Below are 56,291 nucleotides of genomic sequence, written 5' to 3'. Positions count from 1 at the left end.
ACCAATTCGGCGGGCGGGGTCTCGATGTGCAGGATGCCCGAACCCGCCGTCATCCATTGGGTGGCGCCATCGGTGATCAGGCCGCCACCGCCGTGGGAATCCTGGTGCGCGAATTTTCCGTCGAGCATGTAGGTGACGGTTTCGAAGCCGCGGTGCGGGTGCCAATCGGTTCCCCTGGGTTCTCCGGGCTGGTATTCCACCGCGCCCATCTGGTCCATGTGCACGAAGGGATCCAGGGCAGCGGCGCTCACGCCGGCGAACGCGCGGACGACGGGGAAGCCTTCACCCTCGTAGCCTCGCGGGCCGGTGGTGATCGATCGGACCGGGCGCTCGGTGTCGGATGGATCGGGCGGGCCGATCCGCGGCAGGGCGAGCGTGTCCGCGGTAATAGCAGGCATTTGTCTCCTCAAATTAGGGTTGCCTATATAACCGGACCGTGGTCCAGTTATTCCCGCTGGTCTTACGATGGCTGGGTGCTTGGGTGGCGGAACCGGTGAGCGAGCCGGCGGAGGCCGACCCGCACCCCGCGGTCGCCCCGGCAGCGGCGGCGGGCGGACGATTCGGGGCGTCGATCCGGCAGTCGGGCTACGTGCGCAAGTGGCTGCTGCTGGGCACTGCCATCGGTATCGTGGCCGGCCTCGGAGCCGTTGTCTTCTATCTCGCGCTGAAATACACCGGCGAGTTTCTGCTGGGCTACCTGGCCGGTTACCACATACCGACGCCCGTCGGAGACGGCGGCGACCATGGGTCCGGCGGCTTCGTACGTCCTTGGGCGATCCCACTGGTGACGACGGCAGGGGCGCTGCTATCGGCATTGATCGTGACCAAGCTCGCGCCGGAAGCCACCGGCCACGGTACCGACGAAGCCATCGAAGCGATACACGGCGATCCCCGCGCGATCCGTTTTCGCGCGGTGTTGGTGAAGATGGTCGCCAGCGCGCTGACCATAGGTTCGGGCGGTTCGGGCGGTCGTGAGGGCCCGACGGCACAAATCTCAGCCGGCTTCTGTTCGTTGCTGACCCGGCGCCTGGACCTCTCCGACGAGGACGGCCGGACCGCCGTCGCGCTGGGTATCGGCGCGGGCATTGGCGCGATCTTCGGCGCGCCGCTCGGTGGGGCGGTGCTAGCCGCATCGATCCCCTATCGCGACGACTTCGACTACCGCTGCCTGCTGCCCGGTTTCATCACCTCGGGAACCGCATATGCGGTGCTGGGAGCTTTTCTGGGCTTTGACCCGCTGTTCGGCTACATCGACGCGGAGTACCGCTTCGAAAGGGCGTGGCCGCTGCTGTGGTTCGTGGTGATCGGCCTGCTGGCCGCGGCGGTCGGCTACCTCTATGCCCGGATCTTCCATGCCGCGGTGGCGCTAACCCACCGGCTGCCCGGCGGACCGGTCGTCAAGCCCGCGCTCGGCGGGCTGTTGGTCGGCCTGTTGGGACTGCTGATCCCGGAGATCCTGAGCAGCGGCTACGGCTGGGCGCAGTTGGCGGCCGATCGCGGATCGCTGTTGCACATCCCGCTGTGGGTCGTCGTCGTCCTCCCGATCGCGAAGATCGTCGCGACTTCCTTGTCGATCGGGACCGGCGGATCCGGCGGGCTGTTCGGACCCGGGATCGTGATCGGCGCCTTCGTGGGGGCCGCCGTCTGGCGGCTGGGCGAAATGTCTGGCCTGCCCGGGGTGCCGGGCGGACCGGGAATTTTCGTCGTGGTGGGGATGATGGCGTGCTTCGGCAGTGTCGCCCGCGCGCCGTTGGCGATCATGATCATGGTCGCGGAGATGACGGGTTCGTTCTCGGTGGTGCCCGGGGCGATCCTCGCCGTCGGGATAGCCGCGTTGGTCATGTCGCGCACCAACGTCACGATCTACGAGGCGCAGCGACTCAATCGTGAAACCGCCGAAGCCGAACGTCAGCCTCGGGACACCGAAAGCCAGGCCGAATAGCCGATTCGTTTGCTACGAATTGCGCCGTGCGCTGCGTGCTGCTTCCTTTTCGGTGGCCGAGCCCTCATGGCTCAACTTGCCGCCTGCGCTCTCCAGGTGCGCCCGCACGAACCACTGGAACTTCTCCAAGTTGCCGGCCTGCTCGATCAGCAGGTCCTGGGTGACCTGATCGATGTCGTCCGTTTCGTCGATCGCGTGGCGAATGTCTTCGATGACGCCGGTGTAGACCAAGTCCAGTGCGGCCAAATGCGCCTGGACGGTGTCACGGTCGACGGAATAGTCGTCCCAGGATCGGTCCCTGATGATGGCACCCGGCGTCCCCTGCGGCGAAGCACCAAGGGCCGCAATGCGTTCGGCGACGTCGTCGGCGAAGCCACGCACCGCCTCGACCTGAGGGTCGATCATCTCGTGCACACCGATAAAGTTGGGCCCCACCACATTCCAGTGGATGTGCTTCAACGTCAGATGAAGATCGTTGTACGTGCTCAACTGCTTCTGCAGCAATTCGGTGAGCCGCGCGGCCTGTTTGTCGGTCAATCCCGGAATGGTGAACTGAGTCATCGCTTCCTTCCCTCGCAGGTACTTGCCCTAACGGATACCCGATGACCGGGCTCGAAAACACCGGCAGGTCAGAGAGAATGAATTTGCTGCACGGGCAGCCGCGCGCCGCGCCGCGGCTCGTATGCCAGCCCGCTCGCCTCGAGCAGGCGAACCACGCGGTGGCGGTGTGGCCGCATCGGCTCCAACACCTCGAGCATGACCGCGTCGTCGATCGGGTAGCCCAGCAGCGTCCAGCCGACCATCTTCGGGATGTGATAGTCGCCCACCGAAACGGCGTCGGCATCGCCGAACGCCCGCTGCGCCGTCTCGGCGGCGGTCCACTCACCGACCCCCGGCAGCGACGTCAGCGCTTCGCGCGCCTGCGCCGACGGCCGCGCGAGCAACCGTTCCAGCGAATCCGCACGGCGCGCGCAGCGCACCACCGTCTGGGCGCGCCCCGGATCGACATTGGCCCGGTGGAATTCCCACGACGGGATGTTGCGCCACACGTCGGCCGAGGGCGGTACCCGCATGCCGGCGGGCACCGGCCCCGGCGCCGGCGTCCCGTACTTGGACACCAGCACCCGCCACGACCGAAACGCATCGGCGCCCGGTACTCGCTGCTCGATGACCGCGGGGATCAGGGCCTCCAGCACCCGTCCGGTGCGGCCCAGGCGCAGGTGTGGGACCCGCCGGTGCGCGGCGGCGACCGTCGGGTCCCGCGGAGCGAAGCCCGAGACGTCGTCCTCGGCGCCCAGCAGCGCGGGCAACGTCTCGACGAACTCCTCGGCGCCGGCGCCCCACGCCTCGCCGCGGGCGGCATTGGGCGCCGCCCGGCTGATCCGCGCCGCGACGGGTCCGCTGGGCAGCAGGGAGGTTCGCCAGATCGCGCCGTCAGCGGTCATCTGAAAACACGGATCCCGAGGCCCGCGGCGCAGTGGCGCGAGCGTGTGCCCGAAGCTGACGGTCCCAGCGAACGTCACCGTGCGCGCACTCTTCACGAAAGCTCCAGCTCACTCCAATTGCGGCCGACGACCGCGCGATTGACCGTTCACCATCTTCCAAGACAATATTGCGATGTGATGACGCCGTTCGATGGCCCGCAAGCCGAACTGGCCTGGATGTTCCTGCAGAGCGTCTGCGAGGGCGGCGATGTGAATGAGGGTTTCGCGCTGCTCAGCGACGAGTTCACCTACTGGAGCATCATCACGCGAGTTTCGTTCGACAAGGAGACGTTCCGGCGGGCCAACGAGCGACGCAGACAGATCGTCGAGATCAATCTCGACCTGTACCGCTGCGTCAACGAAGGCGACACGGTTGTCGTTGAGGCGCATGCCTCGGGAACCTCGAGGGACGGCGTCGAGTACGACTCACCGTTTGTTTGCATCTTCGAGACCCGCGACGGGCAGATCGTATCGATGCGCGAATACAGCGACACCAAGTCGGCCGCCGTGTTCACCGACTGAACGCTACGCCACGCTGATGTCGGCTTTGTTGGGGTAGAAGGCGACGTGCCCGGCAATCGCCGCGACCGCCGGATAGGGCTGCTCGTACGTCCAGATCAGATCCTCGACGGTGTCGCCGGCCGAGGTGGTCAGGCTGTAGTAGCTGGCGTCGCCTTTGAACGGGCAGTAGGTGCTGGTGTCGGTGCGGGTAAGCCGGTCGGAGACCACGTCGGCTAACGGAATGTATTGCACCGCAGGCAAAGTCGCCTCGCGTAATTCCAGTGCGGCGGTGGTGTCCGCGACCAGCTCGCCATTGACACGAACCTGCACCCTTCGGTTGGTCGGCTCGATGGTGATCGGGTGCCCGGCGTTGGGTTCCAGGACTTGCCGGTGGGCCATGGTTGATACCTCCTATGGACGCGGATAAGGGATGCAACGCCCGTCGGCGCTCAAGCCTTCCCGCGCGCCGAGCCTATTCGGCCGGGGCGGTGGTGCTGTCCTTCGTGTCTTTGCGCGTGGTCTGCGCGCCCTTTAAAGCGGCCCAGAACCGGGCCGCCTCGCGGATCGATTCCTCGACCGGGCGTGGCTGCCAGCCCAGTTCGCGCTTCGCCTTGCTGCTGTCGACGTCGGCCTCGGCGCGCATCATGCGCACCGACCTGAGGCTGAGTTCGGAGTCCTTGCCGGTCAGCCGGGCCCTCAGGGTGCCCATTGCGGCCAGGGCATAGAGCACCGGCACCGAGATCGCGCGTCGCGGCGGTGGCACCCCGGCTTCGTCGGCCGCGATCCGCACGACATCGTTCAGCGCGAACATCCGCTCGGACACCAGGTATCGCTCGCCGATGCGGCCGCGCTCGGCGGCCAGGATCATTGCCCGGGCGGCGTCGTCGACGCCGACGACCTCCAGCTGGATGCCGTTCATCAGGAAGGGCAGCTTGCCGAACACCGCGCCGGCGATGAAGGCGCCGTGCGGGGTGCCTCCCCAGTCCCCGCTGCCGTAAGTGGTTGAGACGCACATGGCGACGGCGGGCAGGCCGGCCTCGGCCACGTACCGCATCACCAGATCTTCGGCCTGAACCCGGGATTGCACATAGGGAGTCAGCCCGCGGGGGTCGATCACGTCGTCTTCGGTCGCCACATGCCCGTGGCGACGGCCCACCGTCGCGTAGGTGCTGGTGAAGACGAACCGGCGCAGCGCTGGTTCTTTGACGGCCACATCGAGCACGTTGCGCAGGCCCTCGACGTTGGTGCGAAACAACGGCGCGGGGTCTCGCAACCACGCGCGGGTGTCGACCACGCAGTAGTACACGTGGTCGACGCCGTCCATCGCCTCGCGCAGCGTGGCGGTGTCGAACACGTCGCCCTGAAACCGCGTCAGCGCAAGGTCGTCGATGGCACGGGTATTGGCGTTCGGGCGCACCATCGCTCGAACCTCGGCGCCGCCGGCGACGAGCTGACGGGTCACGTGTGAACCCAGAAAGCCGTTGGCGCCGATGACCAACTTGGGTGCGTTCATTCCGCTCCTCCGTACTGGCGCATCCACCGTTCGGCGTCTTCGTCGAGCGTGCCCAGGGCCTGCGCCTTGCGGCACCACTTCATCCCCGCCCGCAGGAAGCGCAGCGGGTTGTAGATGTCTTCTTCACGGCACCACAGGCCGTCGCCGGCGTAGGTGATGATCGTGATGTTCGTCGCGCTGATGACGCTGCCGTCGCCCGGATCGCGCATCGGATTGTCCAGTTCGAGGATGACCCGTCCGGTGGGCTCGTCGATCACCGACCACAACGTCGGGAAGGCCACCATGTGGCTTCCGGGGAAGGTCGTCATCGTTTGCTTGATCCACTCACGCACCGCGTCGCGGCCGTGCATGGTGCCCGCCGCGTGCTCGATGTATTCGACGTCGGGTGTGTACTGCTGCACCCAGGCGTCCCAGTCGCGGGTTTCGGCGGCCCGGGCCACCGTCTCCTCGAACTTCTCGAAGGCGTCGGACAGTTCGCTGCGGGAGAACGCCGGCGTGCTCACGCGGGCCTCTTCGCGCCGTTGCGGGTCATCGGCGGAGTGTAGCCTGGGCTGGGATCGGGCCGGGGTTGTGGCCGATCAGGAAGGCGAGCAATGACCGACTCCCAACATGCCCCCCAAAAAGCGATTCTGGCCGGCGGCTGCTTCTGGGGAATGCAAGACCTGATCCGCAAACAGCCCGGCGTGATCTCGACGCGGGTCGGCTACAGCGGCGGCGACACACCCAACGCGACCTACCGCAACCACGGCACGCACGCCGAGGCCGTGGAGATCGTCTACGACCCCGCGGTCACCGACTACCGCACACTGCTGGAGTTCTTCTTCCAAATCCACGACCCGACAACGAAAGACCGGCAGGGCAATGACAGAGGCCCCAGCTACCGGTCGGCCATCTTCTACACCGACGACGAGCAGAAGCGCGTCGCCCTGGACACCATCGCCGACGTCGAGGCGTCCGGCCTATGGCCCGGCAAGGTCGTGACGGAGGTCAGCCCGGCCGGCGACTTCTGGGAAGCCGAGCCCGAACACCAGGACTACCTGCAGCGCTACCCCGGCGGATACACCTGCCACTACATTCGCCCGGGCTGGAAGTTGCCGCGCCGCGCCACCGCGGACCAAGCCAACCGCTGAACGCTCAGCGCCTGCGCACCACGATCCGTCCGCCGTCCTTCGGCGTGTAGGCGACGCCGCGGCAGTGCCACCGCTCTCCCGGCGCCGAGGTGGTCTCGATAGTGAAGTGGCGCAACACCGTACGAAGCACCACGTCCATCTCCATGTTGGCGAACGCGGCACCCACACACCGCCTGGCCCCACCGCCGAAGGGAATCCATGCGAACGAGGACGGCTTGGTCCCGATGTAGCGCTGCGGATCGAAGCGCTCCGGATCGGGGAAGACGCTGGGGTTCTCGTGTATCTGCGCGATGCTGACGATCATCGAATAGCCGCGGGGAATGGTCCATTCGCCGAGTTGGTAAGTAGGTGGGTAGACGCGGCGAGCGGCGAAGTCGATCACGGTCCTGGCCCGCTGGACTTCCAGAATCGTCGCCTGGCGTAGTTCGCTGCCGCCGTTGTCGGCCTCCTCGACCAGGGCCGCCAGCAGATCGGGGTGCCGGGTGATCCGCTCGAACGCCCAGCCGAGCGTGGCCGCGGTGGTCTCGTGCCCGGCCGCCAGCAGGGTGAGCAGCTCGTCGCCAATGTCCTTGCGCGACATGACCGAACCATCGTCGTAGGTGCTACGCAGCATCAGCGCGAGGACGTCGGTGCGCTCTTCGAAGTTCGGATCCGCCTGTTCGGCCGCGATCAGCTTGTCGATGACGATGTCGTACTGGCGCCGCCATCGGGCGAGCCGGCCCCACGGGCTGAACCGGCCATAGGTCCGCACGGGCTTCGGCAGTGCGGCTAAGCGCGATCCCAGGGTGACCCACGGCGGGATGATCCGGCGCAACTCGTCCAGTTCGGCCCCGTCGGCCCCGAACACCGCGCGCAGGATGGCGTTGAGCGTGATGCGCATCGTCGACGGCATCGTCGCGAAGGGCTCGCCCTCCGGCCAACGGGCGCTCTCGCGCAGCGTCTCCTCTTCGATGATCGCCTCGTAGTTCTTCATGCTCCTGCCGTGAAACGGCGGCGCCAGCAGCCGCCGCCGACGGCGGTGATCGTCGCGGTCGAGCGCGAATACCGAGCCGCTGCCGAACATCCGGCTCAGGTTGGGCTGGATATTGCCGAGCTCGTCGGGGCTGGTGGTGAAGATCTGCTTGGCCAGGTCCGGCTCACCGACCACCACGACGCGGCCGAACATCGGGAGGTTGATCGCGAAGACGTTGCCGTAGCGGCGCGCCAGGAGTTTGATCATTCCCCGCCGCGACGTCGCGAAGAACAGACCGCAGAGCGGCTTCGGGATCCGGGCGGCCGGAGGCAACCTGACTGCTTGGGAAACCGGTGGGGCGGTGACTAATTCGCTCAATGCGTGCTCCCAACATCTGCCCCGAAGCCGGGGTGGTACCGCGGTGTACCGCAGATCTTTCCCTGTACGGTACTCTGGAGTACCAAACCTGACAAGGTGCCGCATTCACCGAAAGGGGTCGGCCGTGACATCAGCGGCTGTCGATGCCGTACGCGGCGATGCGCCCGCCGAGCCGGACCCGTTTCGGTTACGGCTGCTCGACGGCCTGGCCACCTCGATCGGCGAGCGCGGCTACCGCACCACCACGGTTGCCGACATCGTTCGCCACGCGCGCACGTCCAAGCGCACGTTCTACGACCACTTCGCCGGCAAGGAACAGTGCTTCCTGGAGCTAGTGCTTGCCACTATCGAAAAGCTCGCCGAAAACATCGCCGCGGCGGTCGATCCCGAAGCGGACTGGCATCGGCAGATTCGTCAGGCCGTCGAGGCCTACGTCGGATTCATCGAGTCCCGTCCGGCGATCACGTTGAGCTGGATTCGCGAACTCCCGTCCTTGGGTGCCGTCGCGCGCCCGGTCCAGCGCCGTGTGCTGCAGCTGCTGTCGGACCTGCTGATCGACCTCAGCGCCAGCCCAGGCTTCCGGCGGGCCGGCCTGCCGCCGTTGACCGCGCCGCTGGCCGTGATCCTGCTGGGTGGTCTGCGCGAACTGACCGCGCTAGCCGTCGAGGACGAAAGGGCGGTCAGGGAGATCGTCGAACCGGCCGTCGATGCGTCCGTAGCCCTGCTCGGCCCGCGGCACTAGGCTCGAGCGATGCGCCTATCCACCCGAAATCAGCTCAAAGGGACTATCACCGAGGTCGAACTCGGCAGCGTGATGGCGATCGTGAAGGTGAAGCTCGACGGCGGTGATCAGGTCGTCACGTCCTCGGTCACCAAGGATGCCGCGACCGACCTCGGCCTCGCGGCGGGGCAGAAGGCGACCGTGTTCATCAAGTCCACCGAAGTCACAATCGGCGTCGAGTAAGCCCGAAACGCGCTGCCGCAGTTTACGTTTCGAGGCGAAGAAACGCGCGTATCCGGTCGAGTACCAACTCGGGTCGCTGCTCGACGATCCAGTGCCCGGCATCGTCGACCAGCTCGACCTCGAAATCGCTTATGCGCTCGGCATACCCGTCGGTCAGATCGGCGGTGATCACCGGGTCTTTGGTGCCCGTCAGCCAACGAACGGGAACGTTGACACGGGCGTCGTCGTACTCGCCACGCATCCAGCGCAGCATCTCCTTGGTCTGGAACGAGCGATACCAGCGCGAGCCCGCCTCGGCGTGCCCGGGCTGTCGCATGCACTCGATGTACATGCGGATGTTGTCCTCGGGCAACGCGAAACCACCGCCAACCCAGGAACCCAGCATCCGGACAAAACGGGAGTCGGGGTTGCTGATGATCCGCGGACCGATGATCGGCAGCGAAATCGGGATTTGATACCAGAGCCGCCAGATGTTGCGGACGGTCGACGGATCGCGCTTCACCCAGGGCGCCAAGGTGTTCACTCCGAAAAAGCCCGTCACCTTTTCCGGATGGCGCAGCATCATGATGAACGCCACCGGTCCGCCCCAGTCATGGGCGACGAGCTTCACGGTGGCGACGCCCAGTCGATCCAGGACGCCCGCCAGGTCGTCGGCCATCTCGCTCTTGAGGTAACTGGTGCGCGGCGCCGAACTCCAGCCCGCGCCACGCAGATCGGGGCACAGCACCCGGTAGCCGTCGGCGGCCAGCGGGCCGATCATCTGGTGCCACTCCCACCAGTTCTCCGGGAAGCCGTGGACCAGCATGACCGCCGGCCCATCCGCCGGACCGGCATCGGCGACGTGGATGGTGACTCCGTCGCCCAGGTCCACGTACCTGTGTTCCACAGTGACAGAGCCGTCCAGTGCGGGCATGGTGACCATGCTCCGAAGGTAGCGGACGCCTTATGTCAGAAAGCGCTCGACGTAGGGGGCGAAGCGCGCCCGCAGATCTTCCTGCGTCAGCCCGAACATCTCGCACGACGTCTCGACGTTGCCCAGCCGGCCGCGCTGGTGGCCCGACAGGTAGTCCCCGATTGCCGCGCGCACCTCCTCGGTGAACGGTTCACCGGCCAGCGCGTAGACCCGCTCGGCGACGCCGAGTTCGTCGGCCATGAAGTGATCGAAACGGACGTCGATCGAGCGGTCCGGACCGATGGTGTCGCGATCCCGGACAAGCGCGCCGAGCATGTCCTCCAGACGGTCGATCCAGAAGCTCGCGATCCGCTGCACCGGCACCGGGGACCGGTGCATGCGGGCGGAGTAGGTGATCATCGCGATCATCGACAACGCGACCGGCACCGGGTCGCGATGGGTGAACACGACGATGCTGTCGGGGAAGACGCGATTCAGCACCGGCACCTGCTCGAGGTGCTGGGGCGACTTCAGCAGCCAACGCCGGCCGCCGCGCAGGAACTGCATCGCCTTGAGTTGGCGCGCGAGGTACTCGTAGTGCGGCGTCTGGTCGTGGGCCTGGTAGTAGTCGCGCCAGCGCGGCACGTCGCCGAGCGTCTCGAAGAGCATCGTCGAGAAGTCGTTGGCCAGGAGCTGGATCTCCTCGTGGACGTGGTCGGTGGTCATCTCGTGCATGAGCGCGAAATGCGGCATCACGGTGTTGAGCACGCTGATCGCGACGTCCATCCGCGCCCGCCGAGGATCCGGGTCCAGACCCGCCTCCTGCGGCAGCGGGAACGGTTCGACGCTTTCCCAATACGGCATCGTTCGGAAGGTCGGCGGCGCCGCCAGCAGATTGTGCAAGTGGGTGGTGCCGGTGCGTGGCAGACCGGCGATCACGACCGGCGCCTGCAGCTCGATGTCGTCGATCTCGGGATGCCGTCCCACGAGGTCGGTCAGCAGCAGCCGGTTCTTGAGCAATTGCAGTAGCTGCCCGTAGAAGTTGACGACCCCGGCGCCGTGCAGGCCGTCGATGTCCCGCAGCGCGCCGAGGTAGACGTCGAGCCGTTCTCGGTAGTCGTCTCGGCCGAAATCGTCCAGGCCGGTGTCGGAGCTGGCCTGCGCATGCAACGCGTCGGCGTCCAGCGGGCAGTGCGGGGCCATCGCGGCCATCATGTCGAGGATCTGCTGCGCCTCGGCGCTGAACCTGGGCTGGGCCAGGTCGTCGAGGCGGACGTGCATCGCGGCTTCGGTCACGGCGACTTATGTTACTCTGAGTTTCGTAATGGTAGTAGACCTCGGTCGCCCCCGTGACCCACGTATCGACGGCGCGGTGCTGCGCGCGACGATCGAACTCCTCGCCGAGACCGGCTATCCCGGCCTGTTGGTGTCCGCCATCGCCGAGCGGGCCGGTACCAGCAAGCCCGCGATCTACCGGCGCTGGCCGAGCAAGGCCCATCTGGTGCACGAGGCCGTGTTCCCGATCGGCGCCGCCACCGAGATTCCCGATACCGGTTCGCTGCCCGAGGACCTGCGCGAAATGGTGCGCCGTTCGATGGCCGTCCTCACCACACCGGCGGCCAGGGCGGCCCTGCCCGGGCTGGTCGGCGAGATGGCAGCGGATCCGACCCTGCATTCTGCGCTCCTGGAGCGGTTCGCCGGCATCATCGGCGGTGGTCTCGCCGAGCGGCTCGAGGCCGCCGCGGCCGCCGGCGAGGTCCGCCCCGACGTGACGGCCGCCGAACTGGCGGAGGCCATCGCCGGCATCACGCTACTGGGCTTGCTCACCCGCGGCGCCGAACTCGATGACGCCTGGGTCGAACGCACAACCACGTTGCTGCTGAAAGGAATCCGTGCATGACCGAACACGAGTCGACCGCCGCGTGGCGCGAGCTGGTGACCATGATCGGCGAGCTCGACCGCTCCTTCCTCGAGGGCGACCGAGCGGTCACCGACGACCGGCACGTCGCCGACGGCTACCGCATGCTCGCCACCACCTTGGGCGTGGCGTTCGACACGTACCTGTTCCCCGAGCCCGGTCACCCGCAGTTCGTCGCGGTCAACACCCCGTTCCGCCGCGATCGTCGCTGGGGCGGCGACAACACCGACGCCTACTACTTCCTGTGCCCGGTCGATCCGAAGCGGCGCTACCGCATCAGCGGCAACAAGGGTGACAGCGTGTACTTTTCGGTGACGGCGTACAACGAACCGTCGCCCGGGGCATGGTCGGACCGGGTGGTGGCGATCGTCCGGGACACCGACCTCGACGTCGACGCGCAGGGCAACTTCAGCTTCGAATTCCCCGCGACACCGGACGCGGCCGCGCTGATGACCCGTGACTACCAAGCCGACCCGCTGACCGGGCGCCCGGTTGCCTGGCAGATCGAGGCTCTCGACGAGGCGGAACCGATACGACACGGCGATGCCGAAACCGCTGCCCGGCTGCGGGCGACGGCGGCCTGGTTGCGCACGATGTTTGCCATCATTCCACTGGCCGTCGGCACGCGGGCCGACGATGAGCACCGACTCGGGCACGAGACCGCGCACGCCGCAAACGAATTTGCCGCTCCGTATCAAGTGCCCGACGCCAACTTCGGCTGGTCGGCGCGCGACGCCTGCTACTCCTACGGCAGCTTCGTGCTCGACGACGACGAAGCCCTGGTCATCACGCACCAACCTCCGTCGTGCAGGTTCTGGAACCTGGTGGTGTGGAATCAGTTCATGGCCACGTTCGGCGCGTCGGATGCCCGCTGCTCCATCAACGGCCACAGCGCCGCGCTCAACAGCGACGGCTCGGTGACTATCGTCTTGTCCCGCGGGACCACGGCCCACCCGAATTCACTGACAGCGCTGGGCTATCCGCGCGGCAACCTTGCCTTCCGATGGTTCCTTGCCGACGGTGTGCCGGCAAGGCCCGAGGTGAAACTCGTGAAGGCATCGGACGCACCGACGGAAGTCAGCTAGCGCCGCTCTACGCGGCGCCACCTAACCCGGCGACCGCCTCCACCTAACCCGCCGAGCGTGAAACTGTGGCGAGATTTCTGCGAAAAAGCCTCCACCAGTTCACGTTCGGCGAGGATCAAGCGGCCCCACGAACGATATCGACAGGGTCGCCGGCGGTGTCTCTCCGAGACCCCGGGAAGCTCAGCTTGACGATCTTGCGGACGACGGTGCCGAACTGCCGCAGCAGCGGGCCCTTGTTGTAGGGAATGCCATAGCGCGCGCAGATCTCCTGCACCTCGGGTGCGATCTCGGCGTACCGGCGCGCCGGCATGTCCGGGAACAAGTGGTGCTCGATCTGGTGCGACAGGTTGCCGGACAGCAGGTGGAAGAGCCTGCCCCCGGTCAGATTCGCCGAGCCGAGCACCTGGCGGAAGTACCACATGCCGCGGGATTCGTCCTTGGTCTCCTCGACGGTGAATTCCTGTGTACCGTCCGGGAAGTGGCCGCAGAAGATGATCATGTAGGACCACACGTTGCGCATCAGGTTGGCCGTCAGGTTGCCGGCAAAGACGAACGGTGCGAACGGACCGGCCAGCAGCGGGAAGGCGACGTAGTCCTTGAGCGACTGCCGGCGCGTCTTCTTCCAGATGGCCCGAAGGACCTCTCGCTTGTCGTCCAGGCTGATCTCGCCGGAGCGGATGCGCTCGGTTTCCAGCTCGTGCAGCGCGACGCCGTACTGGAACAACACCATCAGCAGGAAGGCGTAGACCGGGTTGCCCAGGAAGTACGGGGTCCAGCGCTGGTCCTCGCTCATCCGCAGGATGCCGTAGCCGATGTCGCGGTCCATCCCCACGATGTTGGTGTGGGTGTGGTGCATGTAGTTGTGCGAGTGCCGCCACTGGTCGGCCGGGCAGGCGGTGTCCCATTCGAAGGAACGCCCGGAGATCGTCGGGTCACGCATCCAGTCGTACTGGCCGTGCATGATGTTGTGCCCGATCTCCATGTTGTCCAGGATTTTCGCGACGCCCAGCATCGCGGTGCCCACCAGCCAGGCCGGGGGCAGGAACAACAGGGCACGTCCGCCGACCTCCAGCGCGCGCTGGGCCTTGATGACGCGGCGGATGTAGTCGGCGTCCTTCTCGCCCAGGTCTGCCATCACGCGTTCCTTGATGGCGTCGAGTTCGCGGCCGAAGGCGTCGGCCTGTTCCGGGGTCAGGGTGATCTTGTTGGGTGTCATGGGAACTCCTTTCGAGGTCCACCGCGGCTGTGAATTTCGCGACGCGACACGCCGCGTGGGCGTCGCCAGATTCACACTCGCGCACATTTATTGGCCTAAAGGGATAGGTCGACGTCGCCGACGGGGACGGACACGCAGATCTGGACGTCCTCGTCGGGGCAGGTCGAGACCGCGCCGGTCACCAGGTTGCGCACCGTACCGGCCGTCTTGCGCCGGGTGCAGGTGTGGCAGATTCCCATGCGGCAGCCGTTGTCGGGGGTCAGGCCGGCTGATTCGGCCTGTTCCAGCAGCGAGCGGCCGTCGTCGACGACATCAATGCCGCTGTCCGCGAACGTGATTCGGCCACCGGATGGGTTCGCCGACGGCTCGAAGGCCGGCGGCACGAAGCTTTCGGTGTGCACGTTGTCGCAGTGCTCGCGGACCGCCTCGACCAATGCCGTTGGCCCGCAGACGAATACCACATCCGGCGACGGCATCGCGGCGTCCAGGTGCTCGCGCCCGAAGCGGCCGGTCAAATCGCCGTCGTCGGATCGGGTGTAACCGTGCAGCACCCGCACCCCGGGCAGGCTGTTATGGGCGGCAAGTTCCTCGCGATAGCACGCCTCAGCGGCGCTGCGCGCGTAGTGGATGAACGCGACCTCGGCTCCAGGGGTTTGCGGATGGCGCTCGGCGATCAGCGTCCGCAGCATCGCCATGACGGGCGTGATGCCGCTTCCGCCGGAGACGAACAGGATGCGCCGCGGTCGCTGCGCCGGCAACACGAAGTCCCCGCCGACGCCTGCCAGGCCGACCACCATGCCGCGACGGGCGCGCTCGTACAGGTAGGTCGAGACCACCCCGCCGTCGTGGTGACCGATCGTCAGCTCCAGGTACGAGCTGCCTTCGGCGTTGGCAGGCGAGTAGCAGCGGGTGTGCCGGCGGCCGTCGATGTCGACGGTGACGTTGACGTACTGACCCGCCTCGATGGTATGGGCTGATGCGAAGGCCTCGTTCGGAGCGAGGGTGAGGGTGACGCTGCGCGGAGTGGTCCTGCGGACGTCGACGACTTTGGCGCGGCCGTCTCCCGACGTCCAGGTCGGCGCCACCAGCTCGGTGTAGCGGTCGACGCCGTGGGGACCCGTGAGCAGGTCGACCAGGTCGGAACCCAGGACTCGCTTCTGGAAAGCTTTGACAAAGCGCCGACCGGAGGTCTGAGCGGTTTGAGTGAACATATGTACACCATGCGCCCGTCTGACCAAGCTAGTCAAGGGTTTCTACCCGTATGTGGTAGGGTTCACAATAGTGAACAGTCGTACTCCTGGCTCACGGTCGCGTAAGTCCGGCCGCGACGGCCCACGCGAAAGCCCCTCGCGCGGCGAGCGCAAGGAGGCCACCAGGCGTGCCATCATCGCCGCGGCCCTCAAGCTGCTGCAGGACCGCAGCTTTTCCAGCCTGAGCTTGCGTGAGGTGACGCGAGAGGTCGGGATCGTGCCCGCCGCGTTCTATCGCCATTTCGAGTCGATGGAGGCGCTCGGGCTGGTGTTGATCGATGAGTCGTTTCGCACGCTGCGGGACACCCTGCGCGGGGCGCGGGCGGGCAAGCTCGACCCCACCCGCGTGATCGAGTCGTCGGTCGAGATCGTCGTCGCCAGCATCACCGAACGCCGCGAGCACTGGCGGTTCATCTATCGGGAGCGCTCGGGCGGAGTCACCGTGCTGCGCTATGCGATCCGCACCGAGCTGCGCCTGATCACCTCGGAGCTGGCCACCGACCTGGCGCGATTTCCCGGCCTGCACGAATGGAGCACCGAGGATCTCAACGTGCTGGCGACGCTGTTCGTCAACGCGATGATCGTGATCGCCGAGGCCATCGAGGACGCCCAGAGCACCGAGGCACTGGAAGACGTGCGCCGGCTTGCGGTCAAACAACTGCGGTTGATCACCATCGGCATCGCCGGCTGGCGCAGCAGCCCGTGAACCGCTACCGCGGCGCCCGCCACATTGCCCACATCGTCGGACCGCCGTCCGGGAGCGCGATCTCACGGGTCACCGTGAAGCCGAAACGTTCGTAATACGGCACGTTTTCGCTTTTGGTCGACTCGAGATAGGCCGGTGCGTGTTCGGCGTCAACGCGGTCCAGGCGGGACCGCATCAGGACCTGACCGAAGCCCTGGCCGCGTACCGACGGATCGCTACCGATCACGGCCAGATACCAGTGCGGCTCTTCGGGGTGGACGCGTTTCATCAGTTCCTGCACCGCGCGCCCGCGCATCGACCGAAGACCGAACACGCGGATGAACGTCGGTTTCATCGCCCACTGCCCCCACCGCGTTTCCTGCCAGTGATTCGGCGGATCCCACAGCGCCGCCGCGCCCACGCCCGGCCCGTCGCAGGCCACCTCCACGCCGCCGAGGGCCAGATGGTGGTGCCGAGTCATCGCCGTGAACATGCGACGCAGTTGCGCGATCCGGGCCTTCTCGTCGGGGAGGAGCCAGATCATCACCGGATCGTCGTAGAACGCGCGGGCCAACGTGCGCGACAGCGCGCCGAGATCGTCTTTACGCGCCGGGCGCGCCTGTGGACTCACACAAGTCAGGCTAGCGAGTGTCGTCGCCGGAGCGACGGGTATTCCGGCCCGATGACTGGCATCTCACGGCGGATGTTCGGCCGGATGGCCGCGGGTGCGGGCGTGCTCGGAACGACCGGATTGTCGGGCGCGTGCGGCAAACCCGGGGCCGACCACGCCGGGCCCACCACGCCGCCGCCGGCGGGCAAGGGTGTGGGGTTCGTGCTCTCGCACGAGCAATTCCGCACCGATCGGCTGGTGGCGCAAGCCCGAGCGGCCGAAGAGGCGGGTTTCCAATACGTGTGGGCGAGCGACCACATCCAGCCCTGGCAGGACAACGAGGGCCATTCGATGTTCCCGTGGCTGACGCTGGCGTTGGTCGGTACCAACACGAGTCGCGTTTCCTTCGGCACCGGCGTGACCTGCCCCACCTACCGCTATCACCCAGCGACGGTGGCGCAGGCGTTCGCCTCGCTGGCGATCCTCAATCCAGGACGGGTGTTCTTGGGCGTCGGCACCGGCGAGCGGCTCAACGAACAGGCCACGACCAACACGTTCGGTAACTACACCGAGCGCCACGACCGGTTGGTCGAGGCCATCGGATTGATCCGCCAGCTGTGGAGCGGCTCACGAATTTCCTTCCCCGGCCGCTATTTTCAGACGAACTCGCTGAAACTCTACGACGTGCCCGAAACGCCTCCACCGATCTTCGTGGCGGCCGGTGGGCCCAAAAGCGCGACACTGGCCGGCCAGTACGGCGACGGATGGATCACCCAGGCCCACGACGTGACCAATTCGAAGCTGCTCGCCGCTTTCGCCGCCGGCGCGAAAGCCGCGGGCCGCGATCCCGCCGGCCTGGGTAAGCGCGCCGAAATGTTCGCCGTCGTCGGCGACGGCGCGGAAGCCGCCCGCGCCGCCGCCCTGTGGCGGTTCACCGCCGGGGCCGTCGACCAGCCCAATCCCGTCGAGATCCAGCGCGCCGCCGAATCGAACCCGATCGACAAGGTGCTCGCCAACTGGACGGTCGGCACCGACCCGGGAACACACGTCACTGCGGTGCAAGCGGTGCTCGACGCCGGTGCCGTCCCGTTTTTGCACTTCCCGCAGGACGACCCCATCGCAGCGATTCACTTCTACCGCACCAACGTGCTCCCCAAGCTGCACTAGTGGTTAGCGGCGCCGCGTCGAGGTGTCTGCGCGGGCGCATCTACGATGACTCCATCAACGAGGCCGGCGCGACGCTGCGCCGGGGAACGGTTGGCCACGGTGTGGGACTTCGAAACGGACCCCGAATACCAGGCGAAGCTGGACTGGGTCGAGAAATTCATGGTCGACGAGCTGGAACCGCTCGATCTGGTCGCCCTTGATCCTTACGACAAACAGAACGCCGAGATGATGGCCATCCTGCGGCCGCTACAGCAGCAGGTAAAGGAGCAAGGTCTGTGGGCCGCGCATCTGGGGCCCGAGCTCGGCGGTCAGGGCTTCGGCCAGGTCAAGCTCGCGCTGCTCAACGAAATCCTCGGGCGCTCCCGTTGGGCCCCGTCTGTGTTCGGCTGCCAGGCACCCGACTCAGGCAACGCCGAGATCCTCGCGCTGTTCGGCACCGACGAGCAGAAGGCGCGCTACTTGCAGCCACTGCTCGATGGCGAGATCTCCTCCTGCTACTCGATGACCGAGCCGCAGGGCGGCTCCGATCCCGGGATGTTCGTGACGAGCGCAACCCGCGACGGTGACGACTGGGTGATCAACGGCGAGAAGTGGTTCTCCTCCAACGCCAAGCATGCGTCGTTCTTCATCGTCATGGCCGTCACCAAGCCCGACGCGCGCACCTACGACAAGATGTCGCTGTTCATCGTTCCGGGCGAGACGCCGGGCATCGAGATCATCCGCAACGTCGGGGTGGGAGGCGAGTCGAAGCACGGCTCGCATGGCTACGTCCGTTACAACGAGGTCCGGGTACCGGCCGATCATGTGCTGGGCGGCGAGGGATCGGCCTTCATGATCGCGCAGACCCGCCTCGGCGGCGGCCGCATCCACCATGCGATGCGTACAATCGCGTTGGCGCGCAAGGCTTTTGATATGATGTGCGAGCGTGCGGTGTCACGCAAGACCAGGAATGGCCATCTGTCCGACTTCCAGATGACGCAGGAAAAGATCGCCGACAGCTGGATTCAGATCGAGCAGTTCCGGCTGCTGGTGCTGCGCACCGCGTGGTTGATCGACAAGCATCACGACTATCAGAAGGTGCGCCGCGACATCGCCGCGGTGAAGGTCGCCATGCCCCAGGTGCTCCACGATGTCGCGCAGCGCGCGCTCCACCTGCACGGCGCGCTCGGCGTCTCCGACGAGATGCCGTTCGTCAAGATGTTGGTGGCCGCCGAATCACTGGGCATCGCCGACGGCGCCACCGAATTGCACAAGATGACGGTCGCCCGCCGGACGTTGCGCGAATATCAGCCCGTGACAACGCCTTTCCCGTCGCAGCACATCCCCACCCGGCGCGCGGAGGCCCAGGCCCGGCTGGCCGAGCGCCTGGAACACTCGATCGCCGAGTTCTGACGGCGCGCGCGGCGAGATTGCCGTGAGGGTCGTGATTCGGCCGCCGACCACAGCCATGGCGGCAATCTCGGCGACGGCGCAGCTGCGTCAGGAGATGTAGCGGACGATACTTTCGGCCACGCACGCCGGCTTCGGCGATCCGTCGATCTCGACGGTGGTCGACACGATCGCCTGCACAGCACCGTTGCCGAGGTCGTCGACGCTGACCAGTGAGCTCTCCGCCCGCACTCGGGAGCCGACCGGTACCGGCGCGGGGAAGCGAACCTTGTTGAGGCCGTAGTTGATCGCGAGCTTGATGCCGTTGACCGTGTACATCTGGTGCTGCAGGCGCGGCAACAACGACAGGGTCATGAAGCCGTGGGCGATGGTGCCGCCGAACGGACCGGCGGCCGCTTTCTCCGGGTCGACGTGGATCCATTGGTGATCGCCGGTCGCGTCCGCAAACAGATTGACGTCTTTCTGGGTGATGGTCACCCAGTCGCTCGGCCCGATGGTCTCGCCCGCCGCGGCGGCGAGGTCGGCGACTGACTCGAAGGTGCGCATTCGGTGTTCTCCTCTGCTCGCGGGTAAGCATAGAACTCGTGAGGCTGCTGCTGATCGCCGATACCCACGTCCCGCGCCGGGCTCGCGACCTGCCCGCGCGGGTGTGGGACGAGGTCGCCGACGCGGATGTGGTCGTGCACGCGGGCGACTGGGTCGTGCCCGAGCTGCTCGACGAGCTCGAAGCCAGGGCCGCCCGGCTGGTGGCGTGCTGGGGCAACAACGACGGGCCCGCGCTGCGCGCGCGGTTGCCCGAACGGGCCGACGCGAAGCTGGAGGGCCTGCACCTCACCGTGGTTCATGAGACGGGCGCCGCGGCGGGACGTGAGGCCCGCATGTCGCGGCTCTATCCCGACAGCGACGTGCTGGTGTTCGGGCACAGTCACATCCCGTGGGATACGACCACACAAACGGGGTTGCGGCTGCTCAATCCCGGTTCTCCCACCGATCGGCGACGGCAACCGTTCTGCACTTACATGACCGCGAGCGTCGACAATGGGGTGCTCACCGGCGTCGATCTCCATCGCCTCGAAAAGTAGCTCCCGAAAAGTAGCTGATGTCTAACCCCCGCACAGCTCGCACACATATTTAGCTCGGAAACAGAGCTATTATGGACCTTATGCAGACGCGCACCGACTTGGTCACCGAGGTGTTCGGCGTGGTCGGAAGACTGCGCCGGCAGCTCCGCCGATCGGCCGGTCGCGGCCTGGATTCCGGGCGGCTCACCGAGTCGCAGTCCGAGCTGTTGTGGCTCGTCGGGCGGCGACCGGGGATCTCGGTGCGCCGCGCCGCCGCGGAACTAGGGCTGGTGCCCAACACCGCCTCAACCCTGGTCTCCAAGCTGGTGGCCAACGGGTGGCTGATCCGGACCGTGGACGAGACCGACCGGCGCGCCTGCCAGCTACGGCTCGCCGAGCCCACCCAGCAGGTCGTCGACGCATCACGCGCCGCGCGGCGAGCGCTGATGTCCGAGGTGCTCGGCGAACTGGACGAGGACCAAATCGAATCTCTGACAAAGGGATTGGAGGTCCTGGACACCATGACCCGACTACTGCAGGAGCGACGCTCATGAGCCTGCCGATGGCGATCGACTGCCGGCACCTGACCTACCGCTATGGCCAGTTCACCGCGGTCGACGACCTGACATTGCAAGTACGCCCCGGCGAGACGATGGGCCTGCTGGGCCCCAACGGCGCAGGAAAGACCACCCTGGTCCGAATGCTCACCACGCTAACCCCCATCCAGCAGGGCGAGCTGCGCGTCTTTGGGCTGGACTCCCGCCGCCAGACCACAGATATCCGGAGCAATATCGGCTATGTGCCACAACAGCTTTCGATCGAGCCGGCCTTAACGGGTCGCCAGAACGTGGAGTGGTTCGCCCGGCTGTACGGGGTGTCCCGCGCCGATCGCGCCGAGCGCGTCGAACAGGCGCTGGCCGCCATGGAGCTGCTCGACGTGGCCGACCGGCTGGCGGGGACCTACTCGGGCGGCATGGTGCGCCGGTTGGAGGTGGCCCAGGCCCTGGTCAACCGCCCGTCACTGCTGGTGCTCGACGAGCCGACGGTCGGGCTGGACCCCATCGCCCGTGACGGCGTGTGGACCCAAGTGCAGAACATGCAGGCGCGGTTCGGCACGACCGTATTGCTCACCACCCATTACATGGAAGAGGCCGACGCGTTGTGCGATCGCGTCGCGCTGATGCATCGCGGCGTGTTGCGCGCGGTGGGTACGCCCGCCGACTTGAAGGCCCGGGTATCCAAGGTGTCGCCCGGCGCGACGCTCGAGGACGTGTTCCGGCACTACGCCGCCTCCGATCTCACGCAGGCCCCGTCCGATTTCCGCGAAATCCGGTCCAGCAGAAGGGTTGCCAGCCGTGCCAGTTGACCATGCCTACACGGCCCCGGCGGTCGTAATTCGCGCGCCGCGCGGATGGCAACGAGTCCGCGCGACAGCGGGCCGCATCGGGGCATTCGCCATCGTGGAAATGCAGAAGCTGCAGCACGACCGGACGGAACTTCTCACCCGCATGATCCAACCGGCGCTGTGGCTGCTGATCTTCGGGACCACGTTCAGCAAGTTGCACGTCATCAACACCGGGTCGGTGTCCTATCTGGCCTTCCTCGCGCCCGGCATCATCGCCCAGTCGGCGCTGTTCATCTCGATCTTCTACGGCATCCAGATCATCTGGGACCGCGACGCCGGGGTGCTCGCCAAACTCATGGTGACACCGTCGCCCGCGACGGCGCTCATCACCGGAAAGGCCTTCGCGGCCGGGGTGCGATCGGTCGCACAGGTCGTCGGCGTGCTGGCGCTGGCGTATGTGATGGGCATCGGGCTCACCATGAATCCGCTGCGGGTGCTGGCGGCGATGGCGACCGTCATGCTCGGTGCCGCGTTCTTCGCCTGCCTGTCGATGACGCTGGCCGGGCTGGTTCGCAGTCGCGATCGGCTGATGGGCATCGGGCAAGCCATCACGATGCCCTTGTTCTTCGCCTCCAATGCGCTGTACCCGGTCGACGTGATGCCGGGGTGGTTGCACGCGCTGAGCGTGGTCAACCCGTTGAGCTACGAGGTCGACGCCCTGCGGGCCTTCTTGATCGGCACCACACTGAACCCGTTGGACATCGTCGTGTTGGTGGTGGCCGCGGTCATCGGAATCGCGACGGCCTCGACACTGTCGCGCCGCCTCGTTGCGTAGCGGAATGCGATAGCGCAGTCGCCCTCTCATGTGAAGGCGGCGGGGCGCTTCCGATAGCCAATTGTGATCGGAGCGTGACGATTTCGGGCCGACGCCCAATCGTTGCCTAACCGCGACTTCAAACTCCGGCCGTGACAGCCGATTTGCGCGCTGTCACTGTGTTTCACTCCCCGAGAACGGATTCGACCGCTGCTCGCGGCAGATGAAGGATGGGTAGGAGCTATGAAGTTCGTTGAGAAATTGCGTGGCGCAGCGGCAACCATGCCGCGCCGGCTGGCTGTCGCGGCCATCGGGGCCGCCCTGTTGAGCGGTCTGGTCGGTGTCGTCGGCGGCTCGGCGATCGCGGGGGCATTCTCCAAGCCAGGTCTTCCAGTGGAATATCTGCAGGTGCCGTCGCCGTCGATGGGCCGCAACATCAAGGTCCAGTTCCAGGGCGGCGGGCCGCACGCGGTCTACCTGCTCGACGGGCTGCGGGCCCAGGACGACTACAACGGCTGGGACATCAACACGCCGGCCTTCGAGGAGTTCTATCAGTCCGGGCTGTCGGTGATCATGCCCGTCGGCGGCCAGTCCAGCTTCTACAGCAACTGGTACCAGCCGTCGCAGGGCAACGGCCAGAACTACACCTACAAGTGGGAGACGTTCCTGACCCAGGAGATGCCCACCTGGCTGCAGGCGAACAAGCAGGTTTCGCCGTTCGGCAACGCCGTGGTGGGTCTGTCGATGTCGGGCGGCTCTTCGCTGATCCTGGCCGCGTACTACCCGCAGCAGTTCCCGTACGCCGCTTCGCTGTCGGGCTTCGTCAACCCCTCCGAAGGCTGGTGGCCGACGCTGATCGGGTTGGCGATGACCGACTCGGGCGGTTACAACGCCAACAGCATGTGGGGTCCGTCCTCCGACCCGGCGTGGAAGCGCAACGACCCGATGGTCCAGATTCCGCGGCTGGTCGCCAACAACACCCGGATCTGGATGTACTGCGGCAACGGCACACCCAGCGACCTCGGTGGCGACAACATGCCGGCGAAGTTCCTGGAGGGCCTGACGCTGCGCACCAACGAAACCTTCCAGAACAACTACGTGGCCGCGGGTGGACGCAACGGCGTGTTCAACTTCCCGGCCAACGGGACTCATTCGTGGCCCTACTGGAACGCCCAGTTGGTTGCGATGAAGCCCGACATCATTCAGGTGCTCAACAGCGGCAACAACTCCGCCTAAGAGCCGCCTGACGCCCCTAGTCAGCATCGGCAGCAGCGCCCCGGTCAGCGCTGCTGCCGATGCTTTTTCACTGCCCCGACTCGTCCAGCAGGGCCCGGCGATCCTGGTGAAAGTAGGTATATCCGGTGGTCAGCGCGCACACCGCCGAGGCGACCACCAGCATCAAGGTGCCGTTGACGATCAGGCTGATAGCCCCGCCCGCGGTCGCGCCCGCGACGAAGCTCGCGAAAAGCAGGAAGTAGCCGAGCCAGTCCGATGCGCTCCCCCCGGCGATGTGGCGTTCGATGCCCTGGCCCATCTTGACCAACGTGCCGGTCACGTAACTCAACGGAACCGACACCTCGCCATTCTTGACGAACGACGTGTTCAAGGCGCCAATACCGAAGACCACCAGCATGATTGGCGCGAAATCAAGGGGATTGTCTTTCCATCCCTCGTCGATGACGTCGACCATCGTGGCGGCCAGCAGACTGAAGGTCGTCAGTACCGTCGGGCCGTGCGGATGTGCCACCCAGAAATGCCGCCTGCACACAGACGCGACCACCACGCCCGCCACGAAGCACAGCATCAGCAGCGCGGCGGTGATGGACAGCACCACGTCGTCGCGGAAATAGCCCAACACGGCGCGTTGGGCGTTCCCGGTCATGAACGTCACGAAATAGCCTGCGGAATGGGTAAACGCCGTCGCCCCCAGCACACCGGCCAGCCCGGCCAGCACCCACGACAATCGCGCCTCACTGTCGAAAATCTCACTCGCCACACGGACATGCTTGCAGACCGCCGGCGCCGGAGCGGGCGCTACACGGCCGTGAGCCGCGCGATGGACCGCAGCGGGATCGGCAGCCACCCGGGCCGATGCCGCGCCTCGTAGCCGGCCTCGTAGACCGCCTTGTCGAGTTCGTACGCGGCCAGCAGCAAGGCCGAATCCCTCGGGTCGATGCCCGACGCGGCGGCGTAGCCGTCGCAGAACGCGGTGCGGTTGCGCTCGACCCATTCGCGGGCGCGGGCGGCCAGTTGTTTGTCGTCCGCCTGGTCCACCAGCGGGCCGTAGGCCGCGTACTCGAACGAGCGCAAGACCCCGGCCACGTCGCGCAAGGGTGAATCGGGTGCCCGCCGCTCGTCCAACGGCTGACCGGGCTCACCCTCGAAGTCGATCAGCAGCCAGCTCTCCGGGGTACGCAGCACCTGTCCCAGATGCAGGTCGCCGTGGATCCGCTGCACGGTGATCGCCTCGTCGGCGAGCTTGCCGAATCGCTCTTCGATCGTCGGGGCGTACTCCCGCAGTTCGGGGACGAGTGCCACGGTCGACGACAGCCGCGCCAAGACGTTGTCCAGCGGGAAATTCACCTGCGCCGTCCCGAGACACTCGGCCAGGGTGGCGTGCACGGATGCGACGGCTTCGCCGAGCCGGTTGGACTCGCCCGCGAAATCGCCGCCGACTTCGTAGGCATACAAATCGGCCTCCGCGAACAGGTCACGCACGCTGGCGGTGGCCATCGCCCAACCTTCGGCCGCGTTGGACGCGAACTCGGTGACCATGCCCAGTGGGCATGTCTGGTCGCCGAACACGTCCGGCGCGTCGATCTCGTAGGTACCCAGCAGCCGGGCGACGTGCGGGTTGCCGGCCCGGCCGAGTACCCGGTTCAGTTCGATGTCGGGGTTGATGCCGCTGCTGACCCGACGGAAAACCTTGAAGATCGCGTCCCGATCGAAGATCACGCTGGTGTTGCTCTGCTCGGCATCCGAGACGTGGGGCATGGCCTCCAGCGGGAGTTCGACGTCGGGTTCCTTCACGAACCTCAGCTCGGCCCCCGACGAGGCGCGCGCGGCCGACGAGTCGATCAATGACAGCAGAAATTGCGGTGCGTCCGCGTCGTAGAGGGCGTCGATTCCGGTCCGGTCATCGGCCGCGCCGATCGTGGCGACCGTGCTGTACTCGGACAGCGGCGCAAAGTCCCACCCCACGATCACCTGGTAACGCTCCGCGGAACCGTCGGCGTAGTCGGCGTCGACCAGCACCAGATCGAGATCCTCCCGCAGCGGGACGACCAAGCCCGCCTCCGCGGCGAGAAGTTCTCGGTTGCGGCCGGCGTACCAGCGCTGCTGTGGCAGCCATTCGGACCAAGGCAGCTTGGCCGGCAGGTCGACTGGGGAAGTCATGCGTTCTCCTCGGAAGGCGACAGCTGGAACCAGTAGAAGCCATGTCCCGGCAGTGTCAGCAGGTACGGCAAGTGGCCGATGCGCGGAAACTCCACCTGCCCGGTCAGCTCGATGGGCGTGTAGCCACTCCAGTGCTGCAGGCTCAGTTCGATGGGCTGCGGAAACCGTGACAGGTTGTTGACGCACAGCACGGTGTCGCCGTCGTCCCCCGCTTGGCGCACGAACGCCAGGACCGACGGGTTCGACCCGCCCAATTCCTCGAAGGTGCCGATCGCAAAGGCGTCGTGGCGGCGGCGGACCGCCAGCATCGTGCGGGTGAAGTTGAGCAGCGACGTCGACGTGTCGCGTTGGGCCTCCACGTTCACGGCCTGGTAGCCATACACCGAGTCCTGGCTCGGCGGCAGGTAAAGGCGACCGGGATTGGCAGTGGAGAAGCCGGCGTTGCGGTCCGGTGTCCACTGCATCGGGGTGCGCACCCCGTCGCGATCCCCCAGCCAGATCACGTCGCCCATGCCGATCTCGTCGCCGTAGTAGAGGACGGGCGAGCCGGGCAGCGACAAAAGCAGCGCGGTGAACAGCTCGATCTGGTTTCGGTCGTTGTCCAGCAGGGGCGCGAGGCGGCGACGAATTCCGACATTCGCCTTCATCCGCGGATCCTTGGCGTACTCGGAGTACATGTAGTCGCGTTCTTCGTCGGTCACCATTTCCAGCGTCAGCTCGTCGTGGTTACGCAGGAAGATCCCCCACTGGGCCATGTCCGGGATCTCGGGCGTCTGGGCCAGGATCTCCGAGATCGGAAACCGGGATTCCCGGCGCACGGCCATGAAGATGCGCGGCATCAGCGGGAAGTGAAATGCCATGTGGCATTCGTCGCCGCCGGTGCTGGGGTCGCCGAAATACTCCACGACATCTGCCGGCCATTGGTTGGCCTCGGCCAGCAGCACCCGGCCGGGAAACTCGTCGTCGACGACCTTGCGGACGCGCTTGAGGAACGCGTGCGTCTCGGGCAGGTTCTCGCAATTGGTGCCCTCGCGTTCGAACAGGTAGGGCACGGCGTCCAGCCGAAATCCGTCGATACCGAGGTCGAGCCAGAAGCGGATGACGTCGATCATCGCTTCCTGCACGGCGGGGTTGTCGTAGTTCAGGTCCGGCTGGTGGGAGAAGAAACGGTGCCAGTAGAACTGGCGGCGGACCGGGTCGAAGGTCCAGTTCGACTCTTCGGTGTCGACGAAGATGATGCGGGCATCGGTGTACTTGTCGCTGGTGTCGCTCCAGACGTAGTAGTCGCCGTACGGCCCGTCGGGATCGCGGCGTGACTCCTGAAACCACGGGTGCGACTCCGAGGTGTGGTTCATCACCAGGTCGGTGATGACGCGGATGCCCCGCCGGTGAGCGGCGTCGAGCAGCGCGACGAAATCGTCGACGGTGCCGAATTCGGGCAGCACTTTGTAGAAGTCCCGGATGTCATAGCCGCCGTCGCGCAGTGGGGAGTCGTAGAACGGCGGCAGCCAGATGCAGTCGATCCCGAGCCACTGCAGATAGTCCAGGCGGTCGATCAGTCCACGCAAATCGCCGCAGCCGTCGGCGCTGGCGTCGAAGAACGCCCGGACCAACACCTCGTAGAAGACGGCATGTTTGAACCAGGTCGGATCGGCGGGCAGTACGGCGGCGGCGCCGAAATCGTCGGCGCTCGGATGCTCGACGACGCCCCCTTCGACGTGACTGCCCCCGGCGGGATGGTGTTCGACAGCGTCTCTTGCGTCGTTCATCAATTCCACGATGCCACGTGTACCCGAGGCGGGAGTTTCGGAATCACGCGGGGAAAGTTGCCTGGCGGCAAGCGAATTAGCGAGCCGCCGGGCGATATCCGCGCGCGAGTCAGGCCGGGGGTCCCTCCGCCAGTGTCACGTTCGCGATGCGGTCACCACCGTTTCCGCGCAAGTGGACGACGATGGTGTCCCCTGGGTGATGGGGCACGAGCACTTCCGTCATCGCGGTGGCCCCGTTGATCGCGGTGTTGTCGACGCCGGTGATGACGTCGCCGGGTGCGATCCCGGCCGCCGCCGCGGGCCCGGTGTTGACCACGCGTTCGACGCGCGCACCGTTGCCACCGTTGTCCATCACGCCCAAGCCGAGGAAGGCGGTCGGGCCGACGTGCACCGTGTTCGAGCCGGCGCCCGATCGGATCTGTCCGGCGACCGCCATCGCGGTGCCGATCGGAATCGCGAAGCCCTGCCCTTTGGACATCTTGTAGCTGTCGGTGGCCGCGGTGTTCATGCCGATCACCTGACCGCTGCTGTTGACCATCGGGCCGCCTGAGTCGCCGGGCCGGATCGGCGCGTCGGCCTGGATCAGCCCTCCCAGCGTCTCGTCGGCGCCGGTCAACGTGTCGGTCGCCGAGACGGTCTGGTTGAGCGCGATGACCTTGCCGCTCACGGCGCTGGGCGTCCCGCCCTGGCCGCCGGCATTGCCGAGCGCCACGACCGGCTCTCCGACCGCGACCCCGCCACCGATCGCGGCGCTGGGCAGCCCACCCCCGCCGCGCAGTTGCAGGACCGCGACGTCGGCGCTTCGGCTGTAGCCGACCACGTCGACGCCGTACGTCTGGCCGTTGCCCACGGCGAACGCGCTGATATCGGTGGCACCCGAGATCACGTGGTTGTTGGTCAGCACCACACCGCCCGGATCGATGACGATGCCGGTTCCGGCGCCGACGGCGTTGTTGTAGCCGAACTTGGTGCTGATGTCGACGACCTGCGGCCCGACCTGACCGACCATCGCCGACGGATCGAGCGGTATCAGGGGCCGGTCGGCGAAGCGGTCGACCGCGATGGACGGCCCGGAGGGGGCGGCGGTCGCCGGCACCGACGTGAGGCCCAGGCTCAGTCCGGCCACAGCCAGCACGCTGACCAGCCATGTCCACCAGACCGGGCGGCGGTGCCCTTTGCTCATCCCCGTACCTCCTGCGTCGCGGTAAGAACCAGAATCGGCCCAGGCTCCGGGTCTGGGCGGCACTCATTGCTTCGTATAACCGTAGTGCAGGTAGCTATGCAGAGCATTGGCAAGTCCGGGATCTCTGCCGATCGCTGATCGCGATCAGGCTGGTCGTGCCGGGGAAATGGGATGCGCGAGATGGCGGCTGACGTCGCCGACCATGTCGATCATGGTCAGGTCGCGGAAGGAGAACCGCCAGCGGCCGTCGACGCGTTCGAAGTGGTCGTGGTAGCGGCCGGCGACGATTATCTGCAGCGGAGACTCGTCGGTCTGCTGCAGCACCGTGTAGTAGCTGCGGCAACTCGCGGTGCCGGCCTCCTCGTCGACCTCGATGATCGGATTGGTGGTCACGTGTTTGGTTCGGGGCGTGCCATCGGCGTGCAGGACGATCAGTGACCTCCAGATCTTCAGCAGCTGCGCCGCATCGACGGTCTCTTCGGCGGCGACCCGGATGCGGGCGTGCCCGAACAGCTCGGCCGCCCCGGCCAGGTCGCCACTGTCTATGCATTCGGCGTAGCGATACAACAGGTTGGTGATCTGCGTCTCCGCTCGCATGCGGCTAACCTAGCCCAGCTCCTAAGCTGACTTCTAAGCTGACGTCGTGGGCGAATTCGACCCGACGGTCAGGTTCACACAATCCCCGGTGGCCCGGCTGGCCACGGTCGCGCCCGACGGCAGACCTCACCTGGTGCCGGTGGTGTTCGCCCTCGACGACGACCCCGCAGACGATCGTGGCGTCGTCTACACCGCGGTCGATGCGAAACCGAAAACAACGCAACGGCTGCGCCGGTTGGCCAACATCGAAAGCAATCCACAGGTCAGCCTGCTCGTCGACCACTACGCCGACGATTGGACGCGGCTGTGGTGGGTCCGCGCCGACGGTCTGGCGACGATCCATTCCGACGGGCCGGCGATGCACACGGGTTATCGGCTGCTGCGCGCGAAATACCCTCAGTACCAATCCGTTTCGCTGAACGGTCCGGTCATTGCGGTCACCGTGCGGCGCTGGGCAAGCTGGCACGCCTGAGCGGGCGGCGCCGACACGGCCTGCCGGTCCTGCGCGGTCCGCGCCGCCAACCCGATTTGTGACCGGTCGGTGGCCTTGTGTTGGGCGGCAGTTGGGGGAAAAGTTGCTTACGCGAGAGCGACCCCCATGGGCCGAGCCAAGCGAGCCAGCGAAACCGGAGGAAAGTCATGGCGGAAAAGGCGAACGCTTCCCAGGGGGCGGGAGCCGCTCCCACCGCGAAAAGTCCGCGCGATGTGCGCAACGTGGTGCTGGTGGGGCCGTCGGGCGGCGGCAAGACCACCCTGGTCGAGGCCCTGCTGGTGGCCTCCGGGGTGCTGACCCGGGCGGGCTCGGTGGTGGACGGCACGACGGTCTGCGACTACGACGACGCGGAGATCCGCCAACAGCGGTCGGTGGGCGTGGCGGTGGCGTCGCTGTCGCACGACGGCATCAAGGTCAACCTTGTGGACACACCCGGATACGCCGATTTCGTGGGTGAGCTGCGGGCCGGGCTGCGGGCCGCGGATTGCGCGCTGTTCGTGATCGCGGCGAACGAGGGCGTCGACGAGCCGACCAAGTCCCTCTGGCAGGAATGCGACCAGGTCGGCATGCCCCGCGCCGTGGTGATCACCAAGCTCGACCACGCCCGGGCGAACTACCAGGAGGCGCTGGCCGCGGCGCAAAACGCGTTCGGGGACAAGGTATTACCGCTCTACCTGCCGACCGGGCTGCCCAGCTGCAGCGGTCTGATCGGGTTGTTGTCGCAGACGTACTACAAGTACGACAACGGGAAGCGGACCACGCAATCGCCGGACGAGTCGGACGCCGGCCGGATCGAAGAGGCGCGCGGCACCCTGATCGAGGGAATCATCGAGGAGTCCGAGGACGAGTCGCTGATGGAGCGCTACCTCGGCGGCGAGGCGATCGACGAGTCGGTCCTGATCGAGGACCTGGAGCGGGCCGTCGCCCGGGGTTCGTTCTTCCCGGTCATCCCGGTCTGCAGCGGCACCGGCGTCGGCACCCTGGAATTGCTGGAGATCGCCACCCGCGGATTCCCGTCTCCGATGGAACACCCACTACCGGAGGTGTTTACGCCGCAGGGCGCCCCGCATGCCCAGCTGGCCTGTGACGCCGATGCGCCGCTGCTGGCCGAGGTGGTGAAGACGACGTCGGACCCCTACGTCGGCCGGGTCAGCCTGGTCCGGGTGTTCTCCGGGACCATCAGGCCCGACGCGACGGTTCACGTGTCGGGCCATTTTGCGTCGTTCTTCGGCGGCGCCAACGGAAACGGGCATTCGCACCCCGACCATGACGAGGACGAACGCATCGGGGTTCTGTCGTTCCCGCTGGGCAAGCAGCAGCGCAGCGCGCCCGCCGTCGTGGCGGGCGACATCTGCGCGATCGGCAAGCTGAGCCGCGCCGAAACCGGCGACACGCTCTCGGACAAGTCCGAACCCCTGGTGCTGAGGCCCTGGACCATGCCCGAGCCGCTGCTGCCGGTTGCGATTCAGGCGCACGCCAAAACCGATGAGGACAAACTGTCGGTGGGGCTGGGCCGGTTGGCCGCCGAAGACCCGGCGCTGCGCATCGAGCAGAACCAGGAAACACACCAGATCGTGCTCTGGTGCATGGGTGAAGCGCACGCCGGCGTTGTCCTCGACGCGCTGTCCAACCGTTACGGCGTGACGGTGGATACGGTGGAGCTCCGGGTACCGCTGCGGGAAACCTTCAGCGGCAAGGCAAAAGGCCATGGCCGTCACATCAAGCAATCCGGCGGACATGGCCAGTACGCGGTGTGCGACATCGAGGTGGAGCCGCTGCCCGAGGGCTCCGGGTTCGAGTTCGTCGACAAGGTGGTCGGCGGCGCGGTGCCGCGCAACTTCATCCCGAGCGTGGAGAAGGGCGTCCGCGCGCAGATGGAAAAGGGCGTGCACGCGGGTTATCCGGTGGTCGACATCCGCGTGACGCTGTTCGACGGCAAGGCCCACAGCGTGGATTCCTCGGACTTCGCGTTCCAGGCGGCGGGTGCGCTGGCGCTGCGGGAGGCGGCCGCCGCGACGAAGGTGACCCTGCTCGAGCCGATCGACGAGATCTCGGTGCTGGTGCCCGACGACTTCGTCGGTGCGGTGCTGGGCGACCTGTCGAGTCGTCGCGGCCGCGTGCTGGGTACCGAGACCGCCGGTCACGAACGCACCGTGGTGCGGGCCGAGGTGCCTCAGGTCGAGCTGACGCGGTATGCGATCGACCTGCGCTCACTGGCCCATGGGGCCGCGTCGTTCACTCGGTCGTTTGCCCGCTACGAGCCCATGCCGGAATCCGCGGCCGCCAGGGTGAAGACGTCGGCCTGACCTTCATGTCGACGGTCGACGGCCTTCCCGCGCACATCCTGTTCAACCATTTCGTCGTCGTGCTGGCTCCGCTGGCGGCGATCCTGGCGATCCTCTGCGCGCTGTGGCCCGCCGCGCGGCGCCGGCTGATCTGGCTGGTTCTTGTGCTGGCCGTGGTGACCCTCGTCCTGACGCCCATCACGACCAATTCGGGTGCGTGGTTGCGCGACAAGCTCGGTCCGTCTCCCGCGATCAAGAATCATCAGGAACTCGGCGAAACGCTGGTTTACCTCGTGGGCGCGCTGGTGGCCACCGTCATCGTGCTGGCCGCGGTGCACATCCGCCAGGCGCACGGCCGCAGCGTGAACCTCGGTGTGCACACCGTCGTGGGACTCCTGGTAATCGCCGCCGCGGTGGCAACGCTGGTGCAGAGCTACCGGGTCGGCGAATCGGGTGCGCGCGCCGCGTGGGGAACCGTCGCGGCGGCTCACACCTTCGGGCCGAACTGTTCGGCGACCGCGCGGCGGTCGAGCGAGCCCTTCGCGGTGTGCGGCAGTTCGCTCGCCTCCTGAAACTCCGCGGGAATCTCGAAGGGCGCCAACCGGTCCCGGCAGAAGTCGGCTAACCCCTGCGGCGTCGGCGAAGCCGACTCCCGGGGCACGATCACCGCGGCCACCTTCTCGCCGTACAACTTGTCGGGAACGCCGAACACGGCCACCTCCATGACGTCGGGATGGCTCGCCAGTACGCCCTCGACGCGCTCCGGGGAGATCTTCTCACCGCCCCGGTTGATGAGTTCCTTGATCCGGCCACGAATGATCAAATCGCCCGCCGCCGAAACCGATCCGAGATCGCCCGTGCGCAGCCATCCGTCGGTGAAGTTGGCCGCGGTGATGGCCGGATCGCCGAGGTAGCCACGCACCACCGTGGGGCCGCGCAGCCACACCTCCCCCACGGCCTCGCGATCGCCGGACCCGTTGATCCGGATCTCGGGCCCGGTCGACCTGCCGACGAGACCCGTTGTCGCCGCTGGATTTTCGATGTCGTCGATGCCCGTGGTGGCCACCTGGTGGGTGGCCTCGGTCATGCCGAAAGCGCACACCACGGGCGCCGAGAACTGCGCTTGCAGCGCCTGCGCCGTTTCCGGGGTGAGCGGGGCGCTGCAGCTGCGGATGAAGCGCAACGCGGCTCGCTTGCTGGCGGACCGATCGGTCGCGGCACGCTCCAACAGGATCTGGTGAATCGTCGGGACCGCCGTGTACCACGTGGCCCGGACGGCCGCGATGTCGTCCCAGAACGTGTGGGCCGAGAACCGCCCGCGGGCGGGCAGCAGCACCGTGCCCCCCGATGCCAGGGTCGACAGCAGCGCGGCCAGCAGCCCGTGGCCGTGGTAGAGCGGCATCACCGCGACGGTCGCGTCCCGCGGGCCGAGCCGGTAGCCGGCGACGATGGCCCGTACCGACGCGGCGATGTTGCCGCGGGTCCAGGGGACCATCTTGGGCGCACCGGTGGTGCCGCCCGTGAACATGATCATCGCGTCGTCGTCCCGGAGCCCCTCGGGCTTGGGCACGGCGCGGTTCGGCGCGGCGGCGGCGTCCAGGGTCACCGCAGCGGTGCCCTCGTGTGTGGTCACCGCGATCGGCCACCACCGCAACTCAGAGTCGTCCCTGTCGCCCTGACCGTCGGGGTCGTCGACGAGGACGACAGCGGCGCCGGCGGCCGCGCAGCGGGCGCGCTGCTCACCGACGGGCAACGCCGGGTCCAACGGGACGGCGACCAGGTCCGCCCGCGAGGCGGCCAACAAGCCGACGACGAATTCGGTGTTGCTGGCGGCGCGCAGCGCTATCCGGTCGCCCTGCGTGATGCCCGCGTGCTGCAACCGCTTGGCGAGGTCATCGACCAGTCGCGTCAGCTCGCGGTAGCTGATCGGTATCCGGTCGGCGGTGACAACCAGCGCGGGCGCGTCCGGGCGCCGGGACGCGGCGCCCTCGACCAGGTCGGCGATGCGCGGGCTGGTGGATTCATCGGACATATTGGCACCATGCCCAGCCGGCACCGCGTTCGTCCAATACCGATCCGCTGACGATCGATAATCGTGAACTATCGAATCGGCGCCGGCGGGGTCGATAAGCGGCGTGAATCGCCGCATAGCGGCTTGGTCTTGGACACCGGACGGGCTCCGGACCACAGTGGTGACAACGCATTCGCGACGCAGAGGAGCCGCCAGCATGAGTACCGTTTCGGGATCTCCGGGCGAAGGGCCGCACTCGACGAGCTTGACCGACGGCTTCCACCTCGTGGTGGACGCGCTCAAGGCCAACGACATCGACACCGTCTACGGAATAGTCGGCATCCCGATCACGGACCTCGCCCGCACCGCCCAGGCGTCGGGCATCCGCTACATCGGCTTTCGGCAGGAGGCCTCGGCGGGCAACGCAGCCGCCGCCGCCGGGTTTCTCACCCAGCGACCCGGTGTCTGCCTCACGACGTCGGGGCCCGGCTTCCTCAACGGCCTGCCCGCGCTGGCCAACGCCACGGCGAATTGCTTTCCCATGATCCAGATCTCCGGGTCGAGCGATCGCGCGGCGGTGGATTTGCAGCGCGGTGACTATCAGGACCTCGATCAGCTCAATGCCGCAAGGCCTTTCGCGAAGGCGGCGTACCGAATCGGCCGTATCGAGGACATCGGCCGCGGCGTCGCGCGCGCGATCCGGACCGCGATCTCCGGCCGCCCGGGCGGCGTCTACCTCGACATTCCCGGCGAGATTCTGGGCCAGGCCATGGACGCTTCCGCCGCGGCGGACACGATCTGGCCGGTCGTCGACCCCGCGCCGCGCCAGCTGCCGGCGCCGGAGGCGGTCGATCGCGCCCTCGACATGCTCGCGCGGGCGCAGCGACCGCTGATCGTGCTCGGTAAGGGCGCGGCGTATGCGCAGGCGGACAGCGCCATTCGGGAATTTGTCGAAACCACCGGAATCCCGTTCCTGCCGATGTCGATGGCCAAGGGCCTGTTGCCGGACTCCCACCCGCAGTCCGCCGCGGCTGCGCGCTCGCTGGCGATCGCCCGCGCGGACGCGGTCTTGCTGGTCGGGGCGCGGCTCAACTGGCTTCTCGGCCACGGAGACTCGCCGCAATGGTCCGCCGCGTTCATCCAAGTCGACATCGCGGCATCGGAGTTCGACAGCAACCAGCCGATCGCGGCACCGCTGGCCGGCGACATCGGCTCGGTGATGTCGGCGCTGCGCGACGGCCTGGGCGCCCATCGGATCGCGGTTCCGGTGGAATGGACCGACGAGCTAGCCGCTCGCAAAAGGCGCAACGACGAGAAGATGCGCCAGCGCCTGACCGAAGACCCGCACCCGATGCGGTTTTACAACGCCCTCGGCGCGATTCGCTCTGTGCTGCAGCAAAACCCGGACGTCTACGTGGTCAACGAGGGGGCCAACGCGCTCGACCTGGCCCGCAACGTGATCGACATGCAGCTGCCGCGACACCGGCTCGACACCGGAACGTGGGGCGTGATGGGGATCGGCATGGGCTACGCCATCGCCGCCGCGGTCGAAACCGGCAAGCCCGTCGTTGCGATCGAGGGCGACAGCGCCTTCGGCTTCTCCGGGATGGAAGTCGAGACTATCTGCCGGTATCGCCTGCCGGTGACGGTCGTCATCCTCAACAACGGCGGCGTGTACCGCGGCGACGAAGCGCCGAAGGGAAATGACCCGGCGCCGACCGTGCTGAATGCCGGCGCCCGCCACGAGTTGATCGCAGAGGCGTTCGGCGGCAAGGGATATCACGTCACCACGCCGCCGGAGCTGCGGTCGGCGCTGACCGAGGCGCTCGCCTCGAATGGCCCCGCGATCATCGACTGCGAACTCGACCCGGCAGCGGGGGTGGAAAGCGGTCATCTCGCGAGCCTCAATCCGACCAGCGCGGCGGTCAGCGCCGGCGCGTGATTCCGAGCAGCTGCGTGTCGAAAAACTCGTCAAGCGCCAGTTGTTGCGCGGACGCGATGAGCGCGCGGGCGACGGGCGATCCCGGCCCGGCGGAGTTGGTGGCCAAGGCGATCTCGGCCTTCAGCACCGGGTCGACCATTTCGACCGCCTGAATCTCCGCCGCCAGCGGCGATGTCCACAACCACGTGTGCGGGACGATGCACGCCCAATTGCCACTGGCAACTTGGGCGAATAACGATGCGACGGAGTCGGTCTCGACTTGCGGTGTGACCGTGAGGCCGTGGCCGGCGAAGGCTTCGTCGATGATCTGGCGATCCCGCATGTCGGGGGTGAGCAAGGCGAGCGGCAACTGGGCGGCGTCCGGCCACGTCAGTGTCGATGCGCCGGAGGGCAACATCTCCGCCGACGACAGCAGCACGTAGCGCTCCTGGTAGAGCGGCACCAGGTCCACGTCGTGAGCGTCTTCGGGCGCGGAGTGCACGATGGCGGCGTCCAGCTCGAACTCGCGCAGCCGCCGGTACAGCTCGGCGGCGGACAGCCGGGAATTGATGTGCACCTTCGCCAACGGATGTGCCGAACAGAACGCCGAGAGCACCAGCGACGCCGTCGTCGAGGCGGTGGGAACCGTACCCAGCCGAAGCGTGCCGGTGATCCCGGACCGCACGGCGTCCACCTCGGCCTTGAAGGCATCGTGCTCGGCGAGAATCCGCTTGGCCCACACGACCAGTCGCTCACCTTCGGGCGTGAGGCCCTCGAAGCTGTGCCCGCGGTTGATCAGGGTCACGTTCAGCTCGCGTTCCAGCTTGGCGATCGCGGCCGACAACGCGGGTTGCGACACATAGCATTTCTCGGCGGCCCGGGCGAAGTGGCGTTCCTGGGCGACGGCGACAAAGTACTCCAGCTGACGGAAGAGCACGGGCACCTCCTCGGCCTTCACCGCACCGCTATCGCAGAGGCTAACGCCTCGCCAGTAGGCAGCCAACGGCGATCTCGGCCAGATTTCGCACCTCTGCCGTCGATGGCCTGGCATAGATCGACGTTCGGGCGCAGGTCAGGACGTTGCGTCCAGTGAAAGCCGGTGTGCGGAGCCCTCTTTCGTGCGCACGTCTCGGACTGCGGGCGCGCCGCCGAGCGTGGCCTCGGAAGCGTGCACCCAATCGTTTGCCGGAGGTCCGCAGCCCGGTGATCGGATCGAACTCAACGGGTAATCGGGTCGTTATCGCCACGTACCCGGCGGCGATGTGTATGTTTGCTAAAACCCGTAAAGGGTAGACAGTCAGTACAATAACGTTGTGTTGATCGCACCATCTCGAAGGGCGGACGCCATGCGTCGTACGGTTCGTTATCTATTCGTTATGGTAGCGATCGCCGGCATGGGCCTGCTGGGTAGCGCCGCCCGCGGCGTGGCCGCCGTCCCGCTACCCCAACCGATTCCCACAGTCGCGACCGTTTTGCCGGCCGATGGTGCCGTGGTGGGCGTGGCGCACCCGGTAGTGGTGACGTTCACTGCGCCCGTCACCGATCGCGTTGGCGCCGAGCGGACCATCCACGTCAGCTCGCCGAGCAACGTGCCGGGACACTTCGAGTGGGTCGACAACAATGTCGTGCAGTGGGTTCCGAACCGCTATTGGCCCGCACACAGCCACGTCTCGGTGGGTGTGCAGGCCCTGACGACCGGTTTCGACACCGGTGACGCGCTACTCGGTGTTGCCAGCGTGTCCGAGCACACGTTCACCGTCAGCCGAAACGGCGAGGTGCTTCGCACGATGCCGGCATCCATGGGGAAGCCCTCCCGCCCGACACCGATCGGCAACTTCACCGCGCTGTCCAAGGAGCGCACCGTGCGGATGGACTCGCGGACCATCGGTATCCCGCTGAGTTCGCCCGAGGGATACAACATCATCGCGTCGTACGCGGTCCGCATCACGAACAGCGGCGTCTACGTGCACTCGGCCCCGTGGTCGGTTGACTCGCAAGGCCATGCGAACGTCAGTCACGGATGCATCAACCTGAGCCCGGACAACGCCGCGTGGTACTTCAACCAGGTGAACGTCGGCGATCCCGTCGAGGTCATCGCCTAGCTGCCCCAACATCGCTGCGGGTGAAGACATTCCGCGCGATCGCGGCGTCTGGCCACCTACCTCAGCTGGGCGGCAACCCGCTCTTGATCGCGGCGTCTTGCTTGCGGCCGATGTCGGTCGCCATGCCCGGATCGATGGGATCGTTGGGCGCACTGTCGAATTCCAGGTTGACCAGCGCCTTGCCCTCACTGAACAACAGCACCGTCACCGCCTGGGAGTTGTCCGGCGATGTCCCGGAGATCATTGCCCCGTTGGATCCCACGTCGACCGGCTGCCACGTGCCGCTGACCTTGCCCGCGTAGTTCGCCTTGGTGTTCTCGATACCGGCCGCCGCGGTCTGGGGATCGGCGACGATCAAGATGGTGTCGCCGATTCGGCGGCTGTTGTCGGCGTTGGCGAACAGCTGCGCAACCCCCGGCGCATTGTTGGGGTTCAGCACGGGTGGTTGGGGTGTGGTGAGGTCCGGGCCAATGTCGCTCGGCTTGATCAGCAGCCCACTGTAATCCGTGGTCTGTCCGGGTGACGGGCCAGTCACGCCGGTCGACGCGGTGGACGACGCGCTCGACGACGTCGCCGGGGTCTTGTTGTTGCCGCAGCCGGTGATCGCGGTGCCGACCGCAAGGACGGCGACGCTCAAGCCGGCGACGGTAGTCCGGGCGAGCTCCATGGACATTCCTTCCCTGCCAATCCGCTGACGGCACAACACCAGCGCATACGAACATACGCGCAAATTTCGCCGGAGGGGCCGGAGAGTCGGCGGCCTATGCTGGCGTGGGCAAGCGTTTGGGCGAAGGAGGCCGAGATGACGGCTGCGACGGCGCGCGCCGTACGGTTCGACCGTTACGGGGGTCGTGACGAGTTGTATGTGGCGGACATCGACATGCCGGAGCCGGGCCCGGGCGAGGTGGTGGTGGAAGTTCGCGCGGCCGGCATCAATCCCGGCGAGGCTGGCATCCGGGTCGGGGCGATGCACGAGATGTTCCCCGCCACATTTCCGTCCGGCGAGGGCAGCGACCTTGCCGGCGTCGTGACCGCCGTAGCGCCGGGAGTCACCGAATTCGAGGTTGGCGACGAGGTGCTGGGTTTCAGTTTCCGGCGATCCAGCCATGCCACCCACACCGCGGTTCCCGTCAATCAATTGATCCGCAAACCTCCCGAATTGAGTTGGGAGGTCGCGGGTTCGCTGTACGTGGTGGGTGTGACGGCGTATGCCGCCGTCCGCGCCGTCGCGCCCCAACCGGGCGAGACGGTGGCCGTGTCGGCCGCGGCGGGCGGGGTCGGCAGCCTTGTCGTGCAACTGCTGGTCCTGCGTCAGGCGCGGGTGCTCGGCATCGCGGGACCAGGCAACGCCGACTGGCTGCGCGCACACGGCGTCGTCCCGGTCACCTATGGGGAAGGCCTGGCCGACCGGCTGCGAGCGGCGGCCCCGAACGGAATCGACGCGTTCATCGACTTGTTCGGCCCGGACTACGTCCAGCTCGCGGTCGATCTCGGCGTGGCGCCCGAGCGGATCGATACCATCATCTCGTTTCAAAAGGCGGGCGAAGTCGGCGCCAAGACCGAGGGCAGCCAGGAGGCGTCGACCCCGGAAGTGCTCGCCGAAATCGCCCACCTTGTCGCCACCGGTGCCCTTGAATTCGACATCGCCGCGACCTACCCGCTGGACCGGGTCGCCGACGCCTTCGAGGAGCTCGAGCAGCGGCACACGCACGGCAAAATCGTTCTGCTGCCGAATGATTCGCGGTAGTCGAACGAACTACCGCCGGTCGTCGACCGGGGGGTGACCGCCCAACGACGCCGTGACCACCGCGATCGGCATCCGTGACACGTACAGGTTGGCCCGCTCCTGGGGAGTCAGCGCGCTGCGCGTGCGCAGCTTGTCGGCCAGCAGCCGAGCCGACCGCAGGAACGCCCGCCCGTGCCCGCGGGACCGAGCGGTAACACGGTGCGTAACAACGAAAGCCATGATTTTTCTCCTTCTGGATGCCCGATCGGCTCATGGCTCAGACGAAGAAAGCATTGCCGGAACCGGGTCGGGGCAAGAGGTATTTCGGATAGGGACTATCGCCGGGACTCATCTCGCCCTCACCTCCTCACGGCCGGGACACACGCGGGTGTCATCACATTCACCTGATCGGAAGAGGTAGTGACCGGCGCCGATAACACCGATCGCACCCCTCTCGTCGGAGCTTTGGCACTGCACGGCGTATCCGGAACATCACCGGAAGCCACTTGGGCTCAACCCTTGGGTCCGGGAAGAGCTGTCCTGACCCGGGGCGTCTCTCGACGTTCGGGGTCAGTGGCCTGTGTCCGTGCAGACGCCTCACCTACCGAGGTGCTTGCCCGTCCATGCTGACATCGCGACCCGCCGCCCGTCAAACCCACGCACCGAACCGGACACTTTTACGGCCTACCCTCGTGGGCATGGCCACAACTTTGCAGAACCCTCGGGTCGCGACCGTGCTCGACCGGATGTACGCCGAATCGAAAAGCCAGATGTCGCTCTTGCGTGAGCGGCGCGATCAGTTCGCCCGGCCGATGACCACCGCGGAACGCGCCGAGGCGATGAGCGAGTTCTACATCCCGGTGACCCCCGAAGCCGGCCGCCTGCTGTACGCGTTGGTGCGCGCGACGCGTCCGACCACGGTGGTCGAATTCGGGATGTCGTTCGGCATCTCGGCCCTTCATCTGGCCGCCGCGGTGCGCGACAACGGCACCGGACGAGTGGTCACCACCGAGCTCAGCGACACCAAGATCGCCGCCGCGAAGAAAACGTTCGCCGAGACCGGCCTGGACGAGGTCATCACCATTCTCGAAGGCGATGCGCTCACCACGTTGCAGGGCCTGGACGGGCCGGTCGAGTTCGTCCTGCTCGACGGTTGGAAAGATCTGTATCTGCCGGTGATCGAGCTGCTCGAACCGCGCCTGCCCACGGGTGCGTTGATCGTCGCCGACAACACCAGCGCGGCGGACACCGGGCCCTACCTCGAGCGCGTGCGCAATCCCGACAACGGCTACACCAGCTTCAATTTCCAGGTCCGCGAAAGCGACAGCATGGAAATCAGTTGTCGCACAAACGATTAACGTCTATCTCAGGGATTCCTCGAGCCACGGCGTCAGCCACTTTACGCCTTCCGGGGTGAGGTGCACGCCGTCGCTGCGCACCTTGATTCCGTCGACCTTGGCGCTATAAACGCCGTCCGGACACAGCTTCTTGTTCAGGTCGAGGATCTGGACGCCCTTGTGGCGGCTAACCGTGTTGCGCAGCATCGTGTTCCACTGGTTGACCCGGTCCGGCTGGTCCTCCGGATACAGGCGGCCATCCGGCTTTTCGCCGCCGCGGCTGTAGGGGACGGTCGCCACCACCACTCGAACCCCGGGCACACTCACGATGTTCAGCGCCCGCTCGAGCTCACCGTTGAGGTACGCGTCGAAGGTCGGATCGCCGATGTGCGTCCACTGCCCCTCGTTGACCCGGTCGACGGTCTCCCAGCGGCCGATGATGAGCAGGGCGACGTCGGGCTGGTCCTGACCGACCTGCGTCGACCATCGGGTCGGCCAGGTGTCGCATTCCGGTCTTTGCTCCAGCGTTTGGCCGATATACCGGTACGGCGTGCCGCGCACCAGGCTGCAACCGATGACGGTGTGGTCGAGGAAGGCGAATCCGGGCGTCGGCGGCAGGTAGTGCATCCAGGTCCAGCCGATCGAGTCGCCGAACACCGAAACGGTGAACGGGCGGTTGGGATCTCGAGGCCGCGGGCGAACCACGCCGGGCGGCGACGGCGACACCGCCGCGACGGAGGAAACCCCCGGCGGCAAACCGGTTTCCCGTAGCGCGGGCCCGGTTCCCACCGGAACCAGAAACAAGGTGATCGCGGCGGCGCTCGCCACGGTCGCAGCCGCCAGCGGCAACAGCGGCACCCGCTCCGGTCGCCAGCGCCGGATCGGCTGCTCGATCAGCCACCACGATGCGGCGGCCACGGCAACCGTGGCGGCGCACCGGGCGGCGAACAGTGGCAGTCCTGTCCAGCCGGTGCGTTCCCCGTTGAGCGCCAAGAAGATTGGCCAGTGCCACAGATACACGCCATAGGAAATGGTGCCCAGCCACACCAACGGCGGCATGGCCAGGATGCGGGCGACGAGGCCGCGCTGTTCCATGGCCACCGGCGCGACCACCAACACGGCCGCGATCGCGACCGCGATCAGCAGACCGTAGCGGAACTCACCGACATTGCCCGTCGCGTAATGTGTGGCGGCCGCCAGCCCCGCCACACCGACAAACGGCAGGGTCCGGGCGACGCGCCGCCCCCACCGAGTCCGGATCATGCACCAGCCCCGGTTCAGCGAGGGCCAATCGCGAACCAGCAGAGCCGCCGCGGCGGAGCCGACCAGCAACGCCTGCGCGCGGGTGTCGGTGCCGAAATAGATTCGGTCACGCGTGCCCTCGGAGACGAACACGATGGCCGCCGCCGCCGAAGCCAGCGCCCCCAACGTGGCGATCACGAAGATGGCGAAGCGGACCCCGCCGACCGTCGCCCGCATGAAGTAACGCCTGGCCCGCGCCGCCAACAGCAGGGTCACCGCGATCAGCAGCACCGGCCAGACAAAGTAGTACTGCTCCTCCACCCCAAGCGACCAGGTGTGCTGCAGCGGTGAGGGCGGGGCGCCCTGCGTGAAGTAGTCGGTCTTCTGGGCCACGAACCGCCAATTCGCCATCCATAGGAACGCCGCGACAGCGTCGTCCCGCAGTCCGTTCAGGGCCTGGTAGGGAAGGAGTTCGCGGGCCGCGCCCACGGTGATCACCATCAACACCAGCGCGGGCAGCAGCCGGCGCGCACGGCGAATCCAGAAGCCGGTCAGCTCAATACGGCCGCTGCGCCTCAGCTCGTCGAGCAGCAGCGAGGTGATCAGGAAGCCGCTGAGCACGAAGAAGATGTCGACGCCGATGAACCCGCCGCTCACCCCGGGGATGCCGCCATGCCCGACCAACACCAGCGCGACCGCTATCGCGCGAAGCCCGTCCAGCGCGGGAATGCCGCTGCGCCGTTCCGGTTGATCCCAGATCGCCAGCCGACCGACCCGTCGCACCGGAGCAACCCACCGAGGGCGCCGAGCAGAACGCGCCGGTGCGGGATGCCTCCCGCCCGGCTCAGTGTCCGCTGTTAACGCGCCCTGGCCCATGCCGATGCGTCGCTGCCCCTCCTCTTGATCGCAGCCAGCCTAGTGGCGTCGCGACGGGATTCAGGAGATAGACACGCGAAGACACGCAACGGTTTCCGGTTGCGGCGGCCCCATTTCCGGGTTATGCCGGCGCGACCGGATTCGCGTCCGCGGGTGCCAGTCCGAGTTCTTCGAGCACCGCCGCGGTGTCCGCGCCCAACTCCGGAGCGGGCCCCGCGACGCGGCCCGGTGTACGGGAAAACCAGGTCGGCACGCCGGGGAATCGCACCGGGCCGTGGACCGTGTCCAGCGTCTCGAAAAAACCGACGGCGTTCAGGTGGTCGTCGTCGAACAAGGTCGCCGGGCTGGACAGCGCCGCGGCGGGTATCTGAAGTTCGCGAAAGAGGTCAAGCCATTCCTGGGTCGTTCGCTGCACCAGCGTTTCGGCCAGCAGCGCGTACACGGTGTCGATCTGGCGCGCCCGCCGCTCGAGCGTGCCGTACAGATCGCTGGCCCACGGTGGCCGCACGGCTTCCACGAACGCGGCCCAGTGCTTGTCGTTGTAGATCAACGCCGCAATGTAGCCGTCGCTGGTGCGGTACGGCCGCCGGTTGGGCGCGACCGTGCGGGGATAGACCGCCGGGCCCAGCGGCGGATCGAACATGGCGCCGTTGGCGTGTTCGACGAGCATGAACGAGGCCATCGTCTCGAACATGCCGACTTCGACCTCTTGCCCCTCGCCGGTGCGCTCGCGGTGGAACAACGCCATCATGGTGGCGTAGAGCGCGGTGAGGCCCGCGACTTTGTCGGCCAATATGGTTCCCACGTAATTGGGTTCGCCGGTCAGCTGTTCCTGCACGTAGGGCAGCCCGCACGCGGCCTGGATGGTGTCGTCGTAGGCGGGCAAGTCCCCCTTCGGCCCACGCCGGCCGTACCCGTAACAATTGGTGTAGACGATGGCGGGATTGATCGCGGCCACCTCGTCGTAGCTGAAGCCGAGCCGGGCGACCGCCTTTGACCGCATCGAGTGGATGAACACGTCGGCCTGTTCAATGAGCGCCCGCAGCGCGATCTTGCCGGAGTCGGACTGCAGGTCGAGGGTGACGCCGCGCTTGCCCCGGTTGACGTTGACGAAGACGCCGCCCATGCCCCGTACCGGACCGACCGAGATGTAGCGGGTGTCGTCTCCTTGCGGCGGTTCGACCTTGATCACGTCTGCGCCCATGTCGGCCATGATCTGGGTGCAGTAGGGACCCATCACCATCGCCGTGAGATCGACGACGCGTACCCCGGCCAGCGGTCCGGCCCCGTTGTCAGCCATGGCTGGCGCCTTCCCTGGTCGCCCGCGCGGCGGTGTCGAAGCTGTAGCGGATGTGGCCGGCATGACCGTCGGGTACGACGGGAAAGACCAGCGGCGCAGCGAGATAACGGATGGCGTCGATCTGCTCGGCAACGTCCTCGATCGACCACGATGGACGGTGCACGCCGGGAGTCTCCGCGACGACCGCTTTAGCCACCCGGCCCGCGATGGCGATCAGCATCTCGCCGGTGACCGGGCAGGTTTCGTGTGCCAACAGGCCGACCACCGGCGCCACCAATTCCGCGCCCATCGGTGGATATGCCGAAATGTCCAGGCCCTCAGCCATTCTGGTGACCGCCGACGGGACGATGACATTGCAGAGCACGCCGTCGGCGGCACCTTCGAGCGCGACGACGTTGGACAGCCCGATCAGGCCCGCCTTGGCGGCGGCGTAGTTCGCGACGGCGTGGTTGCCGTACAGGCCGCCGATCGACGAGGTCAAGACGACACGGCCGTAGTGCGCGGCGCACATGACGGGGAACGCGGGCCGCACCACGTGGAAGGCGCCGCGCAGGTGGACGTCGATGACGGCATCGAAGTCCTGGTAGCTCATCTCCTTCAGCGATGCGCGCCGCACGTTGCCGGCGTTGTGGACGAGGATGTCGATCCGTCCGTAGTTCTCAAGTGCAGCTTGGATGATGGCCTGGCCCCCCTCGGGCGTCGCCACCGAGTCGACTGATGCCACCGCTTCGCCGCCCGCCGCCGTGATGTCGGCGACCACTTGCCGGGCGGGCCCCTCGTCGGTGCCGGATCCGGTCAGGGCGCCGCCCGTGTCGTTGACGACGACCTTGGCTCCCTTGGAAGCCAGCAGCAGCGCGTACTCGCGGCCCAGTCCCCTGCCGGCGCCCGTCACAACGGCCACCCGATCGTCGAACCTGAGTTCAGCCATCAAGATCCCAACACGAGGCCATCCAGCTCACCGGTGGCGCGCCACTCGGCCAGCAGGTCGCCGAAGGCGTAAAAGCCGGGCCCGTAGGGCTCGCCCAGATGCGACCGGATCCCTTCGCCCTTCGCGGTTCCCATGCCGCCGCCTTCGTTGTTGTAGTAGCCCGGCGTGCACTCCAGGTCGAACTGGCTGTTGTCGATCGCGGTGTCTCGGATGGTTTTGCACCATTCATCCTGCGCCTCTTGGGTGGGTTCGACCGTAGCCGCGCCGCGGGCCAGCGCTTCGGCGATGATGTAGGCGATGTGCTCGCCCTGCAGTTCATAGTTGGCGGCGATGTTCGCCGAGATACCGACCTGGGTGAACCCGGTGAAGAACTGGTTGGGAAACTCGCGGCTGGTCATCCCGTGAAATGTCTTGTAGCCGTTACGCCAGTGGTCGAAAAGCGACAACCCACCTCGGCCGGCGATGGTGTCGATGGAGTAGCGGCGGCTGATCTCCGTCGTGATCTCGAACCCACTGGCGTAGATGATGCAGTCGACTTCGTACTCGACGCCGTTCGCGATCAAACCCTTTTCCGTCGCCCGCTCCACGCCTTTCGTCGACGACACGTCGACCAGCGTTACGTTGGGACGGTTGAAGGTTGGGAGGTAGTCGTCGTTGGTGCATGGCCTCTTGCACAGAAACCGGTAGTAGGGCTTGAGCGCTTCGGCGGTGCCGGGGTCGTCGACGATGCTCTCGACCCTGCGGCGCAGTCGCTCCATCACTTTGTAGTCTTCTTCTTCGCGGATGGCCATGAACTGCTCGGGGGTCATCGACGCCGGGTCTTCGAGTGTGAGAACGCGCGCGGCGGTGTTGCGGCCGAGTTCGGTCCAGAAGTCGCACACGTAGTCGGGTTGGCCCAGCGCCATTCCCTCGAACGTCCAGGCGTGGAAGTTGCGCTGCCGCTCCTTCTGCCAGCCCGGCCGCAGCGATTTCACCCACTCGGGATCGGTCGGCGTGTTGTTGCGCGCGCCCACCGACGACGGCGTGCGCTGAAACACGTACAGATGCTTGGCATCCCGGCCCAGGAACGGCACGATTTGGACGGCGGTCGCCCCGGTACCCACCACCGCGACGCGTTTGTCGGCGAGCTTGTGCAGGCCGCCATTGCTATCCCCGCCGGTGTATTCGTAGTCCCATCGTGACGAGTGAAAGCTGTGCCCTTTGAAGTCGTTGATGCCCGGAATGCCGGGCAGCTTGGGCCGGTGAAAGGGGCCCGACGCCATGACCACGAACCGGGCCCGGATGTCGTCGTCGCGATTGGTGCTGACCCGCCAGCGCTTGATCTCCTCGTCCCAGTGCAGCGCCCGGACCTGGGTAGAGAAGATCGCGGAGTCGTAGAGGCCGAAATGCTTTCCGATGCGTCGGCAATGCTCGTAGATCTCGGTACCGTCGGCGAACTTCTTGCTCGGTATGTAGTTGAGCTCTTCCAATAATGGTATGTAGCAGTACGATTCGTTGTCGCACTGCAGCCCGGGAAACCGGTTCCAGTACCAGACGCCACCGAAGTCGCCGCCCAACTCGATGATCCGGACGTCATCGACGCCGGCCTTTTTCAGGTACGCGGCACACAGCAGGCCCCCGAAGCCGCCGCCGAGCACGGCGACGTCGACGTCCTCCGCGATCGCGTCGCGGACCAGCGGCGGCGAGTGCGGGTCGGTCTCGTAAAATCCCGCGAAGTCGTCGACGAGTTCGATGTACTGCTTGGAACCCTCCGGGCGCAGCCGCTTTTCGCGCTCCTGACGATACTTTTCGCGCAACGCCGCGACGTCGATGTCCTCCGGCGTCGGCGTCGGTGGGCAATCCGGGTTCGTCATGCCAGCGCATTCTCCGGGAGCGCGGCGGGGTGCAGCGGGGCCTCCATCTTCTGGACGGCCGGCAGCACCTCTTTGGCGAACAACTCCGTGCTCGCCATCGCCTCGGCGTAGGGCATGGTGCCGAACTGCGGAACGATCGTCAGCTCGCAGAACGAGCAGGCCCGCTGCGCGGCCTGGATCCGGTTGAAGATCTCTTCCGGCGTGCCGATCAGCAGATTGGAAGCGTGGTAGCCGGGCGTCTTCGACGGGCCTTTGGCTGCGCCGGTCTCGGCGCCCGTGACCGACGAGGCGAGGACCGCGGTGGCGCTGGCCTCCCGGGCCGCATAGGCTTCATAACCCTTGACGCCCTTGAAGTTCGAGGCATCGGCGAACCCGTAGTGCACGGTGACGTCGCGGTTGGCGGTCCAGATCCATTCTTCGGATTTGCCAGGGTCGTCGGTCGTGCAGTACATGAACATCACGTTTTTCGGCTGGCACGGCCCCAGGCCTTCCTCCTTACGGAACGTGTTCACCTTCTGCACTTCCCGTCCGGCGTCCTCGATCGGCTTGTTGCCCACGAACAGTGGCACCATGCCGCGACGCGCCAGGATCTCCAGCGATTCGGCGGTCGACGACGAGCTGTAGATGCGCGAAAACAGGTCGCCGCTTTGGGGTTCGGGCCGAAGCGACATCTCCGGCACAGTGAAGATTTCCCCGTCATAGGAGAACCGCTCCCCGGACAGGGCGAGCTGCAGGATGTCGAGCGTCTCGTTGAACCGTTGCCGGCTTTCCTCGCGGGGCACGCCGACGGCGTCGAACTCGCCCTTGGAGACACCGCGACCGATTCCGATAGTCGTGTACCGGCCGTTGGAGAGGATGTCGAGGTAGGCGATTTGGTGCGCCAGCCGCACCGGGTGCCACCACGGCGCGACGACGACGAAGGTGCCGAGGCTGACGCGTTCGGTACGCCCGGCGAAATAGCTCAGGGCCTGAATCGGGTTGGGCGTCATGCCATACGGGGTCCCGCAGTGCTCCGGCATCCAGATGCCGTCGAAGCCGAGCGGTTCGGCGAGGTCGGCAATCGCGAGCGTGGCCTGCACGCACTGCCAGTCGGGGGTCGCGGGCGGTTCGCCGAAATTCCCGGCCAGCACGCGGTCCCAGTCATGGGAGTTGTGCGATCCGAACCCAAGGTTGACTTTCACCGATCCATCTCTCTTTCTGGTTGCGGGGCGAGTTTGCGGGGCGCGCCGGTGCCCATGTACTCGGCGAGGTTGCGGTGCAGGTTCGCGGTGCTGCGCTCCATGTAGGGGTTGGGCTTGGGGCCGCGGAAGCCGAGCGATTTCATGCCCTGCTGGACGGCGGCCATGTTGGAGAAGTCCTGCGGCAGGACGCTGCGCCAGTTCGGGTCGTCGGGTGGCGCGTATACCCATTCCGTCTGTGGCTCTTCGCCTTTCGGATACAGCTCGTAGCACGAGGCTTCGAAGATGCAGTGGTCCGGGTCGTAGCCGTGCGGGCGGGCGCTGTAGCACAGCGCGGTGGTCAGGCCCTGCCCGATCTGGAAGTTCGGAAAGATCTGCCACGCGGTGCCGCTGCGGGCCAGGTGCTCGGGGTCGATGGTCGGCCAGACCACGCCGCGCGCGGCATCGTCGCGCCGCGCCGAGGACAGCCAGTGCTCGAGCACCGTGCCGGCGGGCGCGTCCTCCGGCAGCTCGTCGACCAGCCGGCGGGCCGCCTCCACCAATGTTCTGGTGGTAGTGGCGTTGGTTTCCTCCAAGGTGTAGATCTGCATCTCGGCGGTCGAGACGCGCGGGTCCGCACCGGTGCCGAGCCGGATCTTCGATTTGGTCTCTTCCAGCTCCGCGGGCGCGTCGTAGCCGATGTTGCTGTGCTTTCCCTGCGCCATGGCCCAGCCGCGAAAGTTGCCGAATTTGTTGAACTGCGGATGCGTGGTCGCCACGTGGTAGGTCTCGTTGAAGGCCTCCATCGCGACCTTCCAGTTGCATTCGAAATGCAGCCACTTGCGCCATTTGCAGCGCATGTCCTGCAACCCGAAGGGGTCCAGCATGGTGGCGGCCGGCTCGAGATAGTCGCGCAGCGGCTCGCACTCGGGATCCATGTTGATCCAGATCCAGCCACCCCAGGTATCGACGTTGACCTTGGCCAGGTGCGTGTTCTCGGGCGTCAGCGCCCCCTGCCAGTCCTGCCGTTCGGGGATGTGGATGCAGGTGCCGTCCCGGTCGTAGGTCCAGCCGTGAAATCCGCACACGAACGACTTCTTTTGGCCGCAAGCGCTTTTCGCCCCTGGCGGGACGTCCACCAGGCGGCGGCCGCGGTGCATGCACACGTTGTGGTGCGCAGCCAGGGTGTCGGGCCCCGTACGCACCACGACTATGGAGTCGTCGAGGATGTCATAGGTCAGGTAGCTGCCCACCTTGGGCAGATCCTCGACGCGCCCGACTTGCTGCCACACCTTTCGCCACAACTTGTCGCGCTCGGCACGCACGTATTCCTCGGAGACATACGCTTCCACCGGGATCGTGACCGGCCCGGTCAGCTGGTCGGCCGCGGCCGCGCCGTCATCGGTCATCGCTTTTCCCTTTCTCCCTAGTCCCAGCGTGTGATCGACGCGCGGAAGTCTTCGTCCTTGAGGAACAAGGAGGTGTTGTCGGCGGCCAGGTGCCCCCATTTGAGGTTCAGGCCGCCGTCGACCAGCAACGTCTGCCCGGTGATGTAGCTGGACAGGTCCGACAGGAGGAAAAGGACTGCGCCGGCCACCTCCTCCGGGCGGCCGCGGCGTCCCATCGCAATGGCGCGACGGTCGCGTTCGGCGTCGGCGTCCACATACGTGGTCGACGCCGGCGTCTCGGTGACCCCGGGCGCCACGGCGTTGACCCGGATCGCGGCGCCGTTCTCGCCGGCCGCCAGCTCCAGCGCCATGGTGCGGGTGACCGCGACGATCGCGGCTTTGGCTGTGCCGTAAGCGATATGGAAGGGCGCGGTGTTCATCCCGCTGATCGACGAGATCGAGACGATCGAGCCCGGGCTCTTGCGCCGCTTCAGTTCCGCCGCCACGGCCTGGCTCATGAAGAACATCGTCTCCAGGTTGCGGGCGAACAACTCCCGCCAGTCGGCGCGCGTCACCCGGGTCGACGGCATCCACGTCGACGGGTCGGCACCACCCGCGACGTTGACCAACCCGTGGAATTCGCCATCGACGCGCCGCACCGCCGCCAGCGTGGCACTCACGCCGTCGTCGGTGGAGGCGTCGGCGGCTAGCGGCACCACGGGCAGCCCCTCTGCTTGCAGGGGGCCGACGTGCCGGTCGAGGTTGTCCTGATCGCGGCTCACCGCGACGACGGTCGCGCCCGCCTGAGCGACCATGTGCGTGATGGTGGTACCGATGCCGCCGCCCGCTGCGCCGGCGACCACGACGATGCGCCCCTCAAGGCCTAACAGATCGTGTCCCATGCAGGATCAGATAATTGTCCGGACAAGATAATGACGTGCACTCATTAGAGAGCATGATTCTCTTACGACGGCCAGCACGTCAAGGCCCCAAATGGCGTCGTCTCGGCTATTGTCTGGACTATTGGCCGATTGCTATGGTGCGAGCGGTGATAGCCGGAACCGGATTGTCGCAGGACGCGAGCCGCTACTCGGCCGCGCGTCAGCCCACCCTCGCCGAAGGCTGGACCCTGCAGCGACTCACGCCGCCCAGCCGGCTGTTCGGGGCCAACGGCCTGCGCACCGGGCCGGACGGCCGTATCTACATCGCACAGGTGACCGGCAGCCAGATCAGTGCGCTCGACCCGGCGACCGGTCGGCTGGACACGGTCAGCGCCAAGGGTGGCGACATCGTCGCGCCCGACGACGTGGCCTTCGACCCGAACGGCAACCTCTACGCCACCGAAGTGATGGACGGGCGGGTGAGCGTGCGCGACGCCGCCGGGCGCACGCGGGTGCTGCGCGACGATGTCCCGTCGGCCAACGGCATCACATTTCACCGCGGCCGGCTGTTCATCGGTGAGTGCCGCGAGGGCGGGCGGCTGCTCGAACTCGACCTCACCGGCGGCGCGCCGCGGGTGCTCCTGGAGAACGCGCCTATGCCCAACGCGATGGAGGTCGGACCCGACGGCTTGTTGTACTTCCCGCTGATGGGGGCCAACGAGATCTGGCGCATCGATCCCGAAGGCGGTGTCCCCGAACGGGTTGCGGGTGACCTCGGCGTCCCCGACGCGGTGAAGTTCGATTCCACCGGCCGCATCGTGTCCACCCAGGTGCAGACCGGAGAGGTGCTGCGCATCGACCCCCGCAGCGGCGAGCGCACCGTGCTGGCAGCGCTGAACCCCGGGCTGGACAACCTCACCTTCGTGGACGAGCGGTTGTTCGTGTCCAACTTCACCGGGGAGATCACCGAAATCCTCGGTGGCGGAGAGTCTCGCCCGGTGCTGCCGGGTGGGTTGAACTGGCCGCTGGATCTGGCGGTCGGCGCGGACGGCAATCTCTACGTCGCCGACGGCACGTATTTCTACGTCATGGGTGCCGACGGCGACGATCGCGAGCGCGGCGAAGCCGGGCGAAGCGGGTCGTCGCCCATCAGGTCCCGTTCGCTGCGGACGGCCGGCATGTTGTTCAGCCCCGGATACCCCGGCTTCGTGCGCGGCGTCGCCGCGACGGCAGTGGGCGAGTTCGTGGTCACCACGTCCAACGGCCAGGTCTCGCGGTATCGACCGGCCAGCAACGAAAGTGCTGTGCTGGCAGAGGGTTTCGACCAGCTCTACGGCGTGGCGGTCGCTCCCGACGGCACCGTCGTGGCCGCCGAGCTCGGTGCCGGGCGCGTGGTATCCATCCGGGCCGGCCGCGTCGAGGTGCTCGCCTCCGGGCTGAGCGAGCCGGCGGGCGTGGCCATCGCCCCCGACGGGGTGTGCCTGGTCTGTGAAGCGGGAGCGGGGCGGGTCGTCAAGCTGGACGGCACCGGCACCCTGGTGGACGGCTTGCGGCGGCCGCAGGGCATCCTCGTGCGCGACGGGCAGGTCTACGTCGTCGACGCCGGCGCCAAGGAGCTGATCAGTTTCGACCCGGCGACCGGGACGCGGCGCACCATCGCGTCGGGCTTGCCGGTCGGGGCGCCGCCGGGGGTGAGCCCCAAGCCGCTACTCGGGCTGCCGCCCTTCTCCGGGCCGCAGGGCCCCTTCGCCGGCATCGCCGCGGGGCCCGACGGCACGTTGTACGTTTCGGCGGACGCCGAGGGCAGCGTGCTGGCGCTGCGAGACGCGGGAGGCTGAGGTGCCGGACGCCAAAGTCGTCGATCACCGCTACCTTCAGGTCGCGCGAACCCTGCGCAAGGAGATCGTGGACGGCGTGTATCCGGTCGGGTCGCAATTGCCCACCGAACACGAGCTGTGCGAGCGGTTTGCGGTCAGCCGCTACACCATTCGCGAGGCGCTGCGGCGACTGCGCGAAGACAACCTGGTGTCGTCACGGCCGCGAACCGGAACCCTCGTGGTACCGCGACCGTCGTCGGATTCCTACGTTCAGCACGTCATGTCGATCAACGACCTGCTGGCCTTCGCGGCCGGTACGCATTTCGCGATCGAATCGGTCGCCATGGTCACGATCGACGACGAGCTGGCGCCGCGGACCGGGCTGACCGCCGGTGAGCAGTGGCTGACCGTTCGCGGTTACCGGCTGGCCGACGGCGGCGAACCGGCCGGGTCTTCAGAGCCCGCGCTGTGCCGCGCCGAGTACTACATCAACCGCGCGTTCGCCGCGGTCGGCAGGCTGCTGCAGCGCCATGACGGCCCCATCTTCCCGCTGATCGAAGACCTCTTCGGCCTGAGTATCGTCGAGGTTCATCAGGAAATCGCGGCAGAACTCATCCCCGCCGAACTGGCGGGTGGACTCGACGTCGAGCCCGGAACCCCGGCGCTGCAGGTGCGGCGCACCTACACGACCTCCGACGGACAGGTCGCCCAGGTCACCATCAACACCCACCCGGCGTCCCGGTTCCGTCACTCGATGACGATGCGGCGCATGAAAGGCTAGCTGGCATCACCGCCACGCATCACGACCGAAAACTCATCGGCGACCGCTGGGTTCGATGGGACGACGCGCGTGCCGCCGACGCCTACGCGCGCGGCTGGTGGGTTCGCGCCACGCTGGCCGACGCGCTGCGCGATGCCGCGGAGCGGACGCCGCAGCGAGTGGCGCTTGTCGACGGCGACCGGCGGGTGGACTGCCGCAGCCTCCATGAGCAGGCGACGACGCTGGCGCAGGCGTTGCACGCCCACATCCCCCCGGGCAGCGTCGTGTCGTTCATGCTGCCCAACTGGCATGAGGCGGCGGTGGTTTATCTCGCCGCGACGCTGGCGGGGATGGTCGCGAATCCGATCCTGCCGTCGATGCGGGACCGCGAGCTGCGTTTCATCCTCGAAGACGCCGACAGCCGCATGCTCTTCGCGCCATCGAAATTCGGGCGTCACGACTACCCCGCGATGCTGCGCAGGGTGACGTCCCAGATGGAATCGCCGCCGGAGGTCGTGGTGGTGCGTGGGGATCCCGGTGACGACCAAATCCCGTTCGAGTCCTTGCTCACCCCGGAGACCGTCGCGACGAACCTGCCCACGCTGAACCCCGACGCGGTGCGCATGATCCTCTATACCTCCGGAACCACCGGTCGCCCGAAAGGTGTGCTGCACACCCATAATTCGATTCATGCGCTGATCCGCCAGATCGGCGACCACTGGCTCGTCGAGCCGGGCGACGGCTTCCTGGTGGCATCTCCCATCGCCCATATCGGCGGTTCCATCTACGCGTTCGAATGCCCACTGCTGCTGGGCACCGCCGCCGTGCTGATGGATCGCTGGAACGGTGACGAGGCGGTCCGGCTCATGCAAACCGAGCGGTGCACTCACATGGCCGGTGCGACCCCATTCCTGGAGCAGCTGCTGGCCGCCGCGCAGCGGGCGGGCACGCACCTGCCCGACTTGAAGCTGTTCGTCTGCGGCGGCGCTTCCGCATCCCCCTCACTGATCCGAAGGGCCGCAGCGTATTTCGATTCAACGGCGGTCACCCGCGTGTACGGCTCGACGGAAGTGCCGGTCACGACGGTGGGAGCCCCGCGGCACCGCGGCCACGCCGCCGACACCGACGGGCGCGTCGGATTCGCCGACGTCAAACTCACCGCCGGTGAGATCTGCGTGCGCGGGCCGCAGATGCTGGTGGGCTACCAGCACCCCGAAGACGAAGCCGAATCGTTCGACACGGAGGGATACTTCCGCACCGGGGACCTTGCGCGCTTGGTCGACGACGAGTACCTCGTCGTCACCGGCCGGGCCAAAGACATCATCATCCGCAACGGCGAGAACATCTCGCCCAAGGAAGTCGAGGACGTCTTGACAAACCATCCCGGCATCGCCGAGGTCGCCGTCGTCGGCCTTCCCGACGACCGCACCGGAGAGCGGGCGTGCGCGGTCGTGGTGCCGGCGTCCACACCGGGCCCGGACCCTGGATTAAACGTCGTCGGCTTGGCTGCCTTTCTCGAGGAGGAAGGCGTGGCGCGGTTCAAAGCGCCTGAGCAAGTGGTTATTTGGGATGTCCTGCCGAAAAACGACGCGGGAAAAATATTGAAGCACCAGATCAAGGCGGCACTGATGAAAGCGGACCAGTGACATGCAGGTAGCGATCGTCACCGGGGCGAGCGGTGGGCTCGGTTCCGGTTGCGCAACGAAACTCGCCGGGATGGGCATGGCCGTGCTGGCGACGGGCCGGAATGAGGACAAGCTCGCCGAGTTGTCGCGCGGCCTGGCCAGGATCACCGACGACCCGGATCGGGTGGCCACCTACGCCACCGACCTCACCGAGGATGACGCGCCCCGCCGCCTCGCGGACCTTGCCGTTGCGCGCTGGGGGCACATCGACTTCCTGATCAATATCGCCGGGATCGGCAGTCCCAAACCGGTCCACGAGACCGACGACGAAACATTGGACCGCTTCCTCGGTTTGATGCTGCGCGCACCATTTCGCCTCATTCGCGAAGTCCTGCCGCACATGCGGCCCGGTTCGGCGATCATCAACATCACCTCGACCTTCGCCGTCGTCGGTGGCCTTCGCGGCGGGGCGTACTCGGCTGCCAAGGGCGGGCTCACCGCACTGACCACACACATCGCCTGCCAATACGGGGCACAGGGAATCCGCTGCAACGCAGTGGCTCCCGGGGTCATTCAGACGCCGATGACCGAGCATCGCCTGCAGGACGAGCGGTTCCGGCGGATCAACACCGAGCTGACTCCGCATCAGCGGTTGGGGACCGTCGAGGACGTCGCGAGCACCGTGGCGTTCCTGTGTTCTCCCGGCGGTACCTTCATCAACGGCCAGACGATCGTCGTCGACGGCGGCTGGAGCTCCACCAGATACCTCTCGGACCTCGCCCTCACCTCGGAGTGGAAAGCCCGCTGATCAAGCGGATTCGAAGTGGCGACGTATGCCGGCCAGCATCTCGATATGCGCCTTCACCGCCTCGCGGATGGTCACCGCGGCCAACACACGGGGCGCCCTGATCGTGATTCGCTCGGTGACCCGGGTGCCGCCGGCCGCGGGCTGGAAGCTCACCGTTCCGCGCAGGCGCACACCGGGGGCCTGGTCGGCCTCGGTCAGCACGTCGCCGGTCTCGGGCACGTGCAGCAGAGCCCGGTAGGCCGTTCGGATGGTGAACGGCCCCAGCGGAATTCGGTCGACCACACGGTAGCTCTGGCGGTAGCCGTCCGGCGCTTCGGTGCGGGCCAGCGTTTCCACGGACACGATCAGCGGATGCACCAGCTTGATGTTGTCCAGGTCGACGTAGAAATCGCGAACCGCGTCGGGCGGCGCGGGCACATCTTCTGTCATCGTCCGCTCGGCCCGGGCGGTCCACCAGCTCATGGCAGACAACCTAGCCCGCCGCGGCGGCCGGGCGGCGACCCCGCGTACGTAACGCCACGGCGAATTCTGGCGCGATAT

General features: G+C 66.9%; 56 protein-coding genes and 1 riboswitch (1 of these 57 only partly in view). Of the genes, 26 read left to right on the top strand and 30 right to left on the bottom strand.

Features of this window, described 5'->3' with window-relative positions; genetic code table 11:
- A protein-coding gene (locus tag A5747_RS00800; RefSeq protein ID WP_083699982.1) for a pirin family protein crosses the window boundary here: on the bottom strand, positions 1-398 show its 5' end (the start). Its footprint begins 640 nt before the window's first position; 398 of the gene's 1,038 nt are visible here — the first part of the coding sequence; its start codon is at positions 396-398; its stop codon lies beyond the left edge, outside the window.
- A 95-nt stretch (positions 399-493) separates the two neighbouring features.
- Between A5747_RS00800 and A5747_RS00795 the strand changes: the two genes are divergently transcribed.
- Positions 494-1,942 carry a chloride channel protein gene (locus A5747_RS00795; protein ID WP_076121631.1) on the top strand — a complete coding sequence of 483 codons (1,449 nt, stop codon included), beginning with the start codon at positions 494-496 and terminating at the stop codon, positions 1,940-1,942.
- A 12-nt stretch (positions 1,943-1,954) separates the two neighbouring features.
- On the opposite strand, the gene dps is transcribed toward A5747_RS00795, so the two are convergent.
- Both dps and A5747_RS00785 read right to left on the bottom strand, forming a co-directional pair.
- A complete protein-coding gene (gene dps, locus A5747_RS00790) occupies positions 1,955-2,503 on the bottom strand; it encodes a DNA starvation/stationary phase protection protein Dps (RefSeq protein WP_076121490.1) in 549 nt (182 codons plus the stop codon).
- A gap of 68 nt (positions 2,504-2,571) precedes the next feature.
- Positions 2,572-3,483: a DNA-3-methyladenine glycosylase gene (locus A5747_RS00785; RefSeq protein ID WP_076121488.1), complete on the bottom strand. Its 912-nt coding sequence runs from the start codon at positions 3,481-3,483 to the stop codon at positions 2,572-2,574.
- A gap of 81 nt (positions 3,484-3,564) precedes the next feature.
- Here A5747_RS00785 and A5747_RS00780 point away from each other — a divergent pair, with 81 nt between their 5' ends.
- A complete protein-coding gene (locus A5747_RS00780) occupies positions 3,565-3,948 on the top strand; it encodes a nuclear transport factor 2 family protein (RefSeq protein ID WP_139329496.1) in 384 nt (127 codons plus the stop codon).
- A gap of 3 nt (positions 3,949-3,951) precedes the next feature.
- Here the strand turns inward: A5747_RS00780 and A5747_RS00775 are convergent, their stop codons facing one another.
- The 3 genes from A5747_RS00775 to A5747_RS00765 all read right to left on the bottom strand — a co-directional run bounded on the left by A5747_RS00775 (position 3,952) and on the right by A5747_RS00765 (position 5,943).
- Positions 3,952-4,326 (bottom strand): DUF427 domain-containing protein, encoded by a 375-nt coding sequence (locus A5747_RS00775; RefSeq protein ID WP_076121486.1) that lies wholly within the window; start codon positions 4,324-4,326, stop codon positions 3,952-3,954.
- 73 nt (positions 4,327-4,399) lie between these two features.
- Entirely contained in the window at positions 4,400-5,440 is a 1,041-nt protein-coding gene (locus tag A5747_RS00770; protein WP_076121483.1) for an NAD-dependent epimerase/dehydratase family protein, read from the bottom strand.
- Positions 5,437-5,943, bottom strand: coding sequence for a nuclear transport factor 2 family protein (locus tag A5747_RS00765; protein WP_076121481.1), 507 nt, complete (start codon positions 5,941-5,943; stop codon positions 5,437-5,439). Before A5747_RS00765 ends, A5747_RS00770 begins: the two co-directional genes overlap by 4 nt.
- 90 nt (positions 5,944-6,033) lie before the next feature.
- On the opposite strand from A5747_RS00765, the gene msrA reads away from it, so the two are divergent.
- Complete coding sequence (msrA, locus tag A5747_RS00760) at positions 6,034-6,570, top strand: peptide-methionine (S)-S-oxide reductase MsrA (RefSeq protein ID WP_076121479.1); 537 nt, start codon at positions 6,034-6,036, stop codon at positions 6,568-6,570.
- 4 nt (positions 6,571-6,574) lie between these two features.
- Here the strand turns inward: msrA and A5747_RS00755 are convergent, their stop codons facing one another.
- Positions 6,575-7,900 carry a cytochrome P450 gene (locus A5747_RS00755; RefSeq protein WP_076121477.1) on the bottom strand — a complete coding sequence of 442 codons (1,326 nt, stop codon included), beginning with the start codon at positions 7,898-7,900 and terminating at the stop codon, positions 6,575-6,577.
- Positions 7,901-8,024: 124 nt separating this feature from the next.
- Here A5747_RS00755 and A5747_RS00750 point away from each other — a divergent pair, with 124 nt between their 5' ends.
- Entirely contained in the window at positions 8,025-8,642 is a 618-nt protein-coding gene (locus tag A5747_RS00750; RefSeq protein ID WP_076121475.1) for a TetR/AcrR family transcriptional regulator, read from the top strand.
- A 9-nt stretch (positions 8,643-8,651) separates the two neighbouring features.
- Positions 8,652-8,864 (top strand): molybdopterin-binding protein, encoded by a 213-nt coding sequence (locus tag A5747_RS00745; RefSeq protein WP_076121473.1) that lies wholly within the window; start codon positions 8,652-8,654, stop codon positions 8,862-8,864.
- Positions 8,865-8,886: 22 nt separating this feature from the next.
- On the opposite strand, the gene A5747_RS00740 is transcribed toward A5747_RS00745, so the two are convergent.
- Complete coding sequence (locus tag A5747_RS00740; protein ID WP_076121471.1) at positions 8,887-9,786, bottom strand: alpha/beta fold hydrolase; 900 nt, start codon at positions 9,784-9,786, stop codon at positions 8,887-8,889.
- A 21-nt stretch (positions 9,787-9,807) separates the two neighbouring features.
- On the bottom strand, positions 9,808-11,037 hold the full coding sequence (locus A5747_RS00735) for a sulfotransferase (RefSeq protein ID WP_198938103.1): 1,230 nt from the start codon (positions 11,035-11,037) through the stop codon (positions 9,808-9,810).
- Between the two features lie 43 nt (positions 11,038-11,080).
- On the opposite strand from A5747_RS00735, the gene A5747_RS00730 reads away from it, so the two are divergent.
- Entirely contained in the window at positions 11,081-11,656 is a 576-nt protein-coding gene (locus A5747_RS00730; protein ID WP_076121467.1) for a TetR/AcrR family transcriptional regulator, read from the top strand.
- Entirely contained in the window at positions 11,653-12,759 is a 1,107-nt protein-coding gene (locus A5747_RS00725) for a DUF1214 domain-containing protein (protein ID WP_076121465.1), read from the top strand. The genes A5747_RS00730 and A5747_RS00725 overlap by 4 nt, the downstream gene beginning before the upstream one ends.
- A 115-nt stretch (positions 12,760-12,874) precedes the next feature.
- On the opposite strand, the gene A5747_RS00720 is transcribed toward A5747_RS00725, so the two are convergent.
- Together A5747_RS00720 and A5747_RS00715 are read right to left on the bottom strand one after the other, a co-directional pair.
- Complete coding sequence (locus A5747_RS00720; protein ID WP_076121463.1) at positions 12,875-13,975, bottom strand: acyl-CoA desaturase; 1,101 nt, start codon at positions 13,973-13,975, stop codon at positions 12,875-12,877.
- 95 nt (positions 13,976-14,070) lie between these two features.
- On the bottom strand, positions 14,071-15,186 hold the full coding sequence (locus A5747_RS00715) for a flavin reductase family protein (protein WP_076121461.1): 1,116 nt from the start codon (positions 15,184-15,186) through the stop codon (positions 14,071-14,073).
- 70 nt (positions 15,187-15,256) lie between these two features.
- On the opposite strand from A5747_RS00715, the gene A5747_RS00710 reads away from it, so the two are divergent.
- The gene (locus A5747_RS00710; RefSeq protein WP_076121459.1) at positions 15,257-15,931 is read left to right on the top strand and encodes a TetR family transcriptional regulator; all 675 of its coding nucleotides are present in this window, start codon (positions 15,257-15,259) and stop codon (positions 15,929-15,931) included.
- 4 nt (positions 15,932-15,935) lie between these two features.
- Here A5747_RS00710 and A5747_RS00705 read toward each other — a convergent pair whose 3' ends face one another.
- On the bottom strand, positions 15,936-16,541 hold the full coding sequence (locus A5747_RS00705) for a GNAT family N-acetyltransferase (RefSeq protein WP_076121457.1): 606 nt from the start codon (positions 16,539-16,541) through the stop codon (positions 15,936-15,938).
- A 51-nt stretch (positions 16,542-16,592) separates the two neighbouring features.
- Here A5747_RS00705 and A5747_RS00700 point away from each other — a divergent pair, with 51 nt between their 5' ends.
- Positions 16,593-17,687, top strand: a complete 1,095-nt coding sequence (locus tag A5747_RS00700; RefSeq protein ID WP_076121455.1) for a F420-dependent hydroxymycolic acid dehydrogenase — start codon at positions 16,593-16,595, stop codon at positions 17,685-17,687.
- A gap of 99 nt (positions 17,688-17,786) precedes the next feature.
- Positions 17,787-19,079, top strand: coding sequence for an acyl-CoA dehydrogenase family protein (locus A5747_RS00695; RefSeq protein ID WP_198938102.1), 1,293 nt, complete (start codon positions 17,787-17,789; stop codon positions 19,077-19,079).
- 87 nt (positions 19,080-19,166) lie between these two features.
- Here A5747_RS00695 and A5747_RS00690 read toward each other — a convergent pair whose 3' ends face one another.
- Entirely contained in the window at positions 19,167-19,622 is a 456-nt protein-coding gene (locus A5747_RS00690) for a MaoC family dehydratase (RefSeq protein ID WP_076121451.1), read from the bottom strand.
- A 38-nt stretch (positions 19,623-19,660) separates the two neighbouring features.
- Here A5747_RS00690 and A5747_RS00685 point away from each other — a divergent pair, with 38 nt between their 5' ends.
- The 5 genes from A5747_RS00685 to ag85C all read left to right on the top strand — a co-directional run bounded on the left by A5747_RS00685 (position 19,661) and on the right by ag85C (position 23,532).
- The gene (locus A5747_RS00685; RefSeq protein WP_076121449.1) at positions 19,661-20,158 is read left to right on the top strand and encodes a metallophosphoesterase; all 498 of its coding nucleotides are present in this window, start codon (positions 19,661-19,663) and stop codon (positions 20,156-20,158) included.
- A 71-nt stretch (positions 20,159-20,229) separates the two neighbouring features.
- Positions 20,230-20,691, top strand: coding sequence for a MarR family winged helix-turn-helix transcriptional regulator (locus tag A5747_RS00680; protein ID WP_076121447.1), 462 nt, complete (start codon positions 20,230-20,232; stop codon positions 20,689-20,691).
- Positions 20,688-21,503 (top strand): ATP-binding cassette domain-containing protein, encoded by an 816-nt coding sequence (locus A5747_RS00675; RefSeq protein WP_076121445.1) that lies wholly within the window; start codon positions 20,688-20,690, stop codon positions 21,501-21,503. The genes A5747_RS00680 and A5747_RS00675 overlap by 4 nt, the downstream gene beginning before the upstream one ends.
- On the top strand, positions 21,493-22,317 hold the full coding sequence (locus A5747_RS00670; protein WP_076121443.1) for an ABC transporter permease: 825 nt from the start codon (positions 21,493-21,495) through the stop codon (positions 22,315-22,317). The genes A5747_RS00675 and A5747_RS00670 overlap by 11 nt, the downstream gene beginning before the upstream one ends.
- Before the next feature lie 222 nt (positions 22,318-22,539).
- Complete coding sequence (gene ag85C, locus A5747_RS00665) at positions 22,540-23,532, top strand: diacylglycerol acyltransferase/mycolyltransferase Ag85C (protein ID WP_076121441.1); 993 nt, start codon at positions 22,540-22,542, stop codon at positions 23,530-23,532.
- Between the two features lie 67 nt (positions 23,533-23,599).
- Here ag85C and A5747_RS00660 read toward each other — a convergent pair whose 3' ends face one another.
- The 5 genes from A5747_RS00660 to A5747_RS00640 form a co-directional block, all read right to left on the bottom strand.
- Positions 23,600-24,292, bottom strand: coding sequence for a YoaK family protein (locus tag A5747_RS00660; protein WP_076121629.1), 693 nt, complete (start codon positions 24,290-24,292; stop codon positions 23,600-23,602).
- 38 nt (positions 24,293-24,330) lie between these two features.
- The gene (locus A5747_RS00655; protein WP_076121440.1) at positions 24,331-25,692 is read right to left on the bottom strand and encodes a maltokinase; all 1,362 of its coding nucleotides are present in this window, start codon (positions 25,690-25,692) and stop codon (positions 24,331-24,333) included.
- Positions 25,689-27,461 (bottom strand): maltose alpha-D-glucosyltransferase, encoded by a 1,773-nt coding sequence (gene treS, locus A5747_RS00650; RefSeq protein WP_076121627.1) that lies wholly within the window; start codon positions 27,459-27,461, stop codon positions 25,689-25,691. The genes A5747_RS00655 and treS overlap by 4 nt, the downstream gene beginning before the upstream one ends.
- A gap of 109 nt (positions 27,462-27,570) precedes the next feature.
- A complete protein-coding gene (locus A5747_RS00645) occupies positions 27,571-28,644 on the bottom strand; it encodes a S1C family serine protease (protein WP_076121438.1) in 1,074 nt (357 codons plus the stop codon).
- A gap of 144 nt (positions 28,645-28,788) precedes the next feature.
- Complete coding sequence (locus A5747_RS00640; protein WP_076121436.1) at positions 28,789-29,241, bottom strand: nuclear transport factor 2 family protein; 453 nt, start codon at positions 29,239-29,241, stop codon at positions 28,789-28,791.
- Between the two features lie 46 nt (positions 29,242-29,287).
- Between A5747_RS00640 and A5747_RS00635 the strand changes: the two genes are divergently transcribed.
- From A5747_RS00635 to A5747_RS00625, 3 genes are all read left to right on the top strand, one after another.
- A complete protein-coding gene (locus A5747_RS00635) occupies positions 29,288-29,713 on the top strand; it encodes a TIGR03668 family PPOX class F420-dependent oxidoreductase (RefSeq protein ID WP_076121434.1) in 426 nt (141 codons plus the stop codon).
- 167 nt (positions 29,714-29,880) lie between these two features.
- Positions 29,881-32,040, top strand: a complete 2,160-nt coding sequence (locus A5747_RS00630) for an elongation factor G-like protein EF-G2 (protein ID WP_076121432.1) — start codon at positions 29,881-29,883, stop codon at positions 32,038-32,040.
- A gap of 5 nt (positions 32,041-32,045) precedes the next feature.
- Entirely contained in the window at positions 32,046-32,591 is a 546-nt protein-coding gene (locus A5747_RS00625; RefSeq protein WP_076121430.1) for a DUF2231 domain-containing protein, read from the top strand.
- Here the strand turns inward: A5747_RS00625 and A5747_RS00620 are convergent.
- A complete protein-coding gene (locus A5747_RS00620; RefSeq protein WP_076121427.1) occupies positions 32,507-34,051 on the bottom strand; it encodes a FadD7 family fatty acid--CoA ligase in 1,545 nt (514 codons plus the stop codon). The two genes, A5747_RS00625 and A5747_RS00620, sit on opposite strands and share 85 nt — an antisense overlap.
- A gap of 196 nt (positions 34,052-34,247) precedes the next feature.
- Here A5747_RS00620 and oxc point away from each other — a divergent pair, with 196 nt between their 5' ends.
- Positions 34,248-35,972, top strand: a complete 1,725-nt coding sequence (gene oxc / locus A5747_RS00615) for an oxalyl-CoA decarboxylase (RefSeq protein WP_076121425.1) — start codon at positions 34,248-34,250, stop codon at positions 35,970-35,972.
- Here oxc and A5747_RS00610 read toward each other — a convergent pair.
- Positions 35,956-36,888 carry a LysR family transcriptional regulator gene (locus A5747_RS00610; RefSeq protein ID WP_076121625.1) on the bottom strand — a complete coding sequence of 311 codons (933 nt, stop codon included), beginning with the start codon at positions 36,886-36,888 and terminating at the stop codon, positions 35,956-35,958. The genes oxc and A5747_RS00610 overlap by 17 nt on opposite strands.
- Positions 36,889-37,297: 409 nt before the next feature.
- Here A5747_RS00610 and A5747_RS00605 point away from each other — a divergent pair, with 409 nt between their 5' ends.
- A complete protein-coding gene (locus tag A5747_RS00605; RefSeq protein WP_076121422.1) occupies positions 37,298-38,053 on the top strand; it encodes a L,D-transpeptidase family protein in 756 nt (251 codons plus the stop codon).
- A 61-nt stretch (positions 38,054-38,114) separates the two neighbouring features.
- Here A5747_RS00605 and A5747_RS00600 read toward each other — a convergent pair whose 3' ends face one another.
- Positions 38,115-38,720 carry a hypothetical protein gene (locus A5747_RS00600; RefSeq protein ID WP_076121623.1) on the bottom strand — a complete coding sequence of 202 codons (606 nt, stop codon included), beginning with the start codon at positions 38,718-38,720 and terminating at the stop codon, positions 38,115-38,117.
- Between the two features lie 135 nt (positions 38,721-38,855).
- On the opposite strand from A5747_RS00600, the gene A5747_RS00595 reads away from it, so the two are divergent.
- Positions 38,856-39,800, top strand: coding sequence for an NADP-dependent oxidoreductase (locus A5747_RS00595; protein WP_076121621.1), 945 nt, complete (start codon positions 38,856-38,858; stop codon positions 39,798-39,800).
- 9 nt (positions 39,801-39,809) lie between these two features.
- Here A5747_RS00595 and A5747_RS00590 read toward each other — a convergent pair whose 3' ends face one another.
- Positions 39,810-40,019: a hypothetical protein gene (locus A5747_RS00590; protein ID WP_076121419.1), complete on the bottom strand. Its 210-nt coding sequence runs from the start codon at positions 40,017-40,019 to the stop codon at positions 39,810-39,812.
- 202 nt (positions 40,020-40,221) lie between these two features.
- Positions 40,222-40,395: riboswitch (M-box (ykoK) riboswitch) on the bottom strand.
- Positions 40,396-40,477: 82 nt separating this feature from the next.
- Between A5747_RS00590 and A5747_RS00585 the strand changes: the two genes are divergently transcribed.
- Positions 40,478-41,137, top strand: coding sequence for an O-methyltransferase (locus tag A5747_RS00585; protein WP_076121417.1), 660 nt, complete (start codon positions 40,478-40,480; stop codon positions 41,135-41,137).
- Positions 41,138-41,140: 3 nt separating this feature from the next.
- Here the strand turns inward: A5747_RS00585 and A5747_RS00580 are convergent, their stop codons facing one another.
- The 7 genes from A5747_RS00580 to A5747_RS00550 all read right to left on the bottom strand — a co-directional run bounded on the left by A5747_RS00580 (position 41,141) and on the right by A5747_RS00550 (position 50,762).
- Entirely contained in the window at positions 41,141-43,234 is a 2,094-nt protein-coding gene (locus A5747_RS00580; RefSeq protein WP_142245407.1) for an acyltransferase family protein, read from the bottom strand.
- 121 nt (positions 43,235-43,355) lie between these two features.
- Positions 43,356-44,534, bottom strand: a complete 1,179-nt coding sequence (locus A5747_RS00575) for a CaiB/BaiF CoA-transferase family protein (protein WP_076121412.1) — start codon at positions 44,532-44,534, stop codon at positions 43,356-43,358.
- A complete protein-coding gene (locus A5747_RS00570; protein ID WP_076121409.1) occupies positions 44,527-45,462 on the bottom strand; it encodes an SDR family NAD(P)-dependent oxidoreductase in 936 nt (311 codons plus the stop codon). The genes A5747_RS00575 and A5747_RS00570 overlap by 8 nt, the downstream gene beginning before the upstream one ends.
- On the bottom strand, positions 45,462-47,315 hold the full coding sequence (locus A5747_RS00565) for an NAD(P)/FAD-dependent oxidoreductase (protein WP_076121407.1): 1,854 nt from the start codon (positions 47,313-47,315) through the stop codon (positions 45,462-45,464). Before A5747_RS00565 ends, A5747_RS00570 begins: the two co-directional genes overlap by 1 nt.
- Complete coding sequence (locus A5747_RS00560) at positions 47,312-48,496, bottom strand: LLM class flavin-dependent oxidoreductase (protein ID WP_076121404.1); 1,185 nt, start codon at positions 48,494-48,496, stop codon at positions 47,312-47,314. Before A5747_RS00560 ends, A5747_RS00565 begins: the two co-directional genes overlap by 4 nt.
- Entirely contained in the window at positions 48,493-49,881 is a 1,389-nt protein-coding gene (locus A5747_RS00555; RefSeq protein ID WP_076121402.1) for an SRPBCC family protein, read from the bottom strand. Before A5747_RS00555 ends, A5747_RS00560 begins: the two co-directional genes overlap by 4 nt.
- A 17-nt stretch (positions 49,882-49,898) precedes the next feature.
- Positions 49,899-50,762 carry an SDR family NAD(P)-dependent oxidoreductase gene (locus tag A5747_RS00550; RefSeq protein WP_076121399.1) on the bottom strand — a complete coding sequence of 288 codons (864 nt, stop codon included), beginning with the start codon at positions 50,760-50,762 and terminating at the stop codon, positions 49,899-49,901.
- Between the two features lie 134 nt (positions 50,763-50,896).
- Between A5747_RS00550 and A5747_RS00545 the strand changes: the two genes are divergently transcribed.
- Genes A5747_RS00545 through A5747_RS00530 form a run of 4 tightly spaced genes read left to right on the top strand, consistent with a single transcriptional unit; the run spans position 50,897 to position 55,751 of the window.
- Positions 50,897-52,579 (top strand): SMP-30/gluconolactonase/LRE family protein, encoded by a 1,683-nt coding sequence (locus A5747_RS00545; RefSeq protein ID WP_076121397.1) that lies wholly within the window; start codon positions 50,897-50,899, stop codon positions 52,577-52,579.
- A 1-nt stretch (position 52,580) separates the two neighbouring features.
- Positions 52,581-53,339 (top strand): GntR family transcriptional regulator, encoded by a 759-nt coding sequence (locus tag A5747_RS00540; RefSeq protein ID WP_076121395.1) that lies wholly within the window; start codon positions 52,581-52,583, stop codon positions 53,337-53,339.
- Between the two features lie 35 nt (positions 53,340-53,374).
- Entirely contained in the window at positions 53,375-54,964 is a 1,590-nt protein-coding gene (locus tag A5747_RS00535) for an AMP-binding protein (RefSeq protein WP_198938101.1), read from the top strand.
- Position 54,965: 1 nt separating this feature from the next.
- The gene (locus A5747_RS00530) at positions 54,966-55,751 is read left to right on the top strand and encodes an SDR family NAD(P)-dependent oxidoreductase (RefSeq protein WP_076121391.1); all 786 of its coding nucleotides are present in this window, start codon (positions 54,966-54,968) and stop codon (positions 55,749-55,751) included.
- Here the strand turns inward: A5747_RS00530 and A5747_RS00525 are convergent, their stop codons facing one another.
- Positions 55,752-56,213, bottom strand: coding sequence for an SRPBCC family protein (locus A5747_RS00525; RefSeq protein WP_076121389.1), 462 nt, complete (start codon positions 56,211-56,213; stop codon positions 55,752-55,754). It abuts the gene before it with no gap.
- Positions 56,214-56,291: the final 78 nt, after the last annotated feature.

Source organism: Mycobacterium sp. IS-836, from assembly GCF_001954275.1.
GTDB lineage: Bacteria > Actinomycetota > Actinomycetes > Mycobacteriales > Mycobacteriaceae > Mycobacterium.
The sequence above is the reverse complement of the archived record's forward strand: the minus strand, read 5'-3'. Positions and strand labels throughout refer to the sequence as shown.

Coding starts and splice junctions, on each gene's coding strand:
- A5747_RS00575 (WP_076121412.1), bottom strand. CDS start 44,534: ATGGCTGACAACGGGGCCGGACCGCTGGCCGGGGTACGCGTCGTCGAT.
- msrA (WP_076121479.1), top strand. CDS start 6,034: ATGACCGACTCCCAACATGCCCCCCAAAAAGCGATTCTGGCCGGCGGC.
- A5747_RS00640 (WP_076121436.1), bottom strand. CDS start 29,241: ATGCGAGCGGAGACGCAGATCACCAACCTGTTGTATCGCTACGCCGAA.
- A5747_RS00690 (WP_076121451.1), bottom strand. CDS start 19,622: ATGCGCACCTTCGAGTCAGTCGCCGACCTCGCCGCCGCGGCGGGCGAG.
- A5747_RS00720 (WP_076121463.1), bottom strand. CDS start 13,975: ATGACACCCAACAAGATCACCCTGACCCCGGAACAGGCCGACGCCTTC.
- A5747_RS00735 (WP_198938103.1), bottom strand. CDS start 11,037: ATGCACGTCCGCCTCGACGACCTGGCCCAGCCCAGGTTCAGCGCCGAG.
- A5747_RS00570 (WP_076121409.1), bottom strand. CDS start 45,462: ATGGCTGAACTCAGGTTCGACGATCGGGTGGCCGTTGTGACGGGCGCC.
- A5747_RS00605 (WP_076121422.1), top strand. CDS start 37,298: ATGCGTCGTACGGTTCGTTATCTATTCGTTATGGTAGCGATCGCCGGC.
- A5747_RS00525 (WP_076121389.1), bottom strand. CDS start 56,213: ATGAGCTGGTGGACCGCCCGGGCCGAGCGGACGATGACAGAAGATGTG.
- A5747_RS00600 (WP_076121623.1), bottom strand. CDS start 38,720: ATGGAGCTCGCCCGGACTACCGTCGCCGGCTTGAGCGTCGCCGTCCTT.
- A5747_RS00545 (WP_076121397.1), top strand. CDS start 50,897: ATGGTGCGAGCGGTGATAGCCGGAACCGGATTGTCGCAGGACGCGAGC.
- A5747_RS00675 (WP_076121445.1), top strand. CDS start 20,688: ATGAGCCTGCCGATGGCGATCGACTGCCGGCACCTGACCTACCGCTAT.
- A5747_RS00630 (WP_076121432.1), top strand. CDS start 29,881: ATGGCGGAAAAGGCGAACGCTTCCCAGGGGGCGGGAGCCGCTCCCACC.
- A5747_RS00645 (WP_076121438.1), bottom strand. CDS start 28,644: ATGAGCAAAGGGCACCGCCGCCCGGTCTGGTGGACATGGCTGGTCAGC.
- A5747_RS00585 (WP_076121417.1), top strand. CDS start 40,478: ATGGCCACAACTTTGCAGAACCCTCGGGTCGCGACCGTGCTCGACCGG.
- A5747_RS00595 (WP_076121621.1), top strand. CDS start 38,856: ATGACGGCTGCGACGGCGCGCGCCGTACGGTTCGACCGTTACGGGGGT.
- A5747_RS00700 (WP_076121455.1), top strand. CDS start 16,593: ATGACTGGCATCTCACGGCGGATGTTCGGCCGGATGGCCGCGGGTGCG.
- A5747_RS00550 (WP_076121399.1), bottom strand. CDS start 50,762: ATGGGACACGATCTGTTAGGCCTTGAGGGGCGCATCGTCGTGGTCGCC.
- A5747_RS00745 (WP_076121473.1), top strand. CDS start 8,652: ATGCGCCTATCCACCCGAAATCAGCTCAAAGGGACTATCACCGAGGTC.
- A5747_RS00565 (WP_076121407.1), bottom strand. CDS start 47,315: ATGACGAACCCGGATTGCCCACCGACGCCGACGCCGGAGGACATCGAC.
- treS (WP_076121627.1), bottom strand. CDS start 27,461: ATGAACGACGCAAGAGACGCTGTCGAACACCATCCCGCCGGGGGCAGT.
- A5747_RS00715 (WP_076121461.1), bottom strand. CDS start 15,186: ATGTTCACTCAAACCGCTCAGACCTCCGGTCGGCGCTTTGTCAAAGCT.
- A5747_RS00530 (WP_076121391.1), top strand. CDS start 54,966: ATGCAGGTAGCGATCGTCACCGGGGCGAGCGGTGGGCTCGGTTCCGGT.
- A5747_RS00590 (WP_076121419.1), bottom strand. CDS start 40,019: ATGGCTTTCGTTGTTACGCACCGTGTTACCGCTCGGTCCCGCGGGCAC.
- A5747_RS00655 (WP_076121440.1), bottom strand. CDS start 25,692: ATGACTTCCCCAGTCGACCTGCCGGCCAAGCTGCCTTGGTCCGAATGG.
- A5747_RS00740 (WP_076121471.1), bottom strand. CDS start 9,786: ATGGTCACCATGCCCGCACTGGACGGCTCTGTCACTGTGGAACACAGG.
- A5747_RS00620 (WP_076121427.1), bottom strand. CDS start 34,051: ATGTCCGATGAATCCACCAGCCCGCGCATCGCCGACCTGGTCGAGGGC.
- A5747_RS00625 (WP_076121430.1), top strand. CDS start 32,046: ATGTCGACGGTCGACGGCCTTCCCGCGCACATCCTGTTCAACCATTTC.
- A5747_RS00680 (WP_076121447.1), top strand. CDS start 20,230: ATGGACCTTATGCAGACGCGCACCGACTTGGTCACCGAGGTGTTCGGC.
- A5747_RS00580 (WP_142245407.1), bottom strand. CDS start 43,234: ATGGGCCAGGGCGCGTTAACAGCGGACACTGAGCCGGGCGGGAGGCAT.
- A5747_RS00780 (WP_139329496.1), top strand. CDS start 3,565: ATGACGCCGTTCGATGGCCCGCAAGCCGAACTGGCCTGGATGTTCCTG.
- ag85C (WP_076121441.1), top strand. CDS start 22,540: ATGAAGTTCGTTGAGAAATTGCGTGGCGCAGCGGCAACCATGCCGCGC.
- A5747_RS00725 (WP_076121465.1), top strand. CDS start 11,653: ATGACCGAACACGAGTCGACCGCCGCGTGGCGCGAGCTGGTGACCATG.
- A5747_RS00770 (WP_076121483.1), bottom strand. CDS start 5,440: ATGAACGCACCCAAGTTGGTCATCGGCGCCAACGGCTTTCTGGGTTCA.
- oxc (WP_076121425.1), top strand. CDS start 34,248: ATGAGTACCGTTTCGGGATCTCCGGGCGAAGGGCCGCACTCGACGAGC.
- A5747_RS00730 (WP_076121467.1), top strand. CDS start 11,081: ATGGTAGTAGACCTCGGTCGCCCCCGTGACCCACGTATCGACGGCGCG.
- A5747_RS00555 (WP_076121402.1), bottom strand. CDS start 49,881: ATGACCGATGACGGCGCGGCCGCGGCCGACCAGCTGACCGGGCCGGTC.
- A5747_RS00775 (WP_076121486.1), bottom strand. CDS start 4,326: ATGGCCCACCGGCAAGTCCTGGAACCCAACGCCGGGCACCCGATCACC.
- dps (WP_076121490.1), bottom strand. CDS start 2,503: ATGACTCAGTTCACCATTCCGGGATTGACCGACAAACAGGCCGCGCGG.